A 55,994-nucleotide genomic window follows, 5' to 3' on the forward strand; every position below is an offset into this window, starting at 1 on the left:
CGTGCAGCGTCCAGCGGCGCTGCAGACCCAGCTCGAGCACCCGCTCGACCGGACCCTCGAGCAGACCCCACTCCACGAGCCGCTCGGCCAGCACGTGCTGCGCGGCGTCGTGGAAGTCCCGGTACTTGGCGCCGGGCTTGACCGCCGCGATGCCGGCCTCCTGGGCGTCGTACACGGCGTCGTAGATCTTCTTCTGCAGCTCGCTGTACCGGCCGCTGATCGGCAGCGTGCGGGTGACGTCGGCCGTGTAGTACGTGTGCGTCTCCACGCCGGCGTCGAGCAGCAGCAGGTCGCCGGAGCGGACCGGGCCGTCGTTGCGCACCCAGTGCAGGGTGGTGGCGTGCGGGCCCGCGGCGCAGATGGAGCCGTAGCCGACGTCGTTGCCCTCGACACGGGCCCGGAGGAAGAACGTTCCCTCGATGTAGCGCTCGGACGTCGCCTCGGCCTTGTCGAGGACCTTCACCACGTCCTCGAAGCCGCGCACGGTGGAGTCGACGGCCTTCTGCAGCTCGCCGATCTCGAAGTCGTCCTTGACCAGCCGCAGCTCGGAGAGGAAGACGCGCAGCTCCTCGTCCCGCTCGGCCGTGACCTTGTCGGTCAGCGCCGCCTCGATTCCGGCGTCGTAGCCGCGCACGACCCGCACCGGGCCGGTGGCCTCGCGCAGCGCGTCGGGCAGCTTGCGGACGTCGGAGGCGGGGATGCCGTACAGCTTCTCGGCCTCGGTGAGGGAGTGGCGGCGGCCGACCCACAGCTCGCCCTGGCCGTCCAGCCAGAACTCGCCGTTCTCACGGTCGGAGCGGGGCAGGAGGTAGATCGTCTCCTGGTGGCCGTCGGCCGTGGGCTCCAGCACGAGGACGCCGTCCTCGGTCCGGTTGCCCGTGAGGTGGGCGTACTCGACCGACGCGCGGAAGGGGTACTCGGTGTCGTTCGACCGGGTCTTCAGGTTGCCCGCGGGGACGACCAGGCGCTCGCCGGGGAAGCGGGCGGACAGCGCCGCGCGGCGAGCGGCGGTCTCGGCGGCCTCGGCGATCGGCTCCAGGCCGTGAAGCTCGGTGTCGGCCCAGCCGCTCTTCATGCTCTCGGCCAGCTCGTCGGACACGCCCGGGTACAGGCCGTTCTTGCGCTGCTTGACCGGCTCTTCCTCGGCGGTCTCCTGCTCGGCAGTCTCCGGGGTCTCCGGGAGCTGTTCTGCCACGGCGGTCATCCTCCTCGATACGCCACTGCACCTCCCCCGGGCTCGCGGCGTCGCTCGAGCGGGGGCCTCCCCCATCGTACGGTCGTGCCGAAACGGGCACCGGGCGGCAAAAGGTCTGTCACGGCGGGCGCACCGCGGGCGCACGGAGGGTGACGCGGAGGGGTGACGCGGGGGATGGCGCGGAGCCGCCGGGTGGCTACTCGAACCGGGCCGCCAGCAGCACCACGTCCTCCGCTGAGTCGGCCGTTTCCGCCCCCTCCGGCAGCACCGCGCGCAGGACGTGGTCGGCGACGGCGCCGGGGTCGCGGCGCAACGCCGCCGGAACCCCTGCGGCCGCCGCGTGCAGCCGGGCGAAGGCGCGGTCGGTCGGGTCGCCGGTGCGGTGCAGCAGCCCGTCGGTGTAGAGCAGGACCGTCTCCCCCGGCTCGGCCTGGATCTCCACGCTCGGGGCCTCCCAGCAGGCGAGCATGCCCAGGGGAGCGGAGACCGACGTCTCGACGAACTCGGTGCGGTGCTCGCCGAGCAGCAGCGGCGGACTGTGCCCGGCCCCGGCGAGCGTGATCCGGCGCAGGGCGGGCTCGCAGTAGCCGAACAGGGCGGTGGCGGAGCGGGCCGGTTCGGTGAGCCGCAGCAGCAGCTCCAGGTCGGACAGGACGGCGACCGGATCCTCGCCCTCCATCACGGCGTACGCGCGCAGGGACGCCCGCAGCCGCCCCATCGCGGCGACCGCGCTGGGCCCCGACCCGGTGACGGACCCGACGGCGAGACCGAGCGCGGCGTCCGGCAGCGGCAGCGCGTCGTACCAGTCGCCGCCCCCGCGCGGGGACGTGCGGTGCCGCGCGGCGAGCTGGACGCCGGCCACCCGGGGCAGGCGGGAGGGCAGCAGTTCCTCGGCCATGGTGGCCATGGACGCGCGCGTGCGCTCGACCTCCAGGAGCCGGGCCAGGTGCTCGGCGGCGTGGCGGGTGTAGAGGCCGACGAGGTGGCGCCGGCGTTCCGACGGCTCGGCCGGCTCGTCGTAGAGCCACACCACGGCGCCCAGGCGCCCGGCGGCCTCGGTGGTGAGGGGGAGGGCGTAGCTGGCGGCGTAGCCGAGACGGGCGGCGACCTCGCGGTACCGGGGGTCGAGCCCCTCCTCGGCGAACAGGTCGGGCTCGGCGATGCCGTCGTCGGCACCGGGCAGCCCGTCGAGGATCCTGCCGTACGCCAGGGAGCCGCGCGGCACCGTCTCCATGTGGCCGAGGTCCGCGCGGCCCAGTCCGAAACCCGTGCTGGTGGACGGCCCGAGCCCGTCGGCCGGTTCCAGGCAGACCAGTCCCCTCCGCGCGCCCACCAGAGCGGCTCCCGCGCGGAGCAGCTCCTGGAGCGCCTCCTCCAGCGCGCTCGCGCGGACCAGGCGTTCGGTGAGTTCGTGGAGGGTGGTGAGGTCGGAGACCCAGCCGGCGAGGCGGTCCTGGAGCAGCGCACCCGGTGCGTTCTGGGGGTTTGCGGCAGAAGTGGTGGAGGTACCCGCCGCGACGGACGCGACAGTGTGTGCGGGGGCGGGAACCGTTGAATCGATTCCGGCCACTTTCGGAGGGTGCGGGGCGTTCATGGCGTCCGGCTTTCCGACCGGTACGTACTGCTCAAAAGCATCGCAAACCCCCATGTCATTCTGCGTCGCCGGCAGTGTCTCCACATGTACACGTACTCGTAAGGAGATGTCCAGCATTGTCCTGCTGGGATATCTGGTGTCCGTGGGACTGAAGGGAACTCTCTGTAGACCTCTTGCCGAAATATGAAGTTGGCTTGAAACTGCCTCAGGGGGAGGCCTATTGCGGTCGACTGGCCTTGCTCGACGGAGCGTCACAGCGGTCGTGATGGGTACGTACTCGGTGAAGGCCAGGGGCAGTGGTGAACTGCCCGGGAACCTGGCGACGGACCCGGGCGTCTTAACCACCGACGACCGTGCCCCATCCTCCCGCGGCGGAGGCGGAGAGAACCACGCGCGACGGCAAACGCCAGACTTCGCCACCCCCACGCCCCACCCGTACTTCTGATAGACGCAGTACGGGCGGACGGCCGCGGAGGCAGCCCATGCTCGGCCCATAGGGGTTCCCCCTGCCCGGCGCAGGGGTGTGATGCGCCAACAGGTACGCACAGTGAAGTGATCGACTCATGACGTGATGTGGACCACGGTGTTGCCAGGCGTGCAACGGAAAGGAACGAGCGCTCATGCGCGAGATCCTCGGAAGGCGACGCAGGCTCCTGTCCCGGCGCGGCGACGGAGGGCCCGATCTGCTCGGCGCGGCCCTGACCTTCGCCACGGAATGGCAGTGGCCCGTACTCCCGGGCGTGGCGGCCGCCCCGCAGGGCCGGTCCCGCTGCGGCTGCCCCGACCCCGACTGCACGGTGCCGGGCGCCCACCCGTTCGACCCCGGCCTCCTGGCCGCCACCACTGACGCGCGCATGGTGCGCTGGTGGTGGACCAACCGGCCGACGGCACCGATCATCCTCGCCACCGGGGGCCAGGCCCCCTGCGCGGTCTCCCTGCCCGCGTCGGCGGCCGCCCGTGCCCTCGCGGCGCTCGACGGCCACGGCATGCGGCTGGGCCCGGTCGTCGCCTCGCCGTCCCGCTGGTCGATCCTGGTGAAGCCGTACTCCCTGGAACAGCTGGGCGAGCTGCTGTACGCCAAGGACTTCGTCCCCGGCTCCCTCCGCTTCCACGGCGAGGGCGGCTACCTCGCCCTGCCCCCGTCCGAGTCCGCCGAGGGGGAGATCCGCTGGGAGCGCGCACCGCTGCCCGGCTCGGCGCAGCCCTGGGTGCCCGATGTCGAGGCCGTGGTGGACGCCGTGGTCGAGGCCCTGACCCGCACGGGTGTGAGCGCTCCCGAGGTGTAGGGGGCGCGGGGGCGCCCGCGCCCGTCCCGGGACCGGCCTTGTCGGACCGTGTCGTGCCGTGTCGTCATGGTGGAGTTCGCGCCCGGAACCCTGGAAGGGTCCGTCCGCGCTTGCCCTCGCGGGCGTCGTGGCGGTCCGCGCGCGCGGGCGGTGGCCGTCTACGGGCTCGCACCGGCGGAGGGCTGCCCCGCGGGACCGGCCGGTCGGCCGGGCTCATGCCTCGGACTCCGGTTCCTTCACCGGTCGCGAGCGGCCTCGTCGCGCGCGGCGGCCGTACGGCATCCGCGTCAGCCACCGCTGCCGCCCGCGGCGGCCGTACGACATCCGCCTCGGCCACCGCTGCCGCCCGCGTTCTGCACTCGTCCATCCCGTGTGAGCTGCGGCCCGGCGCGCGCCTGTCGTAACGGCAGCGGGGCGGAAATCTGTGGTGCGGTCGAGGGGAGGGGCGCCCGGCGCGGTACACGGCGGTGGTGGACTTCCCGGACTGCACCGCGGGAGGTGCGCTGCTACGACGTTCCGGGAGCAACGCACCGGTGACGACGAGCGGTTGGCAGGCGATCGCGTTCCGTGAACGACGGCCGGCACGGAAAGACCCGGTTGCTGGCGACGGGGGATGCACCAGCAACCGGGCTACGGGAACGGTAACAAGAGATCGGCGGTTCGCAAATTCGATCTCTGCCTTTCCGGTCACCGACTGGCCTGTCCGCGCCGCGAGTTGAGCATGACCCCGATGGCGCCGGACGGGCCGGTTCCGTCGGCCGGCCGGCCGACGGAACCCTGTGCTGCGGCCGGTCTCAGCTGAGCGTGACCTGGCGGTTCGTCAGGCCGCCGCGCGCGCGGCGCTCGTCCGCGGTGAGCGGCGCGTCCGTGGCCAGCGCGGCGGTGAGCCGCTCGGCGAACTCGGCCGCCGGCTTCTCCACGTCCTCGGCGCCGATCCCGCTGGGCAGGTCCCAGACCGGCACGGTGAGCCCGTGAGCGCGGAAGGAACCCACGAGTCGGGTCCCCTCACCGAGGGAGGACCGGCCCGCCGCGTGCAGCCGCGCGAGAGCGTCCAGAAGCTGCTCCTCGGGATACGGCATGACCCACCGCAGATGGTTCTTCTCGGGCGTTTCGCACCAGTAGGCGGCGTCCACGCCCGACAGCTTGACGGTCGGGATGGCCGCGGCGTTGGCCCGCTCCAGGGAGGCGGTGACGTCCGGGGTGGCCTTCTCCGGCTCCGGGATCCAGAACTCGAACCCGGGGTGCACGACCGGCTCGAACGCACCCTCCGGGTCGAGCAGGTCCTGCAGCCGGGGGCCGTCGGCGGGCGCGCGCCGGGCCGGCACCGGCGTCCCCGGGTCGGCGGTGAGCGCGCGCTGCAGGGTGTCGGCGAGATCGCGGCTGATGTCGCCGGAGGACGTGTCGTTCTGCAGGCCGATCAGGACCGAGCCGTCGTCGCGGCGCAGGGCGGGCCAGGCCATCGGCAGCACCGTGGCCAGCGTCACCGACGGGACGCCCTCGGGCAGCCCGTCCTTGAGCGTCAGCTCGACGGTGGCGGCCGGCACCAGCTCGCGCAGCGCCACCCAGTCGCACTCGCCCGGCAGGCCCTCGAAGGGGCGGTGGACGAGTTCGGTCGCGGCATGCGCGGCGGCACGGCCGTGGCAGGCCTTGTAGCGACGGCCGCTGCCGCAGGGGCAGGGCTCGCGGGCGCCGACGGCCGGGACGTCCCCGTCAGCGCGGGCGGCGCGGGCTCCGTCCGTGTGCTGAGGTCGCTTGGCCTTCGTCTGGGGTCGCTTCTTGGCCATCGTGGGTGTCTCCCGGTTACGGCTCGTCTCGTACGGCGGGAGCCTAGCCGTTCGGGCCACGGCCGACGGGACCCTGTGGACAACGTGCCGACCCGTGGTCGCCCCAAGCACCGTACGAGAGGGCCGCGGTCCTCACTCCGCGCGGTCCCGGACACCGGCGTCCCCGGGGCGTCCCGCACCCCGGGGACGTCGAACACGACCCCCACACGTCGTCGAAGACGTCAGTCCAGGTCGTCGAAGACGTCCGCGAAGCTCAGCCCCGGTATGCGGGACACCGAGGGCGCCGTCACCCGGGCGGCGAAGTCCTCGCGCCGGTGCCCGCTGCCGGCGTCCGGGTCGTACACGTCGTCGTGGACGACGACCCACACCGTGACCTCACCCGGCACCTCGTCGCGTACGCCCCAGTCGTCGGCCAGCGCGGTGATGATGTTCAGCCCCCGGCCGCCGTGCGCCGTTACGGACGGGGTGGCCGGCGCCGGGCGGGTCGGACCACCGCCGTCCGTGACCTCGACGACGAGCCGGCCGCGCGGGTCCACCCGCCAGGCGGCGCGGACGTCGCCGTCTCCGGCCAGGGCGTCGCCCAGAGGCCGGCCGTGCTTGCACGCGTTGCTCAGCAATTCGGAAAGGATCAGTACGGCGTCGTCGATGACCGCGTCCGCCACGCCGCCGTCGCGCAGCTGCGCGCGCATACAGCGCCTCGCCTCCCCCACGCCCGCAGGGCCATGGGGCACGGCCATGCTCGACGACGTGGGCACCTCCTGTGCCACCACCAACGCCACCCCCGAGACCTCCTTCGCCCCACGCCACGGTGTGGATGCCCCATTGGCCTGAACCGGAAACCGGCCAATCCATGAGTGGTGACGCACTCGAAATGATCGAACACGCACCGAACGCGCCGGGGCACTCCCTGTAGCAGGGTGGCTGGATTTCATCGGTGTGGCCGAGAGGTGAGGATGCGCCGGGATGCGGGGCAGGGTCAAGACTCCTGCACGAGACTCTTGGGGCCGACGCGGCCGGTGGGTGGATGCGGCCCGGCGGGGCACCGCGCGGTCAGCGGCCGAGCCGGTCGAGCACCGCGCGGGGACGGTTGGTGATGATGGCGTCCACGCCGAGGCTCACGCAGAGGTCCACGTCCTCCGGTTCGTTCACGGTCCACACGTGCACCTGGTGCCCGGACTGCTTCAGGCGCTCGATGTAGCCGGGGTGGCCGCGCACGATACGGATCGAGGGCCCCGCGATCCGTACGCCGGCGGGCAGCCGTCCGTCGCGCAGCCGCGGGGAGACGAACTGCATCAGGTAGACCGTGGGGAGCGTCGGCGAGGCGGCGCGCACGCGGTGCAGCGACCGCGCGGAGAAGCTCATCACGCGCACCGGCGACGCCTCGGCGGTGGCGGGGGCGTCGAGCCCGAACCGCTTCAGCAGGAGCAGCAGCCGCTCCTCGACCTGTCCCGCCCACCGCGTGGGGTGCTTGGTCTCGATCGCCAGCTCGACCCGGCGCCCGGCGTCGGAGACCAGCTCCAGCAGCCGCTCCAGGGTGAGGACGGAGGTGGCCTCCCGGTCCTCCGGCCGGTGCTCCCAGTCGGGCTCCTCGACGCGCGGCCCCCCGGAGGCGTCGCGGCTCTTCCAGGAGCCGAAGTCCAGGGCGGCCAGATCGGAGAGCTCCAGCGTCGAGACCGCACCGCGCCCGTTGGACGTACGGTTGACGCGACGGTCGTGAACGCACACGAGATGGCCGTCAGCGGTCAGGCGTACATCACATTCGAGCGCGTCCGCACCGTCCTCGATCGCTTTGCGATACGCGGCCAGGGTGTGCTCAGGGGCGTCCTCGGAGGCTCCGCGGTGCGCGACGACTCGGGGCGCGTGCTGCCGTGCGTGGGTCACCGCGTCATGGTGCCACCGTGCGCGGGTAGACGTGCGCTCGGAGTCGCGTGAACGGTCTCGCCGTCCGGCCGGAGGCATCGAGTGGCGCGCCTTACGTGAGTAATGCCCTATATAAAGAATGGCCCCGGACCCACAGGAACGGCTTATGGTGCCCTGACGGCCCGTGGGAAAAGCTGACGTCATACAAAGAGACATGCGCAGCCGCATCGCGACGGACTCGTGGACGAGGGTGAACGAGCCGGACCGAGTGCGACCGGGAACAACAGCCGTGGATCGAGGAGAGAAGCTGTGAGCACCGAGAACGAGGGCACCTCGGTACCCCCTGCCCCGTCCGCCCCGCCGCCCCCGCCGGTGGATGCTCCCGCTGCTTCGGCGCACCAGGGGCCCCCGGCCCCGGGAGCGGCTCCCGGCCCGGCGTCGCCGCCGCCGGCGGGCGCGCGGGACGCCGCGGGCCAGGCGTACGGCCCCGGCGCGCACGGGACCGAGGGGGAGGACGGCTACGGCGCCCCCGGCGCGTACGGCACCCCCACCGCGTACGGCGCGCACGACGCCCACGGTGCGCACGACGCCCACGGAGGCCAGGTCCCGCAGGGCGGCTCCCCGGCCGGACCCCACTCCCGCTCCTCCGCCCCGGACGCCTCCTGGCCCCCGCCCCCGCCGCAGTCCACCCCGGCCTACGGCGACGGCGGCGCCGGGCACGGTGCCGGAGGCTGGGGCTCCGCCCCGCAGCAGCCGGCCCCGAAGAGCGGTGGCGGACGCGGCCGCATGGTCGCCGCGGTCCTGGCTGCCGCGCTGCTCGCGGGCGGCCTGGGCGGCGGCCTCGGCTACACCCTGGCCAGGGAGAACGACAGCAGCGGCTCGACCACCGTCTCGTCCTCCACCAGCGGCGGCAACGTCAAGCGCGACCCGGGCACGGTCGCCGGTGTGGCCGCCAAGGCGCTGCCCAGCACGGTCACGATCGAGGCCGAGAGCAGCAGCGGCGAGGGCGGCACCGGCACCGGTTTCGTCTTCGACACCCAGGGCCACATCGTCACCAACAACCACGTGGTGGCGGACGCCGTCGACGGCGGCAAGGTCTCGGTGACCTTCCCGAACGGCAAGAAGTACGCCGCCGAGGTGGTCGGCAACGCGCAGGGCTACGACGTCGCGGTCATCAAGCTGGACAACGCCCCGTCGGACCTCCGGCCGCTCACCCTCGGCAACTCCGACGAGGTGGCCGTCGGCGACTCCACGATCGCGATCGGCGCCCCCTTCGGCCTGTCCAACACGGTGACGACGGGCATCATCAGCGCCAAGAACCGCCCGGTGGCCTCCAGCGACGGCACCGGCAGCCAGGCCTCGTACATGAGCGCCCTGCAGACCGACGCGTCCATCAACCCGGGCAACTCCGGCGGTCCGCTGCTGGACGCGCAGGGCAACGTCATCGGCATCAACTCCGCGATCCAGTCCACCAGCAACGGCGGCTTCGGCACGGGGCAGTCCGGCTCGATCGGCCTGGGCTTCGCCATCCCGATCAACCAGGCCAAGTACGTCGCCCAGGAGCTGATCAGGACGGGCAAGCCGGTGTACGCCAAGATCGGCGCGTCGGTCTCCCTGGAGGACACGACGGGCGGTGCGAAGATCACCGACCAGGGCGCGGGCGGCTCCGAGCCCGTCGACCCGGGCGGCCCCGCCGACAAGGCGGGCCTCAAGCCCGGCGACGTCATCACCAGGCTCGACGACCGGGTCATCGACTCCGGTCCGACCCTGATCGGCGAGATCTGGACCCACAAGCCGGGCGACGAGGTCACGATCACCTACGAACGCGGCGGCAAGGAACAGACCACGGACCTCACCCTGGGCTCCCGCGTGGGCGACAACTGACACCCACCCGCCGGCACCGACCCGTTACCCTTGTCCCCGCGTCACCGATCACCGGCAGGCGCGGGGAGGTGTGCCCGAGCGGCCTAAGGGAACGGTCTTGAAAACCGTCGTGGCAGCGATGTCACCGTGGGTTCAAATCCCACCGCCTCCGCGCTGAGAGCAGTGAGAACGGCCCCTGACCTGGGATTCGGTCGGGGGCCGTTCTCATGTCCGGCCCTGTGGCTCCCCGCTGTTCCCCGCGGTTTCCCGCTCGAACGGGCACGCAAGGGGCACGTAGGGGGCACGCGCGGACGGCTATCGAGAGATCGGAATCTCGTAGACGATCTCGCAGAGAGCGGCGGGCACCACGATGTCCGCGGTCTCCACGGGCCGTCCCTGGTCGCTGTAGTACGTCCGCCGGATGTGCGTGACGAGTGAGCCCTTCTGGATGCCCAGGAGTGAGGCCTCCTCGGCGGTCGCCTGCCTCGGCTCCGGCTGCTCCACGGCGTGGCTGACGGTGATGCCGATCTCCGCCATGCGGTTCACGACCCCTGCCCCGGCGTGCGGCCCTCCCTCGGGGAGGACGACCAGCGTGCCGCCGGTGAGGTCGTACGGCTCCCAACTCGTCGACAGTTGCACCGGCCGGCCGTCGGCGAGGAACTCGTACGCGGTGCAGACGCACAGATCGCCTTCGGCGATACCGAGACGCGCCGCGACCTCCGCCGGTGCCGGAACCTTGGCCTCGGTCCGGCTCTCCCAGTCCCCTTGCCTGCCTACGGCCTTCATGTCCGCGCGGAATGGCGAGCCGCTGGGCTGCTCACGCGCGGACGACCGGACCACGCGCACGCGCTGCCGGGGCTCGGCGACGTAGGTGCCCGAGCCTGCGCGGCCTTCGAGTACACCCTGGGAGATCAGCAATTCCTGCGCCCGGCGGACCACGTTGTCGCCGACGCCGTATTCCTGGCCGATCTGGGCGCGGGAGGGCAGTCGGTCCCCCGGCTCCCACTCGTGCTCCGCGATCCGCCGCCGGAGCTCGTCGGCGATGCGGAGATAGGGCGGTTGCTCAGGCATATGGAAAATCTAGTCCACTAGCTCTAATCTAGTTAACTAGCTTTACTTAAAGTGATCGCCGTTAACCGGAGGGCTGCCCTGTGCCTGCTTCCAAGGAGCGCGCGGTGGCCATCGCAGCCCGGTTATCGGCCGTCGGGCTCGCCACGCGTGTGGAGGAGCGCGACGACTGCACGGCCATCGAGGCGGAGGTGCCGGAACCACTCTCCGCGGAGTCATGGCGGGAGGTCCTGGAAGCGGTGGCTACGGCCGACCGCTTCGGCCTCCTCGCCACCAGTTCGAATGACCGCACCCTCTGGGCGGTCGTACGCAAACGGTCCCCGCGACGGGTGATGTCGGGGGACCGGGCCATCAGCGATAGGGGCTGAACACCGTGCTCAATCGTATCCGCCGTACCGCCTCGCATCTCAGGGAGCGGTACCTCTACAAGGGCCAGCACCGCCGGTCTACAACGCCTGTGCGGCCGGTGGTGCCGGCCTTTGAAGTAGCCCATGATGTGGTGCTGTTCCTGCGCCACCACCGCGAGCACACGGGCGTTCTCGTGGGCGAGGAGACGGCGCTCGTCCGCCCGTACGTCCTGGCCAGTGAAGCGCGAGCACTGCACCGCTCGGCGTCCGTGAGCAGCGCTCCCCTCGCCGGTCCTTGGTACGCCTCGGCGGGTGACCACTGATGCCGCCTCGCCAACAGCCCCACGTGCCGGGGCCTGACTCCTACCAGTCGGCCTCCTGCTGGATCGGAACGCACCACGCATGCGCGGAGTCCTCCCCGGCCACCGCGCCGGTCGAGGTGCCGGTGATCTACGAAGCCTGCGACTGCTCGTGCCACACCGTCGCCAAGTGCCCGGCACGGACGGAGGCAGCACGGTGAAGGTAACGGCACTCAGCGGCGCGGTGCTCTCCCCGGTCGAGATCACCTCGGCGAGCGTGCAGCGGGGAGACATCATTCAGGTCGGGGGCCAGCAGTGCCGGGTGAGCGACCTCTTCCAGTTGCCCGGCGGAGCGAAACGGCTCGTGTTCGACTCGGGCGAGTTGCTGACCATCCACACGATGACCCGGCTCGTGGCCCTGCGGCTTGTACGAGTGAGGGGCGGTGATCCCACCCATGCCCTCGCGACGCGACACCATCGCCGATGACCTCCGGGACCGGATCGCCACCGGCCGACTCAACCCCGGCGACCGCCTGCCCTCTGAGGCGCACCTGGCCGCGCAGTACATGGTGAGCACGCCGACGCTGCGGAATGCCCTCGCCGTGCTCCAGGCGGAAGGCCTCGTCGAGAAGGTCCACGGCAAGGGGAACTTCGTCCGCCGTCCGGTCCGCAGGATCACGTACTTGGGAGGGGCCCGGACACCGGACACGCCCGTCGTGGACCTCGCACCCCTGAGCGTTACTGCCCGCACCACCAAGGTCCGGGCCCGCGGGCATCTCGCAGCCCTGCTGAAGATGCCGACCGGCAGTCCTCTGACGGAGATCCTCTGTCTCGGCCACGAAGGCGAGAGGCCCCACAGCCTGGCTCGTATCTACGTCCCGTGCGACTTGGCGCCGGCCGCCTGCGAGTCGCTCCCGTATGAGGCGGTGGTAACGCGATTGATGGAGCTCCGCCCACCGTTGGCTGAAGTCCGGGAGGAGATCAGCGTTCGCCTCCCGACATCGGAGGAGGCATCCACTCTCCGGATCAGCTCCGCCCTGGCAGTCCTCGCCATCACCCGTCAGGCGGCCGACACCGCCGGACGCGTGGTCGAGGCGGCCCTTCTGGTCCTACCGGGAGACCGCGCCGATGCGGTGTTCACCACTCACCACATGCTCGACGAAAGGCCAGCGGAAGCATGACGACGTCAAACGAACTGCGGCTCCTCCCCTGGACGGGACCCGACGGCAAGCCCTGCTTCCTCAGCACCGATGGCGGCGGCGGCTACCTGTCCCGCTTGGCCGACAACATCGAGTCCGTGCAACTCGGGATGGCGTCCGGGCTCTTGGACCAAGCGTTGGAGCTCCTAGCTGACGCAGGAACGGGCCCAGACGACCTACGGTGCTTGGTAAAGGACCTGACTGGAGCCTTGCGGGACACACTCCGCGTTGCGACAAGCTGCGGTCACCGCCTGGATAGCCGGTTTACTGATCACCCCTTCCGCTGACCAGCGGACCTGAAGAAGCCCGCGGCTCTGACCAGTTCAGATGCCGTGGGCTTCTGTCGTTGTTGGCCGGCGTCGGGTGGCCTCGCACGGCCCAGGGACGGCCCGGGCGGCCTCGACCGCCAAGCGCTTAGAAGATGCGGGCAAGCCTTGGTAGGTCGCCCCGATCGACCTACGTCAGCACCGTACTGGACTACTGCATGCCGCTACCGTCCGCCGCTGTTGCCTTAGCTCTATCCGGCTCGGTCAGCTTCGGTCATACCGACTGCTTCACGGTTTTAGAGAGGGTGGCTGACGAGCTAGAGCTGTGACGCCACACCGCCACATGGTCGATCTCAATCAAAAGAGAAAATAGAAGTATCATTAGTGATTTATTTCGATCCTTGAAAAAGGGAAGTTCAGCATTTCGCATCATTTGGCACAGTCGGTCTGCAACCATGATCTCCTAGGTCTACTCTAGAAGGACGGACTGCGCGCCCACCATGATCGATCTCCCTGCCCTGCCAACAGGACCTAAGTACATGACCATTACTCCCGAGATGGCCGAACTTTGGTTGGCTCATTGCAACCCGGCACATAATCGCGTTCTATCTGACACGGCCTACGAGCGCTACGCCAAGGCAATGGCAAGTGGCGCATGGAGGACAACCCATCAGGGGATTGCCTTCGATAAAAGTGGAATGCTGCTAGATGGCCAGCATCGCCTGATGGGGATTAAGATTTCAGGCGTTTCGGTCGAGATGCTCGTTATTCCGTCCTGTGACGCTGAGACATTCGATGTCCTAGACTCTGGCCAGCGCAGGCAGGCGGCGCAGCTACTTAAAATTCCTCACCGCGTGATTGTGGCGGCTGCCGCTCGAATCATCGGGCAGATGTATAAGATGTGGGACCCTGTCACGCTCTTCGACGGATTCTATGATACGAGAGCAGCGACTTCTGACATTCTCAAAGCGGTGGCAGCCTGGCCAGAACTTAAAACGATGGCGCCGATTGCCGCCGCTGCCTATAGGGCTTCTGGAATTAATCAACCGACCCATCTCGTGGTCCTCGCGCAAGCCGCCCGAACGGATTATGCAGATAAAATTGAAGATTGGGCGAACGGCCTGATCTCGGGGGCGAATATGGACCAGAAGGACCCTCGCCTAGTGCTTAGGAACCGGTTCTTTCGCGAGCGCGTGCTGCTGGGTACAAGCGCAGGACGCCGCACTTCCTACAATCTCATCGCGAAATCGTGGAACAGTTGGGCGCAAGGGAGGTTGATGGGTACTCTCAAATCCCTCGATGGTGAAGGGGTCATCCCTGTAGTTGGCACCGAAAAGTTCCGCCCTTAGTTTCGCATATTTTCCCCTCGGGGCCGGACGGTGTGCTTCGACCTGCGGATCGGACGTTCGCCACGTCGACGGATGCCGACCGGTGGCTCATGCGGAAGCGCATCGAAATCGAAGAGGGCCGCTGGCTTGACCCCGCCGAGGGGCGGACGACCGTGCGGGACTGGTCCGCTCGCTGGCTGGCCGCCGTCGCTCCGCAGCTGAAGCACAAGACACAAGCGACGTACCGTTCGCTGATCAACTCACGCATCAACCCGGCGCTCGGCGACCGGGAGTTGTCGAGTCTGCGGCCGATCACGGTTACTGAGTGGGTGGCCGCGATGCGTACCGAGGGTCTGAGCGCTTCGCGCATCCGCCAGGCGTACCGGGTGCTGTCGCAGATCATGGCGTCCGCCGTGGACAACGACCTGATCCCACAGACTCCGTGCCGTGGTGTCCGGCTTCCGCGCATGCCGCAGACCGAACCGCACATCGTCACGCCGCTGGAAGCCTCGCGCATCGTCCGCACTGCCGAGAAGCCGCACGACTTGCTGATCGCACTGCTCGCCTTCGCCGGTCTGCGGGTGGGAGAGGCGTTCGCGCTTCGGCGCTCGGACGTGGACGTCGCCGGCGGCTTCCTCCTGGTCGACGAGAACCTGGCCGAAGCGAACGGCGCCCTCGTCTTCGACACCCCGAAGTCTCATCAGAAGCGGCTCTTGCGGCTGGCACCCTCCCTGGCGAAGCGCCTCGGGGCCTACCTCGAGGAGCTGCCCGGCGGGGAAGACGCGCTGTTGTTCACCACGCCCGCGGGCAAGCCGCTGCGCTACAACCAGTGGCGCAAGGCGTACTTCGACCCTGCCGTCTCGGCGGCCGGCCTGACCGACGTGACTCCGCACGACCTCCGGGCCTCCCACGGCACGTGGGTCGCCGACCGGTACGGCGTCATGACCGCCGCGCACCGCCTCGGCCACTAGAACGCGAGCGTCACCACCCGGCACTACGCCCGCCCGGTCGCCGGCCGCGACGACCAGGTGGCCGAAGCCTCCGACGCGTGGTTCAGCGGGCACGATGGCATCCCATGGGGCACGTAGGGGGCGCGACGATTACGGTGACGGGTCTATGGGAGTGCCCGCACGTGCCTGACCTGCCTCGTAGCGGACGACGACCGTAATCGCCGAAAGGTCTTGGAATCCGTACGCGTACTTCACGATGCGCCGGGAGGCGTGCACGTTTTGCGCCGTGGCTCCCGAGTCAGTCCCCTGAGTGGTTTAACCATCGCTCCCGGAAGAGCACGCTTTCCTTCTTCTAATGTGCCTCTTCGTAGTCAGTTGACTACGGAAAGCGAAAAGGGAGAGGGTATGCGACTCAACTCCGTGGGCCGACTGGCGGTGGTTGCCTCGGCAGCACTGCTGCTGCTCGGTGGGGCGGCCACCTCAGCGCAGGCGTCTGCGCCTGGCCCCGTCCTGTACTCGATCGACTTCTCCAATCCCCAAGAGCAAGACAACAACAACCTGCCCGAGCCCTACGGACGGATCTGGGTGCAGTCCCCCTGGCTCCAGCAGACCGCGCTGTGGGAGCACCCGGACGTCGACATCAACACCCCCACCCTGCCGCGCTATCCCGACGACGGCCCTTACGCGTTCAGGTTCGTCGACCACCCCGTCACCGAGCTGTGCGCCCAGGTGGGCGAGGACGACACCGGCATCAACCGCGACGACATCCTCGCCGACGGCTGCGTGCCGGTCGACGGTCCCGGCGACTACACCATCTCCGGCCCCGACGGGTCGGTCACGGTCCACCTGCTGGACGTCTGACGACCTCGGGCTCAGCGCCCACAGCCCCGCCCGCGGTCTGCGAAGGCTGCGGGCGGGGCTGTGTTTACAGCGTCCTGGAAGCCGCTCGGTCGGGGTTTCCCAGCTGAGCGGCTTGCGTGGCTGGCTGTTCAGCTCGGCCGCGACCTTGTCCAGGTCCGCGGGAGCGGTAGGGGGATCGCACGTTCGCCACTTCGACGGATGCCGACCGGTACGGCGTCATGACCGCCGTGTACTGTCTCGGCCACTTGAACGCGAGCGTCACCACCCGGCACTACGCCCGCCCGGTCGCCGGCCGCGACGACCAGGTGGCGGAAGCCTCCGACGCGTGGTTCAGCGGGCACGATGGCACCCCATGGGGCACGTAGGGGGCACGAAGACGACGGCGACGGCTCCGCGGGCATGCCTGCAAGCGTTTGACCTGCGGCGCAGCGGACAACGGCCGTGATCGCCGAAAGGTCTTGAAAACCGTCGTGGCAGCGATGTCACCGTGGGTTCAAATCCCACCGCCTCCGCGCGATGAGCACGGGGAACGGCCCCCGACCTGGGTTCAGGGTCGGGGGCCGTTCGTGTGTCCGGGCGACGGGGGTCGGGCGGGTGGGGTCAGAAGAGGCCCTTGTAACCCTGCCAGCCGGTGGCGATCCTCGTGCGGCTGCCGAAGGAGCCCTTGCCGTTGCCGTTGTTGCGCCATGCGTTGCCGGAGGTGTCGCGGGAGACGAGGTCCGCCCTGCCGTCACCGGTGATGTCGCCCACGCCCACGATCACGTTGTACGACGAGCCCCAGTCGTCGAAGACCTTCACCCGGTTCTTGAACTGGCCGGTGGCCGTGCCGTCGTAGCGCCACAGTTCGTTCGACCTGTCCTGCGCCAGGAGGTCGCCGTGGCCGTCGCCGTTGAGGTCGCCGACGCCCACGACCTTCTTGTAGCCCGTCCAGCCGGACCGGATCCTCACCTTCGCCGAGAGCTTCCCCGTGCTCGTCGCCTTGTAGAGGTAGATGTCCCCGGTCGAGGCGTGGCGGGCGATCAGGTCCGCCCGACCGTCACCGCTGAGGTCCCCGGGCGAGGTGAGCACGTCGTACTGGTTCCAGCCGCTGGTGCCCAGCGACGTGTACGCGGTCGACGGCGTCACCTCCGCACCGCACGCGGGACGGTAGGCGCGCAGGGCGCCGCTGCTGAACCGCACGAGCACGTCGTTGCACCGGTCACCGCTCAGGTCGCCGAAGGGCACGGCCTTGACGGTCGTCGGCCATCCGGAACCCGTCCGCTTCCCGGTGAACGTTCCCGTCCCCGTCCCGTACTGGTACGTCAGCCCGCCCGAGCCGTTCAGGGTCACCAACTCGCCGAAGCCGTCCGACCCGACGAAGTCGCGCTGGACCGCCGCCGCGCCGGTGACCCGCACCGTCCCGGTCCTCGTCAGGGCCGCGCCCTGTCCATCCGCGGGGGTGACGGTCAGCGTCCAGGTGTAGGTGCCGTTGGGCACCAGCCGGCCGGAGCCGTCCTTGCCGTTCCACGCCGTGCTCACCACACCGCGTGCCGTGCCGCCGGAGAGCGTGCGGACGACCGCACCGCCGGCCTTGTTGCCGAGCACGAGCTTCCAGGAGGCCGCGGGCTTGTTCAGCCACCACTTGGGGCTCCACTGCGTGGCACCGCCCTTGACGTCCACCGAGCCGGCGACCGTCGCGTCGCGCTGCACGAGGGCGGAGACGGGGACGCCGCTGGGGGTCAGGCGGACGGAGTCGTCGGAGCGGAGCTGGGCGATCACGCCGGTGTACGGGTCGACGTCCCAGGAGTTCCCCTCGAACGCCCCGGCGGTGTGCGCCACGGGCGTCCCGCCCCGGACGTCGATCACCTTGAGCCGTCCGGCCTCGACGGTCGCGACGAAGCCGTCGCCGAGCTGTGCCTGCTCCCAGCCGGACCCGGAGACGAGCGTCAGGTTCCGCTTGGTGACGGTGTCGTAGACGCCCTGGCCCTCCGAGCCGAGCACGCAGTTCCACAGCAGCCACCGGCCGACCGCCTGGAAGTCGTTCAGCAGGCAGCCGCGCCCGAACCACACCGGCTCGCCCCGCTGTCCGGTCACCAGGTCGACGGGGACCACGGTGTCGTTGCCGGACATCACCCACAGGGTGGTGCCCCACATCGCCCGCACGGTGTCCGTCGTCGTGAACACCGTGCGCCCGGAGTCGAGGTCGACGACCCGGGTCTCCGCCGCGCCGCTGCTGTCGTACGGCCTGGTCAGGGCGGCGAAACGGCCGTTGGCGGCGGCCGCGTACGCGTAGACGCGGGAGCTGTCGACGCGGGTGCCGGGCAACGACTGGGTGGGGCCGAGCAGACGGGGCTGCTCGGCGACGGTGGTGCCGTGGCCCGAGACGACCGTCCGGCCGTCACCGGTGTCGAGGACGCGCGGACGGCCGTCCGGGGCGCTCTCCTGCGTGACCCGGCCGCGCTGGGTGCGTGTCCCCACCGAAGGGGAGCCGGTCACACCGGTGTCCCGGCTGTGGAGATACGTCCACTGCCCCACGGGGTCCTCCTCCACGGTCGTCAACCGGCCCTGGGCGAGGGTGAGCTGGGAGACCGTGTGGACGACCTGCCGGGGGTACGCGTCCGCGACCCTGCGCACGGTGACCCCGCCGCCCTCGGCGGGCTCGACGAGGGAGACGCCCCACCGGTCCGTGCTGTCACCGCCCGGCACCAGGAGCCCGCCGTCCGGGGTCGGCACGGCCTGCTTCGACGTCCTGGCCAGCAGGGTCCGCGGGGCGGAGCCGTCGAGGGGGACGGCGTCGACGCGCCAGACCGGCAGGCCGAGGTCGGCGCGGCCCAGGGAGGCGTCGTACCGGGCCACCAGGACGGTGTCGCCGACCAGGCCCAGCACCTGCCCGACATCGGCGAGCGGCATGGTCCGCGGGGCGGCGGCCGGGTCCTGGCGGGAGGCGACGTGGAGGGTGCCGTCGTACCACCACACCAGGTGGGTGGGGCTGAGCGCGACGAGGTAGTACCACGACTGCACCTCGTGGGGCAGGACCGTCAGGCGCCCCTGCTCGACGTCCAGCCAGCCGGTGAAGACGTCATCGCCCTTGCGGTACCGCACGACCTGTCCGCGCGCGTCGCCCAGCGACGAGGGGGACCACAGATAGGTGCCGGAGGGGACGCCCTCCACCGTGCGGTCGGTGACGCCGCCGTCGTCCCGGAGGTCCAGCAGGTGCCACACGGCGTCGGTGCCCGGCCTGCCCGAGGTCGTGACGACCGTCGACCCGAGGGTGCTGAAGTACGTGTGCCCTTCGGGAAGCGGGACGGTGCGGACCTCGCCGGACGTCATGTCCCGCAGCGTCACGGTCCTGGCGGAGACGTCGTGGCGGGCGACGACGTCCGAGCCCGCGCCGGAACTCGTGACGCCGTACACGTCCGCGGCGGACGCGTCGACGACCGTGTCGACACCGTCGTAGCTCGTCCAGACCTGGCCGCGCCCGGGCTCGTACCGCAGGAATCCCGAGGGTCCCGCGCTCAGCAGGCTCGTCCCGGGAAGCTGTGCGGTGGTGGCCGGTACGACCACCTCCGTGCCGGCCGTCGCGGCGTGCGCGCCGCCGGCCGTGAGCGGGCCGAGACCGACGGCGAGTGTGAAGGAAACGGCGGCGGCGGTGGCGCCTCGTGCGAGCGCACGTCTGCCCATGCGGGACCTCTCCGGGGACATCGGGGGACGACGGGGAGAGGCTCCGCGCGCGTCGTCTCACCGCAGGTCACCACCCGCGGCGCACCCGACGCCGGACACCCCCCAGCCAAGTGGCCGGATCGTAGCAGTTGCCCCGGACATGACCGACGCGGACCGAACCCGCCGTTCCCGTGACTCCCCCTACACTCAGCGTCACGCGACGCACCGACTCGAGGGGGGCCGGATGGTGCCGAACGAAGGGGCCGGGCAGGGGGATGCCGCCGCGGCGGGGCCGACGCTGGAGCAGCTGCTGGCGGTCATGGGGGCCGGGGTGCTGGAGCCGGGCCCGGCTCCGCGCGGACCGGGGGCCGTGGTCGAGGGGGTCATGGTGCTGGACCCCCTGGAGCCGGGGCGGTCGCGCGGGCAGGTACTGCTGGCCGTGGGCGTCGATCCGCAGTCGGCCGCCGCCGTGGACGTGGTGCGGCAGGCCGCCGGGGAGGGGGCGGCCGCGGTGGTCTTCGGGCCGGTGAGGACGGGGCGGCACCCGGACGCGCTGCGGGCGGCCGCCGAGGAGGCCGGTACGGCGGTCCTCTTCCGGACGGCGTGGTGCGGCTGGACGGAGCTGGTCGGCGCGCTGCGGGCCGGTCTGGTCCTGTCCGGGGTCCCCGCGGACCCGGCCGTGGCCGCCGTGACGCCGGGCGACCTGAACGGGCTGGCCGACGCGGTGGCGGTGCTGGTCGGCGGCGCGGTGACGATCGAGGACGTCGAGTCCCGGGTCCTGGCGTACTCGTCCACCAAGGAGGACGTGGACGAGTTGCGCCGGCTGACGATCCTCGGCCGCCGGGTGCCGGAATGGCGCGTGGCCGCCATGCGGGAGGCCGGGTTCTTCCGGGCGCTGTGGGGCTCGGGCGACGTCATCCACCGGCCGGCGCACGGGGAGAACCCCGAGCGCCTGGTGGTGGCCGTCCGGGCGGGCGGGGAGATCCTGGGATCGATCTGGGTGGCGGCCGCGGGCGGCGAACTCCCGCCGCACGCCGCCGACACGCTGCGCTCGGCGGCGCGGGTGGCCGCCGCCCATCTGCTCCACCACCGGTCGCACCGCACGCACGCCCGGCTGGTCGAGGACGCGGCCCGCGCGCTGCTCGACGGACGGGGATCCGCCGACGTACTGGCGGAGCGCACCGGGATACCGGCGCACGGGCCCTGCGCGGTCCTGGCGGTACGTCCCGGAGCCTCCTGCACGGGGGAGCGGACCGCGAGGCTGTGCGCCCTGCTGGCGGTGCGCTGCGGCGCGGACGGCCTCATGCCGGTGGTGGTGCCGGTCGACCGGGGCGCGCTGGTCCTGGTGGGCGGGCTGCCTCAGGACCGGCGGCGGGCCGTCGAGCAGATGGCGCGCCTGGGGAAGTCCCTGGTCCGGCAGGTGGCCGACGTGTTCGGGCCGGAGGCGAGGATCGGGCTGGGCACGGTGGCCGAAGCGCTGGCGGGCCTGCCCGAGTCGCGCCGGTCGGCGGACCTGGCGCTGAAGGCCCTGCTCACGATGGGCAGGGCGGACACGACGGCCGCGAAGGGCGACGCGGGCGAGCCCCTCACCGTCGCGTTCGCGAGCGAGGTGGCCGAGACGATCGCCCTGCACCAGATGCTGGACGCGCTGCCGGGACCGGAGCCGGCGCCGGAGACACCGGTGGCCCGCCTGGTGGCGTACGACGCCGGGCAGGGCGGGGGCACCATGGTGCGGACCCTGCGGGCCTACCTCGACCACTTCGGTCATGTGCCGGACACCGCCCGGGCGCTGGGGGTGCACGCGAATAGCCTGCGGCACCGCATCACCCGGCTCACCGAGGTGTCCGGGCTCGACCTCGGCAGCCCGGACGCCCGGCTCCTCGCCCAGCTGCAACTCCGTCTCCTGGACCGGGGGGACGGCCGCGAGGCGTGAGCCCCGGGTGCCGCCCCGGCGGAAGCGTGCTCCCTCGGGCGTCACCACGAGGAACGGGCGGTTCCGTCGTGCGCGCGCACAACGGCGGGCGCGCCACCTCCCCGGTTTCGCTCCTCGGTGAGAACCGCGCGGCGCAACACCGGAACTCCCGACGAAGACACCCGCACCCTCCCGACGGGAGTCTGGTCTCACCGCCCGCGGCAGGCGTGGGCGGTGAGACCCCGGGTGCAGAGCCCGGTGCGGACCCGGTGCAGACCGGTTCAGGGAGGGTGCACGATGAGCGGTTCCGACAAGGCCGGCCGGCGCGAGCGGATCCTGCGGGCGGCCGTACAGCAGGGGCTCCTGGAGCCCGAGACGGCCGTACTGGCCGGGTTCGTCGACCTCGACGGCGTCCGCGAGACCGTCACGTCCCTGCGCGGCGCGTTCCCCGCCGACCTCCGGGTCCTGCACGCCTTCGCGGCCAAGGCGAACTGCCTGGTGCCCGTGCTCGGGGAACTGCGCCGGCACGGCATGGGCTGCGAGGTCGCCAGCGCCGGTGAGTTCGCCCAGGCCCTGGAGGCCGGCTTCGCGCCCGCGGACATCGTGTTCGACTCGCCGGCCAAGACGCGGGCCGAACTGGCCCGGGCGCTGAGCCTCGGGGTCACCGTGAACGTGGACAGTTTCCAGGAACTCGCGCGGCTGGACGACATCCTGGCGACCCGCTCCTCGGCCTCACGGATCGGTGTGCGCGTCAACCCCCAGGTCGGCGGCGGATCGATCTCCGCCATGAGCACGGCCACCGCGACCTCCAAGTTCGGCATCCCGCTGGAGGACGAGGGCAACCGGCAGCGACTGCTCCGGGCGTACCGGGACCGCCCCTGGCTCACCTGGGTGCACACCCACGTCGGTTCGCAGGGCTGCCCCCTGCCCCTGATCGCCCGGGGCATCGCGAAGGCCGTGGAGTTCGCCGAGGAGGTCAACGCCCACCTCGGGCGCCGCCAGGTCACCGGCATCGACATCGGGGGAGGCCTGCCGGTCAACTTCGACAGCGACGAGACGACGCCGGGCTTCGACACCTACGTGGACCACCTGCGCGAGCACGCCCCGGCCCTGTTCTCGGGGGCGTACGAGATCGTCACCGAGTTCGGCCGGTCCGTGCTGGCCAAGAACGGCTTCATGGCCGCGTACGTGGAGTACACCAAGACCGTCGGCGGGCGCCCCGTCGCGATCACCCACGCGGGCGCCCAGGTCGCCACGCGCACGGTGTTCGCCCCCGACGCCTGGCCCCTGCGGATAGAGGCCCACGACCCCCACGGCCGGGCCAAACAGGGCCCGCCGGTGCGGCAGGACGTCGCCGGCCCGTGCTGCTTCGCCGGGGACCTGCTGGCACGCGACCGTGCGCTGCCCCTCCTCGACGTCGGTGACCTCGTCGTCGTCCCGGACACCGGCGCCTACTACTTCTCCACGCCCTTCCACTACAACAGCCTGCCCGAACCCGCCGTGTACGGCGCCCGCGTCGACGCCGACGGCCGGGTCACCTTCCAGGTGATCCGCCCCGCCCAGGACGCGCACCCGGTCCCGGCGCTCGCTGGCCACTGACCCCCACGCCCCGCGTGACCCACCAGCACACCGCGTCCCAGTCACCATCACAGCCAGGAGGAAGGCAGGTGTTACCACCATGAAAGTACGGTGCGCCCGGTCAGGGCGTCCCACGGAGCAGGCGGGGCCCCCGCGCCGGCGGGGTGCCGTCCGGCGACGGCTGTCCGTCACCGGGGCGCGCTGCGGCAGGGCGGCGAGCGACGTCGTGCGGTGGATCTCCCGACGCCGCGCCGTGGCGGCCGACCAGTTCCTCCGGGGCGCGTGCTACGGGGCCGGTACGGCCGTAGTGGGTCTGCTGGCGGTGTGGGCACAGACCCGCTGACGGACCTTTCGACGCACCGGAGGAGGCCCCGGACCCACCGGTCCGGGGCCTGCCGCGTGGGGGCACCCGTCCGCCGGGGCGAGCGGGTGGGGGCGGCAGGGGCGCGGACGGTCCCCGCGCGGTCCTTCTCACACCGGTTCGGGAAGCGGGCCGAGGTGCCGGATGACGCGCCGGCGCAGGAGGAGGTACTCCTCCTGACGGCGCGGCAGAGGGCCCGGCGGGCGCGCGACGACGCGGGCGGCCGTGATGGTCTCGCCGTCCCGGAACTACTCGCGCGTCAGATCGAGTTCGACGCCGCTGGACAGACGGTTCCACCAGTGGAAGCCGCGGGGGGAGCCGGCCAGGTGGACCTCGCCGACCACCAGGTCGCCGCCGAAGACGTCATGGACGACCAGGGCGGTGAGGTCACAGTGTCCCCGGGCCGGATTGTCCGGCCGCCAGTCGGCGAGGTCGTCGGGCGAGCAGGTGTCGGCGGCCCAGCAGGCCCGCAGGGCCCGGTCGAGGTCGAGCAGGGTCCAAGGCGTCATGCCGGGAGCATCGCAGCCACCACCGACACCGGTCAGGACGCGGCCCGCAGCAGGCGCAGCTGGCCGATCTCCGCCCCGTTCTTCATCAGTTCGGCGTTGGCCCAGGCGAGCATGTCGGCGACGGTGTACGTGGGGTCGTCCGGCAGGGGGAAGCGGGCCGTGGCGTCGAGGTCGGTGTCGGTGAGGTTGTCCAGGAGGGCCAGCCACTCCGAGCGCAGGCCGCGCAGCCACTCCACCGTGGGTGCGCCCGCGCCGGGCCAGGTGATGTCGGCGCGGTCCCGGGGCCGCCGGCCCCGCGCGTGGTCCAGGGTCACGCTCCACCACCAGCCGATGTGCCAGCTCACCCAGGCGATGGTGGGCACGGGCACGGGGTCGGGCTCGGTGTCCGACCAGTCCGGTACCCAGCTCCCGTCGGGGGATCTGCGGACCGTCCAGCACAGGGGAGCGGGCTCCCACAGGAAGTCCTCGGGCTCCAGCCGCTCGACGTGGTACTCGATCAGCGACCAGGTCAGGTCGAACTGGCGGCGCAGCAGTCCGAGGCGGCCGGCAGGGGCAGAGGCAGAACCAGGGGCTGGGGCGGGGGTGTTCATCGGGAACCTTCGGCAGTGGGCTGGGACAGGCGGGCGGGGTCGGTCAGAGTTCCTCGTCCGTGGCCAGGTGCTCCCAGGACACCTCCCGCAGGGCGGGTTCCGCGTCGCAGTCCGACGGCACGCGCGGGGTGGGCTGGAACCAGACCACGGTGAGGCGGGAGCGGTACAGGGCGCGGTCGTGGGCCGGGTCGAGCGCCCCGGAGCGGAAGCTGCCCACGCAGGTCACCGCGGGCAGCACCTCCACCGGACCGAACGCGCCCGCGTACTGGTCGGGGTACTCGCGCGGGGGCGGGATCAGGTGGACCGGCGCTCCCGGGAAGTCGCGTTCGGCGGTGTGGAGCAGCCCCTTGATCCTCAGGTCGTTGAGCGGCTTGCAGGGGTAGCCCTCCAGCATCCCGCCGTACGTCGACGACATCCGCAGTTCGGCGAGGTCGACGGAGCGGCCGGAGGCGAGGACGACGCGGGCGAGTGCCATGGTCGGCACTCTAGGGCGGCGGTGCATGCACGGTCTTTCGGATTTCGTGGGGGGAGCCGGGGGTGGCCGGGGCGGTGGCTGTTCAGGGATGGTGGCCGGTCATCCGCGCGGCGGACGCGATCGTCGCGCGGGTCTCGCGTTCCGACAGACCCGTGGTGCGGGCCGCGTCGGCCAGGGCGTCGGCCAGGGTGGGCCCGATGCCGTCCTCGTAGGCACGGCAGGCGGCCCAGAACAGGCGGGTGTTGCGCTGGCCCCGGTGCGCGGCGAGGACGAACTGGACCAGTCCGCGGCCGCGTCCGCCGGCCGACGGGGGCGTCGGGTGGTGCGCCCGCGGCGGGGGGAGGAGCAGGCGGAGGAGGGCGGGCGGGCAGGGCGCGGGAGGCAGGTGCGCGGTGCCCGGGGCGGTGGTGTAGGTGCCGTGGTCCGTACGGGAGCCGGGGCCGACCAGGTAGCCGCCGGCGCCGCGGATGTCGATGCCGGGGGCGAGGCGGCCCGCGGAGTTGGGGACGACGACGTCCGGCGGTCCGCTCAGCCACAGATGGCGGCCGCCGCTGGGCGTCACGACGATCACCGTGGCGGGGATCGTGAACAGGTGGCGCAGGCCGAGTTCGTGCAGGGCGGCCGGGGCGTCCGTACCGGTCTTCGTGTCCAGGTCGACGCCGATGAGGTGGTGCGGGGGCAGTCCGCAGGCGATGCCGTAGCCGGTGGCGCGGGGTGCGGCGGCGAAGAGCGCGCGGATGCGGGCGGGGTCGGTGGAGGCGTCGTGGACGCCGTGGCCGAAGCGGCCGCACTCGCCGTGGCAGGGGGTGGGGCCGGGATCGTCGCGGTGCGGTGAGCGCAGTGCCGGGAGCTTCGTCCGGGACAGGGGGAGGACGGCCAGACCGCGTTCGGCGGCTGACAGGGCGTGTGCGAGGGCCAGCGTCGTGGCCTGCCGGTCGGTGGTGGCCATGGAGCCATTTTCGTACAAGTGTTCGATGAAGGGAAGGGGGCGTGGGGTCGGCGCGCCGGGGCGGTGGCGTCGGCGGGGGAGGTGCCGGAACGCTTCCCCTCGTACGGGGCCTGGGCTGGGGATGTCCCTGGCGGTACGGCTGGCAAGGCAAGGGGTGTATCGGGGTTTATCGACGTGTTGTCACACTTGCGTGCGAAGAGTGGCTTCCAGGGTGGTTCGCGGGGGATCCGGTGGGCAACTCTGATCCCGCGACGTCGTGCACAGCGCCGGGGCGGGGGGTCAACGGTCCCGGTGACAGCCGTACTTCACGCACAGACGGCCATAAGCCGGTGCGTCCTTGGTTCTGGAGGGAACACAACATGGCAAGCATCCGTACCGCCCGTGTCATCGCCGCCGTCTCCGCGCTCCCGCTCGCGGCCGCCCTCTTCACCGGCGTCGCGGCCGCGGACGACGGCGCCCTCGCGGACGACGGATCGATCGCGACGGCCACGAGCTCCGAGGCCGACGCCCTCGGCAGCGGCGTCGGCGGCGACAACTTCGGCAACTCGGCCACCGGGCAGCAGCAGGCCACCGGCTTCGGCGCCGCGAACGAGAGCAACACCGCCCAGGTCACCGGCTCCGCGTTCACCACCGTCAACCAGGGCGACGGCAACGTGGCCATCGGCTTCACCCCGCTGTGGTGGTGAGGTGAGGGGCGCCGACCGCCCTCCGCGGTCCGGCGCGGGGTGCTTCGTGGGTGCTTCGCGGGGTGCTTGGTGGGGTGCCTAGTGGGGCGCTTCGTGAGGTGAAGGGCGCCCGGGGCGGCGGTGCTTCGGTACCGGCGCCCCGGCGTCACCCGACGTCACCCGGCGTCACCCGGGGCGCCGGGGGCGGCCCGCCGGTGCCCCGGCCCGCGGACCCGGCTCATCCCCCAGGGGTCAACCCGCAGTACCCCTCATCCGCTCGTCCACCTTCAGGAGGTGCAGCGCACCCCGCCCCTACAACCTGAGGGGGAGTCGCCTTCGGGACCTGCGGCCGATCCGCCGGACGGGGCACCGCTCATAGCGTTGAGCCATGACCACACCCGTCTGCACCCGCGCTTCGAACGCCGCTGCCCCAGCGACGCAGACCCTTCCGTACCCGTCGTTCTCGTCGTACATGAGGGCCCGGCAGCCGGTGCTCCTGCGGACCGCCCGGTCGCTGACCGGGAACCCGAGCGACGCGGAGGACCTGCTGCAGACCGCGCTCGCCAAGACGTACGTCGCCTGGGAGCGCATCGAGGACCACCGCGCGCTCGACGGCTATGTGCGCCGGGCCCTGCTGAACACACGGACGTCGCAGTGGCGCAAGCGCAAGGTCGACGAGTTCGCCTGCGACGAGCTGCCCGAGCCCGACCCGGTGCCGGCCGGCGACGACCCGGCCGAGCAGCAGGCGCTGCGCGACGCGATGTGGCGGGCGATCATGCGGCTCCCCGCGCGGCAGCGGGCGATGGTCGTGCTGCGGTACTACGAGGATCTCAGCGAGGTACAGACGGCCGAAGTGCTCGGCGTGTCGGTGGGCACCGTGAAGTCCGCCGTGTCGAGGGCCCTCGGCAAGCTGCGCGAGGACGCTGAACTGGGACTTGTCCGCACATGAGGCGGTCCTGAGGGGCATCCCGGGGCAGACGCCGTCCGGCGGGGCGTGATCGATCATCCGCTCCCCTAGTGACATACCGCGCGGTATGTGCGCAGAATCAGCGCAACCCGTACCGACGCGTAGGCGATGTCGCCCAGGAGGACGCCGTGCTGAGCACCATGCAGGACGTACCGCTGCTGATCTCGAGGATCCTCGACCACGGGGCGACCATTCACGGAAGCTCACTGGTGACCACCTGGACCGGCGAGGGCGGGCCGCACCGCCGCAGCTACGCCGAGATCGGCGCCCGAGCGGCCCAGCTGGCGCACGCCCTGCGCGACGACCTCGGAGTCACCGGGGACGACCGCGTCGCCACCCTCATGTGGAACAACGCCGAGCACGTCGAGGCGTACTTCGCGATCCCCTCCATGGGCGCGGTCCTGCACACCCTGAACCTCCGCCTCCCGGCCGAGCAGCTCGCGTGGATCGTCAACCACGCCGCCGACCGGGTGATCATCGTCAACGGTTCGCTGATCCCGCTGCTCGCTCCCCTGCTGCCGCACCTCAAGACCGTCGAGCACGTGGTGGTCGCCGGCCTCGGTGACCGTTCCGCGCTGGCGGACGCCACCGTGCGGGTGCACGAGTACGAGGAGCTGATCGCCGGGCAGCCCGTCGCCTACGACTGGCCGGAGCTGGACGAGCGGGCCGCCGCCGCCATGTGCTACACCTCCGGCACCACCGGCGACCCCAAGGGCGTGGTCTACAGCCACCGTTCGATCTACCTGCACTCCATGCAGGTCAACATGGCCCAGTCGATGGGCCTGACCGACCAGGACACCTCGCTGGTCGTGGTCCCGCAGTTCCACGTCAACGCCTGGGGCCTGCCGCACGCCACCTTCATGACCGGCGTCAACCTGCTCATGCCGGACCGGTTCCTGCAGCCCGCCCCGCTCGCCGAGATGATCGAGAGCGAGCGGCCGACGCACGCCGCCGCCGTCCCCACCATCTGGCAGGGCCTGCTCGCCGAGCTGACCGCCAAGCCGCGGGACGTCTCCTCCCTCACCCAGGTCACCATCGGCGGCTCGGCCTGTCCGCCGTCGCTGATGGAGGCGTTCGACGCGCTGGGCATGCGGGTCTGCCACGCCTGGGGCATGACGGAGACCTCCCCGCTCGGCACCATCGCCCGCCCGCCGGCCAAGGCCGTCGGCACCGAGGAGGAGTTCGCCTACCGTCTCACCCAGGGCCGCTTCCCGGCCGGTGTCGAGGCCCGCCTCACCGGCCCCGGCGGCGAACGCCTGCCCTGGGACGGCGAGTCGGCGGGCGAGCTGGAGGTGCGCGGCCCCTGGATCGCCGGCGCCTACTACAACGGGCCCGACGCCGAACCCCTGCGCCCCGCCGACAAGTTCAGCGAGGACGGCTGGCTGAAGACCGGCGACGTGGGCACCATCAGCGCCGACGGCTTCCTGACCCTGACCGACCGGGCCAAGGACGTCATCAAGTCCGGCGGCGAGTGGATCTCCTCGGTCGAGCTGGAGAACGCGCTGATGGCCCACCCCGACGTCGCCGAGGCGGCCGTGGTCGCCGTCCCGGACGACAAGTGGGGCGAGCGCCCGCTGGCCACGGTCGTCCTCAAGGAGGGCGCCACCGCCGACTTCACCACCCTGCGCGCCTTCCTCGCCGACGAGGGCGGGATCGCCAAGTGGCAGCTCCCGGAGCGCTGGACGGTGATCCAGGCGGTGCCGAAGACGAGCGTGGGCAAGTTCGACAAGAAGGTGCTGCGCAGGCAGTACGCCGACGGCGCCCTGGACATCACCCGGCTCTGAGCGCGGCTCTGAGCGCGGCGGTGAACCCGATGGTGAACGGCGGGCGCCGGGGCTGGACATGGGGTGCCGGACACGGGGCGCCGGGCGCCGGGTGAGGGACGCCAGACGCCGGACGCCGGGTGAGGGGGAAGCGCCCTGCTCCCCCTCACCCCCGAGCCGCCGGGCACCGGCACCGCACCCGCACCCGCACCCTCACCGGCGCCCCCGCCGTACCGCCGTGAGCCCCCACCCCAGCGCCAGCCACACTCCGGCCACCGCCGCGACCCCGCCCCAGCCGAAGTGGGTGAAGGCGGTGCCCGCGAGGGCCGAGGCGGTGGCGCCGCCGGCGAAGCCGGAGACGACGTAGGCGGTGTTGGCCGTGGCGGGGCTGGAGGTGGTGGTCAGGGCGAGGGTCTGGTTGGCGACGTGGGAGGCGACCAGGGCCGCGTGGATCGCGACCGCGGCGACGAACAGCGCCCAGATGACGTGCCCGCCCAGCCAGAACAGCGGCACGGAGACGGCCGCCAGCAGGTACGCCCCCCGGACGACCCGGGCGGCGCCGAAGCGGTCGACCAGCCCGCCCGCCAGCGGCGCGACCGCGCTCGCCGTGAGCCCGAAGAGGCCGAAGAGTCCGGCGGTGGCGGTGGACAGGCCGTAGGCGGGGCCGGTCAGCAGCAGCGCGAGCGAGGTCCACAGCGCGCTCCACGCGCCGAACATCCCTGCCTGCCGCACCGATGCGCGCCACAGGTCGGGCGAGCGCCGCAGCAGTCCGGGCAGCGCGGTGAGACCGCCGAACAGGGAGCCGTGCCGGGGCTGTCGCTCGGACGGCAGGACGAGGGCCGTGGCGAGTCCCAGGGCGAGCGTGAGCACGGCCGCGCCCGCGAAGACCCACCGCCAGCCGAAGGCCTGCCCGGCGAGGCCGCCGAGGACCCGGGCCGCGACGATGCCGGTGAAGAGGCCGGCGATCACGGCCGCGACATGGCGGGCGCGGCGCGCGGCCGGGGCGCGCGCGGCGACCAGCGGGACGAGGAGCTGCGGCACGACGGTCGCGGCCGAGGCGACGAACACGGCGGTGGCCAGCGCCCCGGTGCCGGGAGCGACCGCACTGGCGATCAGGGCGACGGTGGTGACCAGGGTGAGGCCGGTGACCAGGCGGCGCCGGTTGACGGTGTCGCCGAGCGGGGCGAAGAAGAGCAGGCCGGCGGCGTAGCCGAGCTGGGCGACCGAGGCGATCCAGGCCACGGCGGACGGCGTGGAGCCGAAGTCGCGGGCGATCAGGGAGAGCAGCGGCGCGGCGAGGTAGATGTTGGCGGCCGTCACGGCGGTGCAGACGGCGATGAGCGCGAGGAACGGACCGGAACCGCGGGACGTGCCGGTCCCGCCGGGTGTCCGTCCGGCCGATGACCCGCCGCCCCGCCGGACGGCGGGGGTCGGGGTGCTGGGCGCTGATGACATGAGCTGGGTACCCCTTCGAGGCCCTTGGAGCCTGCTCTAACAACTAACCGGTTGGTTGACTGGGAGGAGAACAGTCTGGGACGCCGCCCGATTCCCTGTCAACCAAACGGTTGGTTACTTGCCGCGCTACCCTGTCCCCATGGCAGTCAGGGACCCCGAGGCCACCAAGGCCCGGATCTTCGAGGCGGCGGTCACCGAGTTCGCCCGCCACGGCATCGCCGGCGCCCGCATCGACCGCATCGCGGCCGAGGCGAAGGCCAACAAGCAGCTCATCTACGCCTACTTCGGCAACAAGGCGGAGCTGTTCGCGACCGTCCTGGAGCGGAAGATGCTGGACCTCGCCGAGTCCGTCCCCGTCGACCCGGACGACATCGAGGGCTGGGTCGACCGCCTGATGGATTACCACGCGGCCCATCCCGAACTGCTGCGCCTGCTCTTCTGGGAGGGCCTGGAGTACGGCACCGAGCAACTGCCCCACGAGAGCGGACGCCAGGAGCACTACGTCCGCAAGGTGGCCACGCTGAAGGACGGCCAGGACCGCGGAGTCGTCACCGACGCCATCCCCCCGGGCGACCTGCTGTTCCTGCTGACCGCGCTGGCCAACTGGACGGCCGTGGTCCCGCAGATGCGCCGCATCCTGACCGGCGACGCGGAGGAGGACACCGCACGCCTGCGCGCCTCGGTGAAGGAAGCGGCCCGCCGCCTGGTCGCCCGCTGACGCCCCCGACACCGGACGCCCCGCCCGCGCCGGGCGACCAGGACGGCTTACGCCTCACCCGTCGCGGTCCCGCTCAGTTGACCCCGATCCGCGAGAGCAGATCGACGAGCCGTTCCTGCACCTCCGCGCTGGTGGACCGCTCCGCGAGGAACAGCACCGTCTCGCCGGAGGCCAGGCGAGGCAGGTCCATCGGGTCGACGGCGGCCGTGTAGACGACGAGCGGGGTGCGGTTGAGCTGTCCGTTCGCCCGCAGCCAGTCGATGATCCCGGTGCCCCCGGTCTGGCGCCGGTGCACCTGCATCAGGTCCATCACCACCAGGTTCGGCCGGAACTGCCCCGCCAGCGTCACCGCGTCGGCGTCGCTCGCGGCCCGCGCGACCTGCATCCCGCGCCGTTCCAGCGTGCCGGTCAGCGCGAGCGCGATCTCCGCGTGCTCCTCGATCAGCAGCACGCGCGGCGGATGCTGTTCGCTGTCGCGCGGCGCCAGCGCCTTCAGCAGCACGGCCGGATCGGCGCCGTACGCGGCATCCCGCGACGCCTGTCCGATCCCCGCGGTGACCAGCACCGGCACCTCGGCGGCCACCGCGGCCTGGCGCAGCGACTGGAGCGCCGTACGGGTGATCGGCCCGGTCAGCGGGTCCACGAACAGCGCGGCGGGGAAGGCCGCGATCTGCGCGTCGACCTCCTCGCGCGAGTGCACGATCACCGGCCGGTAGCCGCGGTCGCTCAGCGCCTGCTGCGTGGACACGTCCGGCGCGGGCCACACCAGCAGTCGGCGCGGGTTGTCCAGCGGTTCCGGCGGCAACTCGTCGTCCATCGGCTGCGGACGCGGGGGGTCCGCCACCTCGACGGCGCCACCCGGGCCGTCCAGCGGCTCGGGACCCTCGGCGGCATCCGCGTCGGGCGCCCCTATGGCGTACGAGCGTCCGGTGCCCTCGGTCGCCGGTGTGATCCGGGACTGACCGGCGGGCGAGTGCTGCGGCTGGGGCTGGGCCGGGGTCCGCTCCTGCTGCGGGGCCGCCGCCGGGGCGGAGGGGGCCGCGGGCGCGGGATCGGCCGACGGGTGCGGGCGGGCGCCCTGCTCGTTGCCCGCGCCCGGGTCGGGACGCGTACCGAGCTTGCGGCGGCGGCCGGAACCGCCGGGCTGGTGCGGGGGAGGCGTGGCCGACGGCAGCGGCTGCTGGACCTGAGCGGCCTGCCGGTTGAACGGCACACCCTGCCCCAGCGTCCGCACGCTGATCGCCCTGCCCTGCGTCGAGTTCGGATCCACCGGCGCCGCGGCCTCCGCGGGCAACGGCTGAGCGGCCCGCTGCGCCGGCGCGCCTTCGGGCGGCAGCGGGGTGCCGGTGGCGGGGGTCGGCTGCGGCGGGCTCGGGACCGGCGGTACGGGCGTACCGGCGCCGGAGGTGTCACCGGCGGCGGGCCACTGCTGCGGAGCGGGGGTGCCGTCCGGCGGGGTGCCCTGCCCGGACGGGGCCTCGGCGGGCAACGGCTGCGCGGCGGGACGCTGCCCCTGCACATCAGCGTGCCCCTGCGCGGGCACGGACACGCCTTGCGGCGGTACGGAGGCACCACCCTGAGCCGGAACCGGAGCACCCTGGGCCGGAACCGGAGCACCTTGCGGCGGTACTGGCGCACCCTGCGGCGGTACGGACGTGCCCTGGGCGGGAACCGGAGCACCCTGCGGCGGCACCGGAGCGCCCTGTCCCGGCACTGCCCCCCACTGCGCCGGAGCCCCAGGCGCCTGCACGCCCGGCGCCTGCACGCCCGGCGCCTGACCGGACGGCGCCTGCACGCCCGGCACCTGAGGGGCCGCTGCCTCGACGGCCGACGTCTGGACTTCCGCCTGCTCGGCGTCCTCCGTCGGCCGGCCGACGGCCCGCCGGCGACGGCCCGTGGGCGCGCTGGTGGGATGCGGCTGCGGCGGAGTGTGGTCGTCGGCCTGGTCCTGCGGTACGGCGTCGTGCCGGCCGTTGTCGATCAGCGCGTCACCGGGTGCGACGGCCCCGGGCCCGCCCGGTTGCCCGGCACCGGTGCCGGTGGGGCCCTCCGGAGCCTGTGCGGCCCGTGCGGCCTGGGTGCTTTGTACAGGCTGTCCGGCCCAGCCCGTCTGCTCCCCCTGGTCCGCCTCGGCCGGCGGCAGCGCGAACACCGTGCGGGGCGCGGCCTCCTGCGCCGCCGCCCGCTCCGTGGCGGCGGCCAGCGCACGCCGACGCCGCCCCGCGGTCTGCGCCTGCGCCTGTGCCTGTCCCTGTCCGGAGGCCTGCGCCGGAACATGCAGTTGCACCTCGGCCTGGGACGCGTCACCCGTCCCGTTCCCGCCGGACGGCGCGGGCAGTGCCGGCGGCAGCGCGTGCTGTTCGCCGGACCCGGTCCGGGCACGCGGCCCGGCCGGCGCGGGCACACCCTGCGGCGGTACGGTCCCGCCCAGCCCCGTGTTCGACGCGGCGGCCCCCGCCGCGTGCTCGGCGGCGGTGACGACGGCACCCTCGGACACCCCGGAACCGGCGAGTTCGACCTCGGCGCCGACCGCGCCACCGGCCGTACCCGCGGCGGCGGCCGCCGCGTCCTCGGCCGGCCTGCCCCGTCGCCGCCCGGTACCGCCGGACACCACCGCGCCCTCACCGGACGCCTGAGCCGGAAGCGGGGCCGGCGCGGGTTCGGCGGCGGCAGCCGCACGGCGCCTGCGCCGCCCGGTGGGAACGGACTCCGTGCCGTCGTCCGGGCCCGGCACCCCGCTCTCCAGGAAGGCGTCCACGGAGGCACGCCGTGCCCGCCGCCGCCCTCCACCGGGACCCGCCTCGGAGCCCTCCTCGACCGGCGCCGAAGCCGAAGCCGGAACCGAAGTTGCCGCCGGAGCCGGAGCCGGAGCCGGAGCCGTAGCCGGTACCGGAACCGGAGCCGCACCCGTACCCGCCCCCGCTCCCGCCGCTTCCGCCGCTTCCGCGACCGATGCCGGTGCCTCGATGGCGGCGACGGTGGCGGCCGGGGCGGCCGCGACGGCCCCCGCTCCACCCCCGATCGGCACCTCCAGGACGAACGCGCTCCCGCTCATCCCCGGCACCTCGTGCGTCTGGAGCACACCGCCGTGCGCGCGGACGATCCCGCGCACGATCGGCTCGTGCACCGGGTCGCCGCCGCTGTACGGCCCGCGCACCTCGATGCGGACAACCTCACCGCGCTGCGCCGCCGCGACCACGACCGTGTTGTCCAGGTACCCGCCCGCCGACACGGGCGTGTTGCCGGTCGCGTCGACGCCCGCGACATCGGCGACGAGATGCGCCAGCGCCGTCGCGAGCAGCCGCGGGTCGACCTCGGCCTCGATGGGCGGCGCGTGCACCGCGAACTGCACCCGCCCGGGTCCGATCAGCTCCACGGCGCCGTCGACCCCGGCGGCGACGACGGCGTCCAGCATCACCTTCGTCCGCGTCACCTGCTCGGTGCCGACGTCGAGCCGCTGGTAGCCGAGGACGTTGTCGATGAGGGTGGTGATCCGGGCGTAACCGGCCGACAGGTGGTGGAGCACCTGGTTGGCCTCGGGCCACAGCTGCCCGGCGTCGTCGGCGGCGAGCGCGGACAGCTCCCGCCGCAGCTCCTCCAGCGGGCCGCGCAGGGACTGCCCGAGCAGGGTGAGCAACTGGTCGTGCCGGGCGGCGAGGGCCTCGTAGCGGTCCTTCTCCCGCTCGCCGAGCGCGGCGTACCGCTCCTCGTTCGCGGCGAGTTCCTCCGCGTGCCGCTCGCGCAGCTCCTCCAGCTCGGTGACGTGACTCTGGCGCAGGGCGGTCAGCTCGGAGGCGTGTTCCTCGGCGAGCCGCTCCAGCTCCTCGGCGTGCCGCTGCTCGGCGTCCTCCTTCTCCTTGACCAGCGCGTCGAAGGGGCGCCGGTCGGCGAAGGTCATCACGGCGCCGACGAGCTGGTCCCCGTCGCGCACCGGCGCGGTCGTCAGGTCGACCGGCAGCTGGTCGCCGTTCTTCGCGTAGAGCACCTGGCCGCGCACCCGGTGCTTGCGCCCGGAGCGCAGCGTGTCGGCGAGCGCGGACTCGTCGTACGGGAAGGGGGAGCCGTCGGCGCGGGAGTGCAGGACGAGCGTGTGCAGCTCGCGTCCGCCGAGTTCACCGGCCCGGTAGCCCAGGATCTGGGCGGCGGCCGGGTTGACGAGGACGATCCGCCCGTCGGTGTCGGTCCCGACGACGCCCTCGGAGGCGGCGCGCAGGATCATCTCGGTCTGCCGCTGCGACCGCGCCAGCTCCGCCTCGGTGTCGACGGTGCCGGAGAGGTCGCGGACGACGAGCATCAGCAGTTCGTCGCCGGTGTAGCCGTAGGTGTCGTACGCCTGCTGGCCGGTCTCCAGGTTCGCGCTGGTGACCTCGACCGGGAACTCCGCGCCGTCGGTCCGCCGGGCGATCATCCGCGTCGGCTTGGTGCGCGCGCGGGGATCGATGTGGTCGGGCCGCCGCATGGACCCCGGGATGAGCTTGGAGTCGAACTGCGGCAGCAGATCCAGCAGTCCGCGCCCGACCAGCGCCGTGCCCGGGGTCTCGAAGGCCTCCAGGGCGATGGTGTTGGCGTTGACGACCGTTCCGTTGGCGTTGACCAGGACCAGCGCGTCGGGAAGCGCGTCCAGTATGGCTGCGAGGCGAGCAGCGCCTCGGGATGGCCTGCTGCTCACGAGACGCTTCCTCCCTGTTACCGCGACGTGCCGACCGCTCGGGCCATCTTGCCAACCTGCCCGCAACGTGTCACGCGAGGGAGTCTAAGGGCTGGGATCGCGCGGGGGACGTCGGACGGGACGCGGGACGCACGACCAAGTGACGGCGATGTGACGCCGGGTAGCCCCGGTACCCGTAACTGCCTGCGGCGACGCGCCCCGAACCTTCGCGGGACCTTTACGCCCCCTGTGCCCCGACTCACCGCCGCGCGCCCCCACGCGCTCCCGGTCTCCGTCACGGGCGCTCCGGGGCGCTCGCTTCGGGCAGCAGGGGGACGAGCGCGTCCCAGCGGGCGATCGCGCAGCCGTTCTTACGGTCGTACGTCGCGTCGACGGGACGGCCGGCCCAGGTGCCGGTGATCCGGGCGGTGGCGGGCCCGCCGTACTGCATGGTGCAGACGGCGTCGCGCGGTGCCGGGGCGAAGGCGTCCTGCCCCCACCGCGCACTCCGGTCGACGGCGGCGCAGGCCCGGGCGGGGTCGGGATGACTGCCGCCACTGGGCCGGCAGCGCACCTCGTACGTCCCGTCCGCCCCGCCTCCCACGTCGCGCACGGTGACGACGAGGTGGTCACCGCGCGGCGCCGCGTCCTGCGCGTACGCCGCCGGGGGCGCCGTGGACAGCGAGGCGAGGACGACGGAGGCGGCGGCACCGACGGCGAGGCGCCGCCACGCGGGCCGGGCGGCGGACGAGGGGGCCGGCGGAGCCGCGGGGGAGGGGGTCGACCGGGCGGTGGACCGGGGGGCGGGCGGTCGGAGGGTGTCCGGGCGGACGATCTGCGTCATGACCTGCACAACGCGCCACCGCGCGGGACGTTGCGCCCCGGCGACGTGCCGGTCGGAAGGGCTTTGCCCTGCGGGCTCTCCGCCTAGTACCGTGGGGGGCGATTGGTGACACCCCACACGGTTGTGTCATCATCGGCACGCACGATCCGCCCGCGCTCGCGCGCGGAAGGTAGTGCATGGAGGCGTCGCCTAGTCCGGTCTATGGCGCCGCACTGCTAATGCGGTTTGGGCCTTAAAGCCCATCGAGGGTTCAAATCCCTCCGCCTCCGCCCCAGGACCAGGGAGTTCAGCCGATGTCGGCTGAACTCCCTGAGTCGTTTCAGCACCTCTTGGCAGCAGCCGAGACCCCGCAGCGCCGCGCCCGGCAGGTGTCCCGGTGAGGACGACATCGCCCGGCGCCGGCGTGAAGAACCGCGAGCGCGAGCAGGTAGGAGACCAGCTCGGCGACGCCGAAGATCATCGAGGCCGTGGTTCCGTCCTGCGTCAGCCGGCCGTTGACCCACGTCCGGATCGCGACGCTCTGCGGGTCCGGCACCTCGTCCCGCGTGATGCCCCACGGCCCCAACGAGCAGAACGTGTCCTCACGGACCGCGTGGAACCGGTCGCGGCCGCTTCGGCCTCATGGCCGTCGCCACGGCGGACGCCATCTCACGCCGACTCGGCCACAACCCGCCTCCGACCGGCCCTCACCGAACGTGACCCACACCCCGCCGATCCGGTATCTGCGCAGGTCACAAGGGGTAGACCTAACGGATTTCACATGACGGCGGCAGTCATGTAATGTTCTTCCTGTCGCCGCGAGCGGGGCCGAAAAGCCCAAGGAGCGGCGAGAAAACTGAAGAGACAAGCACTCGTAGCTTAACGGATAGAGCATCTGACTACGGATCAGAAGGTTGCAGGTTCGAATCCTGCCGAGTGCACACAGGTAAGAGGCCCCGGAGAGATCCGGGGCCTCTTGCGTTTCAGTGGCGTACAGCAGCGAAGTACAGCAACGGCTGATGTCAGCCGGTTCCCGCCCTGTCGCCACCGCCCATCGCTTCGGACAGCTTGCCGAGCGCCGCGCGCACCTCTTCTTCGCTTGCTTCGGCGTAGACCTCCATCGTCATGGCGATCTGCGAGTGCCGCAGGATGCGCTGCGCCACCTTCGGATGCACCTTGAGGGCGACCAGGAGCGAGCTGCACGTGTGCCGGGTGTTCCGAAGCGGGATCACTCGGAGGCCGGCACGACGGGCGCGCAGGGCGAACATGCGGGTCAGGTTCCCCGGCTCGATGGGCGTCCCGTACTTAGTGGTGAAGACCAGGCCGCGGGTGTCCTGCCAAAGTTCCCCAGCCGCCTTCCGGTCCCCAGTCTGCTGGGCACGGCGCATGCGGAGCGCCTTGAGGCAGAAGGCGGGAAGGGGAAGGAAGTCGTCGGACTCCTCGGTCTTGGTCTCCCGGTGGAGGATGTGACGGCCCGCGCGCTGGATCTGGTGATCCACGTACAGCTCCCCTGTCTCGAAGTCGATCGACTTCCAGGTGAGGCCGAGGACCTCGCCACGCCGGAGGCCGAGGCAGAGGACCAGGACCCAGGCGGCGAACAGCGGATCCTCACGGGTAAGCGAGTCATCGAGAAAACGGCCGGCCTCGACGACGGACCACGGCTTGATCCGACGTCGACGAGGCTTGGGGACCTTGACCAGGGACGCCACGTTCTTGCTGATCTCCTCTTCGGTCACGGCGTGGGTGAGAGCTGCCCGCAGGGCATCACGCGCAGCCTGGATCACCCGGCGGGACGGATACGCCTCGCAGCACTCACCAGAGGCGCAGCATCGGCGCCGAGCCGGAGCCCGCTTGGCGTCCTTGCCCTGAGCGCAGCACTGGCAGATGCCGGCCAGCTTGGTCAGCCACTCGCGCACGTCCCGGACGGTCAGCTTGTCCAGTCGCTTCGCGCCCAGGTGTGGGGCGATGTAGAGCCGTACCGATCCCTCGTACGAGACGTACGACAGCGGAGCCAGGTTCGGTTTGACGATGGACTCCAGCCAGTACGAGAGGAACGCTTCCACCGTGCGATGCCGAGTCCGTACGGGCCCCTTGCTGGCTTCACCGTGCAGCTTGATCCACTTCTCGTGAGTCTCCTCACGGGTCTTGCCGTAGACGTACTTCCGTTTCCGGCTGCCGTCCGGAGTGGTCACCCAGACGTACGCGGCGAAGCCGTTCTTGTACGGGTAGATGGACCCCTCACCGTTGGCCCGCTTGCCGCTCATGCCGCCGACCTCTCGGCGTCGGCCGCGCAGCGGTTCACGTACTCGTCGACCCACGCCGGGAGGATTCGCCGGTTGCGACCGATCTTCACGGAGCGGATCTCACCGCTCAGCACGAGCGCTTTGGTCTTGGACAGGCCGAAGCCGAGCATCTCGGCGACCTCGGCCGTCGTGTGCCACTTCCGCTGAATGGTCACCGAGGTCACTTGGTGGGTTCTCCTTCACTTGTGGGGGTGGTTCGGTGAGAGGCGGCGAACCAGGTCTCTGCTGCGGTCAGGCCGGTTCCGGCGAAGCGCCAGTGGGAGAGGACGAGCACGGTGTCCGGGTCGGGCAGCGGGTGGCCGGCCTCGGCCGCGCGCTCGCGGTGAGGGTTTCGTTGTGGTCGGCGCGTTCCTGGCGGAGGGCGCCGAGGGTGACGGAGTAGGCGCGGGATTTGGTGGAGAAGTGGCCGCGGAAGCCGAGCATGTGGGCCCACTTGCGCAGGCGCAGGTTTTCGAGTTCGGGGAGGGCGCCGAGGTGCCAGCAGGTGAGGATCATGCGCCGGGCGTGGTCGGTGACGCCGGAGCCGATCAGGTCCGTGACCGGGTTGCGGATGGGCCGATCCAGGGTGCCCGCGGTCTCGGCGCCCTTGGTGGCGTACTTGGCGATGTAGGCGGCCACGGCGCGGCTGGACAGTTCCGAGGTGCCCGCGAAGTCGGCCGAGCGGATGGGGCGGAGGTCGAGCTGTTCGCCGAAGCGGAAGGCGTACGCATGGCCGTCGAGGACCGGGCCGGGTGTCTCGGCGAGGCGGGCCGCCGAGCGGATCGCGTCGGTGAGCAGGTCGGTCGTGGCCCAGGGTGGAGGGGCGTCCTCGGCGCCGTCGGGTCCGTCGAGGCGGATGACGGCATGGAAGTGGACGGCGCCGCGCCGCTGGTACTCGGCGACCTTGGCGTACGAGACCTTGAGGCAGTGGCGCAGTGCCGAGCGGCCGATGCCCGCGCGGGAGGCGAGCTGTTGGCGCAGGTAGGTGGTGAAGCGGCCCCACAGTGCCCCGGCGTGTGCGTTCCACAGGACGGCCGTGCGGTAGTCGTAGCGGTCCGGGTCCAGGGGCGTGCCGAGGGCGGGGTCGTCGTCCGCGTGGAGGCGTCCGCAGCGGCACCGGCCGCCGCCGGGGCGGTTGTGGACGGGGCCGAAGGACGGGGCAGTGAAGGTGGCGAAGACGCGGGGGTGTTGGGCGACGCCGGGGCTGATGCCCTTGCCGCCGCTGAGACCGGCGGTGACGAGGTGGAAGGTGTCTTTGCGGTACACCTCGGCGCAGGTGGCGCACCGGGTGGCCCGGCGGTTGTTGCAGCGGATGAGGAGCTGTCCGGCCGGAAGGTCCCGGTCGGTGATCTCGCGGACGATCTCGCCCGTGGCGGCGTGAACGTCGAGCCGGTGGCCCTCCATCCGCACGGGCCGCTCGCATCCGCCAAGGCGCTGGATCTGTCGGGCGTAGGCGCTGAGGTCGCCGTGCCGGGCGAGGGACGCCAGATGACGGATGGCTCCGGCCGGAGCCGTGGAGTGCATGTGCGGTTTCCTCCTTGCAGAGAAGTCGGGGGTTCCCTGTGCGCAGGCACCCCCGCCCGGCTTGTCGAGGGGGCTAGACAGCGCAGGCAAGCTGGGCGGGCGGGCCAGAGACGAGCGGGTCAGCGGCGGCTCAGAAGAGAGCGCATGACGACGGCGCACACGGCCACGGACGTGGCGGTGATGGCGACGGCGAGGAGCATGGAGACCAGCACGGCGCCGACGACCAGGACCACGGCGGCGCCGCCCCCGACGAGGGCGAGCGCGGTGCCCGGGGTGAGCTGGACGGCCGAACGGGACGGCGCCGGGGGCACCGGAGTCGGGACGGCCGGGGTGACGGCGGTCGGCTCCGCAACGGCGGCCGGGGCGACAGCGGTGGGCGGGGCAACCAGACCGGTCGGTTGGGGCATGGTGGGGATCTTGGGCCGGAACATCAGCGGGTCTCCCTTCGTGATTACTTGACGGCGATGTCGATGACGGGGGCCAGGAGGCTGTCGGCGAGGAGGTAGCCGCCGAGCAGCAGTGCGGCGATGAGCCACCAGGGCGGGCGGATGAGCTTGACGCCGAGGACCCCGACGACGAGCAGGGCGAGCCAGAGCGGAACGTCCATGGCGGTGGTCTCCTGTCAGGCCGAGCAGCGGTGGGTACGGGCGGCGAGTTCGGCGGCGGCGCGGCTGTCGTACTCGGCGGAGAAGTCGCAGCGGGGCGCGGTGCAGGCGGCCAGGTGCCGGTGCCGGCCGCGGTGGATGTACGAGGCGACGTTCACGGGGCCGATGCGACGGACGTTGCGGAAGCGGGGGTTCACGGTGGTGCTCCTCTCTCAGAGGTGAGCGGCGACGGATGCGGTCATGGAGGGAGGCAGACCCAGCCGGACGCGTACGGCGTCGGGGTCGGCGGGGCGGCCGGTGGTCGAGCGGTGTTCTTCGGCCATGGCCCGGACGCGGTCGACCAGGGCAGGCGGCAGAGCAACGGCGGGAGCGGGCACCGGGGTCGAGGTGGCCACCGGTTCGGCGGCGATGCGCTTGGGAACGGGCTCAGGCTCGGTGAGCGGCGCCGGGAGGGCTTCTCGGTCGGTCGTGTCGTCAGTGGCCGGAGCAGGGCGTGTCTCCGTGTCCCCCGTCGGCGAGACCGGGACGGTCGGCGCTTCCGGGAGGTGTGGTGCGTGGGCCAGGAGCGTTCCGCCGAAGAAGGCGACGGCGGGCCAGCCGGCGACCACGACGCGGAGCGAGGCGGGGACGTCGTCCAGGTCGAGGAGCCCGGCGGTGGCCACGTTGGCGCCGAGGGAGGCGGCCAGGGCGATGAGGAACCACAGTCGCGGGCCGCCTGCCGCCTGTCCCGCTCGCTGCAACTGCCTCATCCGGCGCCAAGCGGCTACCAGCAGCAGGTCGACGCTGACGGGGTAGGCCCATGCCTTCCAGCCGTTCTGTCCGGCTGCCTCGGCCAGGTCGTGCAGGTGTGAAAAGGACAGGGCGCCCGCGATGACGGCTTGAACGATCACAGCGTCCACGCGGGCCAAGTGGGCTCGCATCGGATCGACTCCTTCCGCTCGCTCAGTCGGCGGGCTTGAGGGCGTCGGCGCGCTCACGGGCGAGGCGGGCCACCTCTGCGGCGTCGGCGTCACCGGGGGTGTGGGCGGCGATGCGCTCCAGGACGTCCGCCTTGCGTTGCATGAGCGCGGCGTGGTCGGCCGGGGTCCGGTCCTGCCGAAACGCGGCCAGATCGGCGATCAGCGCGCTCACCTCGGCGATGGTGGGGCGGGGCATGGGCTTCCTCTCGGTTTCGGGCATGGGCGGGGTAGGGACGTGGCGCGAGACGGTCACGCCGGCCGCAGAAGGGGGAATGCGGCTACTCGGTCGCCGGGCGGGTGGCGGGCACGGCGGCGGAGGACGAGGACGGCGCGGCCGACTCGATGACGGGCCGGAAGGAGTCGAGCCGCGGGAGTTCCGGAACCAGGGCGGCGGTGTCGCGGCAGACGGCTGCCGCGTCATCGAGGGTGAGGTGGGGCGAGCGGACTCGGGACCAGCCGCCGGAAGAGTCTCCGACGACGGCGACACCAGGCCGGTCGGCGGGAATCGAGGTTGCGGCGAGTGCCGCCTCAGGGGAGATGTCGGCGAGCGCCATGTTCGCCGACGACTCGTCGTTGACGCGGTGGCACACCCGGCCGGTCAGCTGAGCGCGCAGCATGGTGGCCCCCTTGCCGAGTTCGGAGCCGAAGCGCTGGCCGCACACCTCCAGGTAGATGCCGGCCGCGCGGCCGAGCTGGGCGATACGGATGAGCTTGGTGACCATGGCATCCCGCCGCTTCTCTTCGTCCTTGCCCGCTGCGAGGAAGAGTTCGGCCACCTCGTCCACGACGACCACGACCGGCACCGGCCGCACGGATTCCGGCAGTCCCCACACGTCCGAGGTGAGCACGGAGTCGGGTCCGGCATCTCCCGAGAGCCCGATCAGGCGGAACCGTGCTTCCATCTCATCCAGCAGGACGTCGAGGAGATCGTTCGCACGGTCCGGGTGGTCGGCGAGCGCGGACAGGCGGGGCGTGAAGGGCGCCAGTTCGACGCCCCATTTGCAGTCGATGCCGACCAGCACGACCGGTTGCCGGGCCAGGCCGCACAGCAGGTTGCGCAGGTAGACGGACTTGCCGGACTGTGTGGCGCCGAGGATGAGTTCGTGTGGCACGGTGCGGAAATCCCGTACATGCCACTCGCCGTCCTCCCGCAGTGCCAGCGGCAGCGAGAGCGGTTCAGTCGCCAACCGTCGCCGGGCGGGCCGTACCTCGGTAAGCACGTCCCAGCCGACCAGCCGTAGTTCGAGCCGTCCCGGCTTCGTGGGACGCACGTGCACGGCGTGGGCTCCCCAGGCGTGCCGCAGCCGGTCGGCCGAGGCGGTGAAGTCTTCGGGCGCCTGCCCGGCGGCCATGCGCAGTCGCATCACGAGCCCGGACGCGGTGGGCAGCGGGAACGAGTGGCGAGGAGGGACGGGGGCCGCCTGCCGCCCGATCATCCGGGCGGTGGCCCGGCGAACGGCCGAGGCCGGGACTGTCAGCCCGCACGCGTCCATGGTGGCGCGGTACGAGGCGAGCACTCGGAGCACGGCGACGGGATATCCGACGAGCCACCAGAACAGCACCGGCACACGGCGGCGCACCACCAGCAGCGCGACCAGGACCAGCAGGACGGGTAACAGAGTGCGGAAGGTGTCGGTCATGGCGCTCAGCCCTGCACCGGTGCCGGGGCGTCGACCATGACGGCGTCGGCACGGTACGCGATGCCGTGCCGGGCGCGTCCACCGAACTCGCTCTCCCACGGCCGGGCCACCAGACCGGACAGGATGACCGGCGCGCCCATCACCAGGCCGTCGCCGATGCCCTGCTCGGGGACGGTGACCTTGATCATGTCCGAGCCGCCGACCGCGATGAACACCAACTCCAGGACCATAAGGCGCTGGTTGGTCACCGGGTCCACGGCGACTTCTCCGGTCTGCCGGTCCCTGACCTTGACCTCGGGCAGCTTGGTGACGAGCAGCGTCGCGCCCGAAGTGTCCACGGGGATGACACGCATTTCTGTACCTCACAGGGTTGTTGACGCCGGGCGACCGGCGTGACGCGAACTGAATACCCCCCTAGACAGTCTGGGGAGGCCCGCCCTCAACTGTCTAGGGGGGGTTGACGCTTACCGTAAACCGACGCGCCGTCAACTGTCTAGGGGGGTATGCAAGTCTGTCTTGGCGCCCGAAGGTGCTAGGGAAGCTCCCAGTGCAGGACGGTGGCGTCATCCCGCGCCTTGCCGCGCGGCCAACGTCGACCGTGGGGGTCGTCGGCTTCGGCTTCGCGTACGCGGCGGATCAGCTCGTCCGGACCGGAGGAGTCGAGTACAGACAACCCCGTTTGCCAGTCGATGAGTTCGAAGCGGTCGACCAGCCGGCTCGCGCCATCGCTCAGCAGTGAGACGGACGCCAGGGACGACAGCTGCGCCGTCCCCGTCAAGGCGTGCTCCGCCGCCCGCGGGTCGGGCCCAGCGATCCAGAAGCCGCCCGGCCGGTTGCGCAGCCCCGTCAAGGCGTCCCGGAACTCGGCCAGTGCGGCGGTGTGTTCGGGGGAGCCGGTGGGCAGCGCGTCGACTGGCCCACGCAGACGCTTGCCCACCTCGTCCAAGCGTCGGTCGGTGCGCACGTCAATGCTTCCGTCCGTGCCGGCGAGGAGAAGCGAGGAGTCACCGAGAACGAGGTACTCCAGGACTTCCCCAGCAGCCCGTGCGGCGACGACCGTACTGGTCGGACTCGCCCGGTAGGCCAGGTCACAACTGTCCTCGTGCAGCGCCCGGACGAGCCCGATGGAGTCAGCCAAGCAGTCGGTGAGCGGTCGGGCAGGCTGCGCGGTGATGCTGCGCAGCAGCAAGCCGCCCAGCGTTGCCGAGAACCACGCGACACCATGCGCGCACCCGGTCTCGGCCCCGCCGACGCCGGCGCCGTCGAGGAGGACGGCAGCGCCGGGAGCGGCAGCGGCGAAGTCTTCGTTCTCCCGGTCCGGGTCGGCAGGCAGCGTGGAGAGGGTGACCCTCACGCCGCCGTCTCCTCGTCGTGCCGGTACAGGGGGCAGAGCAGTTCGACGGACCGCGGTTCGCTGGTCTCCGGGTCGTACTCGACGCCCACCAGCGTGGAGAAGCGGTGGTCCCCCACCTGGCCCCACAGCGTGTTGAGGTCGGAGGCGAGCAGCTGCACGACGCCGAGGGAGCCTTGCGTGTGGATACCGGCGATGGCCAGCAGCGAACCGGAGCCGTCCGGGCGTGACAGCCTGCCGAGGTAACCGACGTCGTACGGGCGGGCCGGCTCGCTGTCCTGGCCCGACCGGTACACGGTGCCGGTACGGTGGTCCACCAGGGTCCAGGGCCCGCCTTCCGCTCGCTCCCAGCGCAGTACGGGATCCTGCGCGTACGTCTCCCACATCTCCTGGGACATGCGCGGCCCGCAGACGACGACCAGGCCGTCCCGGTTGAGGTCGATCTCACCGCTCACCGGCACGTGCTCCGAGGTGACGTCGAGCCCGTAGGACCGCGCCAGGTCTTCCAGTCGCTTGCCGGAACTGACGTCGTCCACGGCAACGACCGTCCGACCGCGCTCGTCGTCACGACGCAACGGGGTGGCGACCGTGACAGCGCCCCTGCCGAGGAAGGCACCTTCCGGCGCCGGCCCGGTGTGCCGGATCTGGTGAATCCGCCCGCGGCTCAGCCCGGCCTTTGCCGCGATCTGCGCATACGACAGCCCTTGCGCATGGAGGTCCTGCACCACACGGCGCCGGAGCCGGGCCAGCTCGGTCACCTCTTGCTGCGCGTCGGCCAACCGAGTCGTGACCTCGCGCAGAAGCCGGTACGGATCATCGATCGCCATGATCCGTTGCAGCTCGTCCGACATGACCTCACCTCCTAGCAGTAACCAGGAGTCTAGGGCCCTAGACGAAATGGGCGGGAGACGCCGTCCCGACTGAACGCCGATCACATAGAAGCCCGCCAATCGCCGCGGCACACCCCGAGGACTCACTCGCTACCGCCTACAAGACGGCCACGACCCGACACCGAGCGGAGCGCGGTCACACACCCTCCCGCGCGAGATCGGCCCACACGGACCGCCCTTCGGGCCAGGTCTTCACGCCCCAGTCCTTCGCGCAGGCCGCGATCATCTGCAACCCGCGGCCGCCCTCTTCATGGGTGCCCGCGTCACGCAGGTGCGGTACGTGTTCGCCGCCCTGGTCGACCACCTCGATGCGTACGATGTCATCGCCGAAGTCGATCACCACGAGGAACCAGCCGCCGACCGCGCCGCTCAGCGTGTGCCGCACGGCATTGGTTGCGAGCTCGCTCACGACCAGGACGGCATCATCGACAGGACCGTGGCCGCTCAGCAGGGCGGCGACGAAGTGACGGGCACGTGCCACTTCCTCAGCCAGTCCGGGGAAGGCACGGCACCACTTGGAGCGCATGGGACTCTCCTCACCTATGTCTAGGGGGCTAGACAGCCCAGCGGCAGAGTATTCGCATGCGCCACCAACAGACCAGGCATTGAGAGGAATTATTCCTCTAAGGGGTGAGGGTGTCTCCCAAGTCCCGGAACTCCTTCATCACGAGCAGCAGCAGGTGCCGCGCCTCCTCACCGAATACAGCAGCCTCCTCGAAGCGGCTGAACGCCTCCTCGTACGAGGCCAGTTCGTAGGCGTCGTCGGACACCCGCTCACCGCCGAAGCTCTCCACCACGACAGCCCGCTGATCGCACAACGTGAACCCGTGGCGTGGCAGGACCGGCACCGGTCGGCGCCAGGGGATGATCCCGAGGCGCACCATGCTCAGACTCTCGACGGCCAGCAGCCGGTCGAGCTGGGCGAGCATGAGAGCAGGAGTCCCCGGCCAGGTCCGCAACACCGCTTCCGTCAGCACGAACACCGACTCCCGCCCCGGCTCGTACAAGACGCTCTGCCGGTCCACACGAGCAGCGACAGCCCGGCCGACTTCCTCTGGGGTCACCCCCGGTGCGCTCTCAAAGATGTGCCGGGCGTACTCCGCACTCTGGAGCATGGCCGGGAGAACGACACATTGGAACGAACGCACCAGGCGAGCGGACCGCACCTCTTCATCGATCGTCAGGCAGGCCGGAGCCCCACCGGAGATTGATTGCTCGGAGTCTGACGCAGACTCCACCGCGGCCAAGAGATCACGTACTTCACCCGCGGTCGACGTGTCGAGGCCGAGGGCATGCGAGAGCCGGTCGAGCACATCAGCACTCGGAACCATGCGCCCGGTCTCAACTTTGGACACGGTCGGCTGTCCCACTCCAGCCCGCTGCGCCAACACGGCACCCGTCAGGCCAGCCTCTGCACGAAGCCCGCGAAGACGTGCCCCGAGCGCCTTCATCCGCTCCCGCCGTTCACTCCCCATGCCCAGGGTTCTACACCACGCGCCAACAGGACCCAGGCTCACGAGCCTCGTGAATCGTCAGCTCGGGGCCGAGCTGTCAAGCATGTACGGGGACCGGCCACACCAACGGTCCGAGCATGATTCAAACTTTCTCTACTGGTTCAAGGGCCCGCGCGAGGCGCGGGCTGGCCCCTTGGGCTCGGCCCCTCTGCGCCTTCGGCGCCGGGGCCGGCCCATGGGGCCGCAGCGAAGCAACGGCCCGAGGGTAGAGCCCGCATGGCGTGCGACGGTCAAAGACGATGCCTCCGGCGGGGGATCGGCCGGCACCGGGATGGAGGGGGCGCCGTTGCCGACCGCGGGCACGTTGGGGCGTGCGTGGGGTGCTCCCATCCCGACCGCCGTCGACCCAGGCAGAGCCGAGCAGGCGCGGCCCCTGGCGTCCAGGTCGTTCGTACAGTGGCGCGCTCCACCTGGACGCCAGGAACCACGCCCGCTCCACGGTGTGTGGGTCGACGGCGGACGGGATGGGAGCTGGGGAGAGTGGTGGTTGAGGAGAGCAGACGTCTAACGGGTTGTCAGCGGTGACGCCTACCCTTCCGTCATGCGCAAAGGTGCGATCAGTCGAGACGGTGTTCTCAAGGCCATAGCTGAGTACAAGGATTGGGGCCGTGACCGGTTCCTGGCCGAGTACGGGTACAAGCCGGCGACGGGGTACCTCCTGATACACGAGGACCGGACGTACGACTCGAAGGCCATTGCCGGGGTGGCCCACAAGTTCGATCAAGGGCGAGCCCTGAGGCCGGATGAGTTGAGCGGGGGACGGTCGCACGCCGCCAGGTGGCTCGCCCGACTCGGCTTTGTAATCCGTTCGTCCCGAGATCCCGACTGGACGCGCGACGAGATCATCCTTGCCTGCGACCTGGCAAGGACCAACGACTGGAAGCGACTGGAGTACAACGACCCACGCGTGATCGAGCTGTCTGCACTGTTGCAGACCATGCCGATCCATCCTGAAGAAGTACGTACCGAGCTGTTCCGGAATCCCAACGGCGTGGCTCGCAAGACCGTCGACATCACGTGCCGACACCCGGATTACCCCGGGAAGCCCACGAACGGCAACGCGCTCGATGTCGAAGTCCTGAACGACTTTCTTGCCCGGCCGGCCGAGATGGCGACGGTAGCCCAGCACATCCGGGACGGCCTCACCGCAGGTGCATTCCACGCCGTACCGCCGGAGGCCGAGGAGGAAGACGACTACAGCGCACCCGAGGGCAGGTTGCTGATACGCCGTCACAAAAGCCGGGAGCGGGACAAGGGACTGCGCAAGAGGAAGATCGATGCCGTACTGCGCCAGGGCCGCCGCCTCGTCTGTGAGGCCTGCGGCTTCGACTTCGAGGCGACCTACGGCCCGCGGGGCGCCGGATACATCGAGTGTCATCACGTCGTGCCCTTGCACGAGGCCGGCGAGGGGCGGACCAGGCTCAGTGATCTCGCGCTGATCTGTGCCAACTGTCACCGGATGATTCACCGCCGCGCGCCGTGGCCCACGCCTGACGAACTCCGGAACCTCATCCAGGAGACAACACATCGGGGCGGGGCACAGCTCCCCTCGCAACAGGAGCCCGAGTCGATCACGACGGGAGCCGTCGTAGCTCCGTAGGCGATCAGTCTGTGCCTGAACCGTGTGCGCAGACTTGTCAAGGGAGCCATGGGTCCCTGACATCAGTGCCAGCCTCGGCAGGGTGACGTCCTTCAACGGTGGGTAGTGGCCTGCCGCCGTGCTTTGGTCCATCGAGGGCCACGGGCCCTTGTCAGTGGCTGCCGGTAGCCTGAAAGGTTCGCAGCTACCCCTACATCTAGTGGTTGGCTTACCTGACGGGCCCACAAGTTGTGGTCCCCGTACCCCATTTGAGTCACAGGAGGCGCTATCCTTCTCGACAGCGCGAAAGACCCCAGTTCAGAAGGACTGACGCGGGGTCGGTGCCTGCTCGAACTGGGGTCGTGATGCGTTTCTAGGCGCCCAACGACCCTACATGGCTCGACCCTTCACCCAGAAGGGCAGGGGCAACATCGAGCGGCATCCAGCTCGAAGGGTAGGTGATCAAGATGGCTAAGAAGCTCACGCCGGGTACGCCGGCGCCGGAGTCGGGGCAGTACAAGGTCCCCGGTTCCAAGACCGAGGTCACGGCCGTGAAGGGCAAGCCCCTTCCGCCGACGCCCAAGGCTGGTCAGGGTTACAAGCTCGTTGACCCGACCAAGCACAAGCCGAAGGGCAAGTGATTGGCGGGGGCAGGCTCCTCGGGGTCTGCCCCCTTGCCTCGCGTTGCAGTACAGCAGTGAAGTACAGCAACTCCAGCAACCGACCACAGCCGTCGGTACTTCTCACCCCCCGCGCGGCGGCCTGTATGACCCCTGATGACTGATCTATGTAGAGCTACGGATCAGAAGGTTGCAGGTTCGAATCCTGCCGAGTGCACACAGAGCGAAGGCCCCGGATCACTCCGGGGCCTTCGGCGTTTCCGGGGCGTGCGGCAGTGGATCGGGCCGGAGCAGCTTCCGGTCGAGGGCGCCGCTACGCCGACCGGTGTCAGGCGGGTCTTGTCGACGAGGGCGCTTGGGTGTCGGTGGCGGTGAGCCAGGTGTGCCAGACGTGGCGGGTGTTGGGTGTTGCGGGGCGGTCGAGCAGCCAGAGCACGTAGCGGGCGTGCAGTTGTGCCCACGGGTCGTCCGATTGGCGGGCCCGGTCGAGTCGGCCGCGCAGGTCGGCTCCGTCCACGGCGCGAGCCAAGCGCACGTACTCGCGGTCCTTCCACCGGTAGGCGCGCCGGACGACCAGGTCGACGAGGCCGACGAGAACGGCGGTGACCGCTGCGTCGTGGCCGCCGGCCGAGAGTTCCCGTATGAGCTTCTGTTTCGTCCCCCAGGCCTTGGCGTGTTCCGTCCAGTCCTGTGGACAGCGGGCTTCCCATTCGAGGAAGAGCAGTGCGAAGGGCAGGCCCGGCCAGGTGGCGATGCCCCCGGTCACCGGTGTGTTCCACAGCGCTTCCGGCAGACAGCGACTCGCGGCGTCGTCGTAGGCCCGCTGGGCGGCTGCGAGCGCCGGGTCCCGGTGCCGGGGCCCGTGCCCCGGTCCCGCGGTCCGGCGCCAGGCCTCGTGGTACCGGGCGCGTGCCGCGCGGACCTCGGCGCGGGCGTCGGCCAGGTGGGCCAGCGCGGCGGCGCGGTCGACGGGGTCCGGTGCGATCAGGCCGTGGGCCCAGCCCAGACGCTCGGTCCAATCGCCGTCGGGGCGGGGGCCCACTTTTGTCGTCATGCGCCCGATCATTCCTGTGCAGTCGGCAGAGAGGGTGGTGATGCGGGTGTAGTAGGGCTCGTAGGTGTCGCGGGTGCGGGCCGGGGGCGGCGGGTTGCCGTGTCCGCTCCCGCGGTCGTGGGGGGGAGTGGGGGTTCCGTGAACTGCGGGCCCGCCGGTGATGTCAGTGGGCGCCTCTACTCTCGGCAGGGATGGGACAGGCATGGAGGTGCGCGGGGCTGCGGTGGTCGGCGGACGGGCCCGTGCTGGTGTGGGAAGGCGGCCGGCGCTCCGCGTTGGCCTGGGGGAAGCGGGTGGCCTTCGGGGTCGGGGAAGGGGGAGTGCGCGGATGTGTGGGGGCGCGGGGGCACGCGTGTCCGCTCGGTGCGCGGGTCCCGGCGCGGAGTACGGGGGCGCGCTGCGAGGAGTGCGCGCGGCTGGACCGGGCCCACTCGGTGGCCGCCGACACCGTCGCGGACGATCCGCGGCCCTACCGCGTATACCTGGCGTGGTTCGGTCCCGGGATGGCCAAGGTCGGGATCACGGCGGTGGAGCGCGGGTCGGCGCGGCTGCTGGAGCAGGGCGCGGTCTGTTTCAGCTGGCTGGGGACCGGGCCGCTGATGGCGGCGCGGCGCACCGAGGAGTTGCTGCGCGCCGCGCTCCGCGTGCCCGACCGCATCGCCTACGCCGACAAGCGGGCGGCGAGGGCGTCCCTCCCCGCGACGGCTGAGGAGCGGGCGGCCGAGACGGCCGAGCTGCACGCGCGGGCGGTCGCGCTGAGCGGGTGGCCGGAGTCGCTCGGCCGCGAGCCCTTCCGGCCCGTCGACCACGTCGGGGTGTTCGGGCTGACGGGTGTGCGGGCCGCCGTGGGGGAGGTCGCCGAGCTGGTCGCCGCGGGGGTGGTGAGCGGTGAGCTGGTGGCCGCCGCCGGTCCCGATCTGCATCTGCTGACGGAGAGGGGGGTCGTGGTGCTGGACACCCGGCTGCTGCCGGGGTGGGGGCTGGTCCCGGCCGGCGGGCGGCAGCTCACGGTGCCGGTCCGGGCACTCCGGGAGCGGGCGGGGGCGCGGGCGCAGGACGGGTTGTTCTGAGGGGCGGGCTGTGGGGAGGGGAAGCGGTGCTCCGCGAGGGCTGCTTGCGGTGGGACCGAGGGGCATGATTCCGGTCGCTACGGGGGGTGGACCGGGCACGCCGTCACGGGTGATCGTGTCGGGATGAGCGCTCACCCGGACACCCGTACCGAAGCCGCCGACGTGCGGCGCTTCTGGGAGGGCCTCGGGCTGCCCGGGCTCGTCGACGTGCACACCCATTTCATGCCGGAGCGGGTGCTGCGCAAGGTGTGGGCCTACTTCGACGCACTCGGGCCGCTGACCGGCGGCGTCGAGTGGCCGATCACGTACCGGTCGGAGGAGGACGAACGGGCCGCGCTGCTGCGGGCGTTCGGCGTGCGGGCCTTCACCGCCATGCTCTACCCGCACAAGCCGGGCATGGCCCGCTGGCTGAACGGCTGGGCGGCCGACTTCGCCCGCCGCACCCCCGACTGCCTGCACACCGCGACGCTGTTCCCCGAGCCGGGCGCCGTGGACCACGTCCGGGAGGCCGTGGAAGCGGGCGCCCGGGTGTTCAAGGCGCATGTGCAGGTCGGCGCGTACGACCCGGCCGACGAGGCGCTCGACGCCGTCTGGGGCCTGCTCGCCGAGGCGGGCGTGCCGGTGGTGATCCACTGCGGGTCGGGTCCCGCCCCCGGCAAGCACACCGGCCCCGAGCCGGTCGCCCGGGTGCTGGCGCGGCACCCCCGGCTGCGGCTGGTGGTGGCGCACCTCGGGATGCCCGAGTACGAGGACTTCCTGGACCTCGCCGAGCGGTACGGGGAGGTCCGGCTCGACACCACCATGGCGTTCACCGACTTCAGCGAGCGCCTGGCGCCGTTCCCCCGCCGGGCCCTGCCCCGGCTGGCCGCCCTCGGCGACCGGATCCTGCTCGGCTCGGACTTCCCCAACATCCCCTATCCGTACCTCCACCAGCTGAACGCGCTGGAGCGGCTGGGGCTCGGGGCGGAGTGGCTGAGGGGCGTGTGCCACGACAACGCGGTGCGGCTCTTCGGACTGCCCGGCCCCGCGCCGCGAGGTACTGACCTGCCACCCACCGAGCGGCACTGACCGGCGGCTGTGACGGGCGGCACTGAGCGCGGGGCCGCCTGGTCGGTCCCTGTGCGTTTCTCAGCGAAAACACAGGTTGCCGAAAGGGTGCTCTCAGAGGCCCCGGACATCGTGTGCGGTATGACCACGATCTCGCCCCAGGGGCGCACCGAACTGCTCAGGCCGGACGGGAGCCCCGTCCGCGTGCTGGTGGTGGACGACGAGCAGTCGATCACCGAGCTGATGTCCATGGCCCTGCGGTACGAGGGCTGGCAGATCCGCAGCGCGGGGGACGGCCAGGGCGCCCTGCGGGCCGCGCGCGAGTTCCGGCCGGACGCCGTCGTCCTGGACATGATGCTGCCCGACATGGACGGACTGTCCGTCCTCGGGCGGCTGCGCCGCGAGCTGCCCGACGTGCCCGTGCTGTTCCTGACCGCCAAGGACGCCGTCGAGGACCGCATCGCCGGGCTCACCGCCGGCGGGGACGACTACGTCACCAAGCCGTTCAGCCTGGAGGAGGTCGTCGCACGGCTGCGCGGCCTGATCCGGCGCTCCGGTGCGGCCGACCGCCGGTCGGAGTCGGTGCTGGTGGTCGGCGACCTCACGCTCGACGAGGACAGCCACGAGGTCACCCGGGGCGGGGACGGCATCCACCTCACCGCCACCGAGTTCGAGCTGCTGCGCTTCCTCATGCGCAACCCGCGGCGCGTGCTCAGCAAGGCCCAGATCCTCGACCGGGTGTGGTCCTACGACTTCGGCGGGCAGGCGAACGTCGTCGAGCTGTACATCTCGTACCTGCGCCGGAAGATCGACGCCGGGCGGGAGCCGATGATCCACACCCGGCGCGGCGCCGGTTACCTGATCAAGCCCGCGGTCGCGTGAGCGGGCGGCGACGACCGCGTCCGGCGCGGCGTGTGGGCAAGCCGCGCACGCTGAGGACGCGGCTCGTCGTCGCGTCCGTGGCGCTGATCGCGGTGGTGTGCGCGGTGATCGGCACCGTGACCACGCTGGCGCTCCGGTCGCACCTGTACGAACAGCTCGACGGGCAGCTGCACGAGGTGGCCCTGCGCGCGGCGGGCGGGCCCGTGAACGGCGAGCCCCCGCCCGACCTGCTGGGCAAGGGCCAGGAGGAACCCCTCGAATTCGTCACCAGGGGTCCGCAGGGCTTCGGCGTCATCGGCGCGACCGTCGAGGACGGCCGGGCGGCCGAGGGGATCGTCAGCAAGAAGCGGGAGCAGAACGGGATCACGACCCCCGAGGCCGCCGCCCTCTCCGCCGCCCAGCTGGCGGCTCTCGACACCGTCCCGCATGACGGCACGCCGCACACCGTGGACGTCCCGGGGCTGGGCCAGTACCGGGTGGCGTACGAGAGCGGCCGCAACGGCGCGTTCTACACCGCGTTGCCGACCCAGGACACCGACGACACCGTCAGCACCCTCATCCTGGTCGAGGTCAGCGTCACCGGCGCCGGACTGGTCGCCGCCGGCATCGCCGGGTACGTCCTGGTCGGCGTCGCCACCCGCCCCCTGCGCAGGGTCGCCGCCACCGCCACCCGCGTCTCCGAACTCCCGCTGCACAGCGGCGAGGTGAACCTCGAGGAACGCGTCCCGGAGTCCGAGTGCGACCCGCACACCGAGGTAGGCCGGGTCGGCGCGGCCCTCAACCGGATGCTCGACCACATCCACGGGGCGCTGCACGCACGCCAGGAGAGCGAGACCCGGGTACGGCAGTTCGTCGCGGACGCCAGCCACGAACTGCGCACGCCGCTCGCCTCCATCCGCGGCTACGCCGAACTCACCCGGCGCGGCAGGGAGGGCGTCGGCCCCGACACCCGGCACGCGCTCGGGCGGATCGAGTCCGAGGCGGACCGGATGACACTGCTCGTCGAGGACCTGCTGCTGCTCGCCCGCCTCGACGCCGGGCGGCCCCTGCGGTTCGAGGAGACCGACCTCGTACCGCTCGTCGTGGACACCATCAGCGACGCCCGTGCCGCCGGCCAGGACCACGTCTGGCGGCTGGAGCTGCCCGACGAGCCCGCCACGGTGCTCGCCGACGCCGCCCGGCTCCAGCAGGTGCTCGTCAACCTGCTCGGCAACGCCCGCAGCCACACCCCGCCGGGCACCACCGTCACGGCCCGGGTGAGCCGCGGCGGGCCCTGGCTGCGCGTGGACGTGGCGGACGACGGGCCCGGCATCCCGCCGGACCTGCTCCCGCACGTCTTCGAACGGTTCGCGCGCGGCGACTCGGCGCGCACCCGTGCCACCGGTTCGACCGGTCTGGGCCTGGCCATCGTGCAGGCCGTGGCGAGCGCGCACGGCGGCGCCGTGACCGTCGACAGCGCGCCGGGACGGACCGTGTTCACGCTCCATCTGCCCGCCGCGCCCGACCAGTTGGCGTTCCCGCCGGACTCACAGCCACGGCACAGCCTCACCACACGGGCACGACAGGACGCCTGAGCAGAGTCGGTTCCATGCGAACCGATTCCTCTCCCGGCACCCTGCCGGCGCGGGAGCACCTCCCGGCCGCCGGAGCCGGTACGCCGGTCCTGGACGTAGTGATCCCCGTCTACAACGAGGAGAAGGACCTCAAGCCGTGCGTCCGCAGACTGCACGAGCACCTCACCCGCACCTTCCCGTACGCGTTCCGCATCACGATCGCCGACAACGCGTCCACGGACAGCACCCCGCACGTGGCCGCGCGACTGGCGGAACGGATCGCGGAGGTGCGCTCCGTCCGACTGGAGCAGAAGGGACGCGGCCGGGCGCTGCGCACCGTCTGGTCGGGCTCGGACGCCCCCGTCCTCGCCTACATGGACGTCGACCTGTCCACCGACCTCAACGCCCTGCTGCCGCTGGTCGCCCCGCTGATCTCCGGCCACTCGGACCTCGCCATCGGCTCCCGGCTGAG

The 55,994-nt window shown here is 71.8% G+C and carries 50 protein-coding genes, 4 tRNA genes and 4 pseudogenes (2 of these 58 cut by a window edge); 28 read left to right on the top strand and 30 right to left on the bottom strand.

Annotation, left to right across the window (positions count from 1 at the left end; genetic code table 11):
- Together FHX78_RS17475 and FHX78_RS17480 are read right to left on the bottom strand one after the other, a co-directional pair.
- On the bottom strand, window positions 1-1,195 hold the 5' portion of the coding sequence (locus tag FHX78_RS17475; RefSeq protein ID WP_145868379.1) for an aminopeptidase P family protein. It extends 278 nt beyond the left edge of the window; only the first 1,195 of its 1,473 coding nucleotides appear in the window; the start codon lies at window positions 1,193-1,195; its stop codon lies off the left edge, out of view.
- A 196-nt stretch (window positions 1,196-1,391) separates the two neighbouring features.
- Window positions 1,392-2,906 (bottom strand): PP2C family protein-serine/threonine phosphatase, encoded by a 1,515-nt coding sequence (locus FHX78_RS17480; protein WP_145868380.1) that lies wholly within the window; start codon window positions 2,904-2,906, stop codon window positions 1,392-1,394.
- Window positions 2,907-3,409: 503 nt separating this feature from the next.
- Here FHX78_RS17480 and FHX78_RS17485 point away from each other — a divergent pair.
- Window positions 3,410-4,075, top strand: a complete 666-nt coding sequence (locus FHX78_RS17485; RefSeq protein ID WP_145868381.1) for a bifunctional DNA primase/polymerase — start codon at window positions 3,410-3,412, stop codon at window positions 4,073-4,075.
- A 794-nt stretch (window positions 4,076-4,869) separates the two neighbouring features.
- Here the strand turns inward: FHX78_RS17485 and FHX78_RS17490 are convergent.
- The 3 genes from FHX78_RS17490 to FHX78_RS17500 form a co-directional block, all read right to left on the bottom strand.
- Window positions 4,870-5,859, bottom strand: a complete 990-nt coding sequence (locus FHX78_RS17490; protein WP_145868382.1) for a DUF5926 family protein — start codon at window positions 5,857-5,859, stop codon at window positions 4,870-4,872.
- A gap of 221 nt (window positions 5,860-6,080) precedes the next feature.
- The gene (locus FHX78_RS17495; protein ID WP_145868383.1) at window positions 6,081-6,725 is read right to left on the bottom strand and encodes an ATP-binding protein; all 645 of its coding nucleotides are present in this window, start codon (window positions 6,723-6,725) and stop codon (window positions 6,081-6,083) included.
- Window positions 6,726-6,909: 184 nt separating this feature from the next.
- Complete coding sequence (locus tag FHX78_RS17500) at window positions 6,910-7,740, bottom strand: glycerophosphodiester phosphodiesterase (protein ID WP_145868384.1); 831 nt, start codon at window positions 7,738-7,740, stop codon at window positions 6,910-6,912.
- A gap of 288 nt (window positions 7,741-8,028) precedes the next feature.
- Here FHX78_RS17500 and FHX78_RS17505 point away from each other — a divergent pair, with 288 nt between their 5' ends.
- Complete coding sequence (locus FHX78_RS17505) at window positions 8,029-9,603, top strand: S1C family serine protease (RefSeq protein WP_145868385.1); 1,575 nt, start codon at window positions 8,029-8,031, stop codon at window positions 9,601-9,603.
- Between the two features lie 64 nt (window positions 9,604-9,667).
- Window positions 9,668-9,754, top strand: a tRNA-Ser gene (locus FHX78_RS17510).
- A 143-nt stretch (window positions 9,755-9,897) separates the two neighbouring features.
- Here the strand turns inward: FHX78_RS17510 and FHX78_RS17515 are convergent.
- Window positions 9,898-10,653, bottom strand: a complete 756-nt coding sequence (locus tag FHX78_RS17515) for a GntR family transcriptional regulator (protein ID WP_145868386.1) — start codon at window positions 10,651-10,653, stop codon at window positions 9,898-9,900.
- An 80-nt stretch (window positions 10,654-10,733) separates the two neighbouring features.
- Here FHX78_RS17515 and FHX78_RS17520 point away from each other — a divergent pair.
- From FHX78_RS17520 to FHX78_RS36810, 10 genes and pseudogenes are all read left to right on the top strand, one after another.
- Window positions 10,734-11,011 (top strand): annotated as a pseudogene (locus FHX78_RS17520) (hypothetical protein).
- Window positions 11,012-11,146: 135 nt separating this feature from the next.
- Window positions 11,147-11,320, top strand: coding sequence for a hypothetical protein (locus FHX78_RS36805; RefSeq protein ID WP_167531785.1), 174 nt, complete (start codon window positions 11,147-11,149; stop codon window positions 11,318-11,320).
- Window positions 11,321-11,513: 193 nt separating this feature from the next.
- Window positions 11,514-11,783: a hypothetical protein gene (locus FHX78_RS17530; RefSeq protein ID WP_145872038.1), complete on the top strand. Its 270-nt coding sequence runs from the start codon at window positions 11,514-11,516 to the stop codon at window positions 11,781-11,783.
- Complete coding sequence (locus tag FHX78_RS17535) at window positions 11,752-12,477, top strand: GntR family transcriptional regulator (protein WP_145868389.1); 726 nt, start codon at window positions 11,752-11,754, stop codon at window positions 12,475-12,477. The genes FHX78_RS17530 and FHX78_RS17535 overlap by 32 nt, the downstream gene beginning before the upstream one ends.
- Window positions 12,474-12,782 carry a hypothetical protein gene (locus tag FHX78_RS37495; RefSeq protein WP_145868390.1) on the top strand — a complete coding sequence of 103 codons (309 nt, stop codon included), beginning with the start codon at window positions 12,474-12,476 and terminating at the stop codon, window positions 12,780-12,782. Before FHX78_RS17535 ends, FHX78_RS37495 begins: the two co-directional genes overlap by 4 nt.
- A 518-nt stretch (window positions 12,783-13,300) precedes the next feature.
- The gene (locus FHX78_RS17545; protein WP_229924122.1) at window positions 13,301-14,110 is read left to right on the top strand and encodes a hypothetical protein; all 810 of its coding nucleotides are present in this window, start codon (window positions 13,301-13,303) and stop codon (window positions 14,108-14,110) included.
- 20 nt (window positions 14,111-14,130) lie between these two features.
- Window positions 14,131-15,229 (top strand): annotated as a pseudogene (locus FHX78_RS17550) (tyrosine-type recombinase/integrase); the annotation flags it as partial.
- A gap of 215 nt (window positions 15,230-15,444) precedes the next feature.
- Window positions 15,445-15,900: a hypothetical protein gene (locus FHX78_RS17555; RefSeq protein WP_145868392.1), complete on the top strand. Its 456-nt coding sequence runs from the start codon at window positions 15,445-15,447 to the stop codon at window positions 15,898-15,900.
- A gap of 200 nt (window positions 15,901-16,100) precedes the next feature.
- Window positions 16,101-16,317: pseudogene (locus FHX78_RS17560) on the top strand (tyrosine-type recombinase/integrase); the annotation flags it as partial.
- Window positions 16,318-16,330: 13 nt separating this feature from the next.
- Window positions 16,331-16,412 (top strand) — tRNA-Ser (locus FHX78_RS36810).
- A gap of 88 nt (window positions 16,413-16,500) precedes the next feature.
- On the opposite strand, the gene FHX78_RS17565 is transcribed toward FHX78_RS36810, so the two are convergent.
- Window positions 16,501-19,560, bottom strand: coding sequence for an FG-GAP-like repeat-containing protein (locus tag FHX78_RS17565; RefSeq protein WP_145868393.1), 3,060 nt, complete (start codon window positions 19,558-19,560; stop codon window positions 16,501-16,503).
- A gap of 223 nt (window positions 19,561-19,783) precedes the next feature.
- Here FHX78_RS17565 and FHX78_RS37955 point away from each other — a divergent pair, with 223 nt between their 5' ends.
- Together FHX78_RS37955 and FHX78_RS17575 are read left to right on the top strand one after the other, a co-directional pair.
- A complete protein-coding gene (locus FHX78_RS37955) occupies window positions 19,784-21,472 on the top strand; it encodes a PucR family transcriptional regulator (RefSeq protein WP_145868394.1) in 1,689 nt (562 codons plus the stop codon).
- A 276-nt stretch (window positions 21,473-21,748) separates the two neighbouring features.
- Window positions 21,749-23,050, top strand: a complete 1,302-nt coding sequence (locus FHX78_RS17575; RefSeq protein ID WP_145868395.1) for a type III PLP-dependent enzyme domain-containing protein — start codon at window positions 21,749-21,751, stop codon at window positions 23,048-23,050.
- A 588-nt stretch (window positions 23,051-23,638) separates the two neighbouring features.
- Here FHX78_RS17575 and FHX78_RS17580 read toward each other — a convergent pair.
- From FHX78_RS17580 to FHX78_RS17595, 4 genes are all read right to left on the bottom strand, one after another.
- Window positions 23,639-23,899, bottom strand: coding sequence for a YunG family protein (locus FHX78_RS17580; protein ID WP_425282233.1), 261 nt, complete (start codon window positions 23,897-23,899; stop codon window positions 23,639-23,641).
- Window positions 23,900-23,931: 32 nt separating this feature from the next.
- A complete protein-coding gene (locus FHX78_RS17585) occupies window positions 23,932-24,489 on the bottom strand; it encodes a DinB family protein (RefSeq protein ID WP_145868396.1) in 558 nt (185 codons plus the stop codon).
- A 43-nt stretch (window positions 24,490-24,532) separates the two neighbouring features.
- Window positions 24,533-24,964, bottom strand: a complete 432-nt coding sequence (locus FHX78_RS17590) for a hypothetical protein (RefSeq protein WP_145868397.1) — start codon at window positions 24,962-24,964, stop codon at window positions 24,533-24,535.
- An 82-nt stretch (window positions 24,965-25,046) separates the two neighbouring features.
- Window positions 25,047-25,913, bottom strand: a complete 867-nt coding sequence (locus tag FHX78_RS17595) for a bifunctional DNA primase/polymerase (RefSeq protein WP_145868398.1) — start codon at window positions 25,911-25,913, stop codon at window positions 25,047-25,049.
- A gap of 359 nt (window positions 25,914-26,272) precedes the next feature.
- On the opposite strand from FHX78_RS17595, the gene FHX78_RS17600 reads away from it, so the two are divergent.
- The 3 genes from FHX78_RS17600 to FHX78_RS17615 all read left to right on the top strand — a co-directional run bounded on the left by FHX78_RS17600 (window position 26,273) and on the right by FHX78_RS17615 (window position 29,329).
- On the top strand, window positions 26,273-26,599 hold the full coding sequence (locus FHX78_RS17600) for a hypothetical protein (protein ID WP_145868399.1): 327 nt from the start codon (window positions 26,273-26,275) through the stop codon (window positions 26,597-26,599).
- A 367-nt stretch (window positions 26,600-26,966) separates the two neighbouring features.
- On the top strand, window positions 26,967-27,527 hold the full coding sequence (locus tag FHX78_RS17610) for a SigE family RNA polymerase sigma factor (protein WP_145868401.1): 561 nt from the start codon (window positions 26,967-26,969) through the stop codon (window positions 27,525-27,527).
- A gap of 146 nt (window positions 27,528-27,673) precedes the next feature.
- Entirely contained in the window at window positions 27,674-29,329 is a 1,656-nt protein-coding gene (locus FHX78_RS17615; RefSeq protein ID WP_189908706.1) for a long-chain fatty acid--CoA ligase, read from the top strand.
- Window positions 29,330-29,521: 192 nt separating this feature from the next.
- On the opposite strand, the gene FHX78_RS17620 is transcribed toward FHX78_RS17615, so the two are convergent.
- Entirely contained in the window at window positions 29,522-30,763 is a 1,242-nt protein-coding gene (locus FHX78_RS17620; RefSeq protein ID WP_145868402.1) for an MFS transporter, read from the bottom strand.
- 139 nt (window positions 30,764-30,902) lie between these two features.
- Here FHX78_RS17620 and FHX78_RS17625 point away from each other — a divergent pair, with 139 nt between their 5' ends.
- Complete coding sequence (locus FHX78_RS17625; protein ID WP_145868403.1) at window positions 30,903-31,481, top strand: TetR/AcrR family transcriptional regulator; 579 nt, start codon at window positions 30,903-30,905, stop codon at window positions 31,479-31,481.
- Between the two features lie 73 nt (window positions 31,482-31,554).
- On the opposite strand, the gene FHX78_RS17630 is transcribed toward FHX78_RS17625, so the two are convergent.
- Together FHX78_RS17630 and FHX78_RS17635 are read right to left on the bottom strand one after the other, a co-directional pair.
- Complete coding sequence (locus FHX78_RS17630) at window positions 31,555-36,150, bottom strand: hybrid sensor histidine kinase/response regulator (RefSeq protein ID WP_145868404.1); 4,596 nt, start codon at window positions 36,148-36,150, stop codon at window positions 31,555-31,557.
- A 274-nt stretch (window positions 36,151-36,424) separates the two neighbouring features.
- The gene (locus tag FHX78_RS17635) at window positions 36,425-36,973 is read right to left on the bottom strand and encodes an SSI family serine proteinase inhibitor (protein ID WP_145868405.1); all 549 of its coding nucleotides are present in this window, start codon (window positions 36,971-36,973) and stop codon (window positions 36,425-36,427) included.
- A 178-nt stretch (window positions 36,974-37,151) separates the two neighbouring features.
- Here FHX78_RS17635 and FHX78_RS17640 point away from each other — a divergent pair.
- A tRNA-Ser gene (locus FHX78_RS17640) sits at window positions 37,152-37,242 on the top strand.
- Between the two features lie 50 nt (window positions 37,243-37,292).
- Here FHX78_RS17640 and FHX78_RS17645 read toward each other — a convergent pair.
- Window positions 37,293-37,538, bottom strand: a complete 246-nt coding sequence (locus FHX78_RS17645) for a fumarylacetoacetate hydrolase family protein (protein WP_425282234.1) — start codon at window positions 37,536-37,538, stop codon at window positions 37,293-37,295.
- A gap of 282 nt (window positions 37,539-37,820) precedes the next feature.
- Between FHX78_RS17645 and FHX78_RS17650 the strand changes: the two genes are divergently transcribed.
- Window positions 37,821-37,893 (top strand) — tRNA-Arg (locus tag FHX78_RS17650).
- 81 nt (window positions 37,894-37,974) lie between these two features.
- On the opposite strand, the gene FHX78_RS17655 is transcribed toward FHX78_RS17650, so the two are convergent.
- From FHX78_RS17655 to FHX78_RS17720, 14 genes and pseudogenes are all read right to left on the bottom strand, one after another.
- On the bottom strand, window positions 37,975-39,216 hold the full coding sequence (locus FHX78_RS17655) for a site-specific integrase (protein WP_145868406.1): 1,242 nt from the start codon (window positions 39,214-39,216) through the stop codon (window positions 37,975-37,977).
- The gene (locus tag FHX78_RS17660; protein ID WP_145868407.1) at window positions 39,213-39,419 is read right to left on the bottom strand and encodes a helix-turn-helix domain-containing protein; all 207 of its coding nucleotides are present in this window, start codon (window positions 39,417-39,419) and stop codon (window positions 39,213-39,215) included. Before FHX78_RS17660 ends, FHX78_RS17655 begins: the two co-directional genes overlap by 4 nt.
- Window positions 39,416-40,758 (bottom strand): annotated as a pseudogene (locus FHX78_RS17665) (replication initiator). Before FHX78_RS17665 ends, FHX78_RS17660 begins: the two are co-directional and overlap by 4 nt.
- 119 nt (window positions 40,759-40,877) lie before the next feature.
- Entirely contained in the window at window positions 40,878-41,189 is a 312-nt protein-coding gene (locus FHX78_RS17670) for a SpdD-like protein (protein ID WP_145868408.1), read from the bottom strand.
- A gap of 20 nt (window positions 41,190-41,209) precedes the next feature.
- Window positions 41,210-41,365, bottom strand: coding sequence for a hypothetical protein (locus tag FHX78_RS17675; protein WP_145868409.1), 156 nt, complete (start codon window positions 41,363-41,365; stop codon window positions 41,210-41,212).
- 15 nt (window positions 41,366-41,380) lie between these two features.
- Entirely contained in the window at window positions 41,381-41,560 is a 180-nt protein-coding gene (locus tag FHX78_RS17680) for a mobile element transfer protein (RefSeq protein ID WP_145868410.1), read from the bottom strand.
- A gap of 15 nt (window positions 41,561-41,575) precedes the next feature.
- Entirely contained in the window at window positions 41,576-42,283 is a 708-nt protein-coding gene (locus FHX78_RS17685) for a DUF2637 domain-containing protein (RefSeq protein ID WP_145868411.1), read from the bottom strand.
- Window positions 42,284-42,305: 22 nt separating this feature from the next.
- Complete coding sequence (locus FHX78_RS17690) at window positions 42,306-42,518, bottom strand: hypothetical protein (protein ID WP_145868412.1); 213 nt, start codon at window positions 42,516-42,518, stop codon at window positions 42,306-42,308.
- Window positions 42,519-42,600: 82 nt separating this feature from the next.
- Window positions 42,601-43,962: an FtsK/SpoIIIE domain-containing protein gene (locus FHX78_RS17695; RefSeq protein WP_145868413.1), complete on the bottom strand. Its 1,362-nt coding sequence runs from the start codon at window positions 43,960-43,962 to the stop codon at window positions 42,601-42,603.
- Window positions 43,963-43,967: 5 nt separating this feature from the next.
- Window positions 43,968-44,315 (bottom strand): SCO3933 family regulatory protein, encoded by a 348-nt coding sequence (locus FHX78_RS17700; protein ID WP_145868414.1) that lies wholly within the window; start codon window positions 44,313-44,315, stop codon window positions 43,968-43,970.
- 179 nt (window positions 44,316-44,494) lie between these two features.
- Window positions 44,495-45,316 carry an integrase gene (locus tag FHX78_RS17705; RefSeq protein ID WP_145868415.1) on the bottom strand — a complete coding sequence of 274 codons (822 nt, stop codon included), beginning with the start codon at window positions 45,314-45,316 and terminating at the stop codon, window positions 44,495-44,497.
- Window positions 45,313-46,164, bottom strand: a complete 852-nt coding sequence (locus FHX78_RS17710; RefSeq protein ID WP_145868416.1) for a sigma factor-like helix-turn-helix DNA-binding protein — start codon at window positions 46,162-46,164, stop codon at window positions 45,313-45,315. Before FHX78_RS17710 ends, FHX78_RS17705 begins: the two co-directional genes overlap by 4 nt.
- Before the next feature lie 175 nt (window positions 46,165-46,339).
- Entirely contained in the window at window positions 46,340-46,729 is a 390-nt protein-coding gene (locus tag FHX78_RS17715) for an ATP-binding protein (protein WP_145868417.1), read from the bottom strand.
- Window positions 46,730-46,826: 97 nt separating this feature from the next.
- Window positions 46,827-47,678 carry a helix-turn-helix domain-containing protein gene (locus FHX78_RS17720; protein ID WP_145868418.1) on the bottom strand — a complete coding sequence of 284 codons (852 nt, stop codon included), beginning with the start codon at window positions 47,676-47,678 and terminating at the stop codon, window positions 46,827-46,829.
- 580 nt (window positions 47,679-48,258) lie between these two features.
- On the opposite strand from FHX78_RS17720, the gene FHX78_RS17725 reads away from it, so the two are divergent.
- Together FHX78_RS17725 and FHX78_RS36815 are read left to right on the top strand one after the other, a co-directional pair.
- The gene (locus FHX78_RS17725; RefSeq protein WP_145868419.1) at window positions 48,259-49,317 is read left to right on the top strand and encodes an HNH endonuclease; all 1,059 of its coding nucleotides are present in this window, start codon (window positions 48,259-48,261) and stop codon (window positions 49,315-49,317) included.
- Window positions 49,318-49,763: 446 nt separating this feature from the next.
- Window positions 49,764-49,937, top strand: a complete 174-nt coding sequence (locus FHX78_RS36815) for a hypothetical protein (RefSeq protein ID WP_167531786.1) — start codon at window positions 49,764-49,766, stop codon at window positions 49,935-49,937.
- A 307-nt stretch (window positions 49,938-50,244) separates the two neighbouring features.
- On the opposite strand, the gene FHX78_RS17730 is transcribed toward FHX78_RS36815, so the two are convergent.
- The gene (locus FHX78_RS17730) at window positions 50,245-50,970 is read right to left on the bottom strand and encodes a hypothetical protein (protein WP_145868420.1); all 726 of its coding nucleotides are present in this window, start codon (window positions 50,968-50,970) and stop codon (window positions 50,245-50,247) included.
- A gap of 191 nt (window positions 50,971-51,161) precedes the next feature.
- Here FHX78_RS17730 and FHX78_RS17735 point away from each other — a divergent pair, with 191 nt between their 5' ends.
- The 5 genes from FHX78_RS17735 to FHX78_RS17755 form a co-directional block, all read left to right on the top strand.
- The gene (locus FHX78_RS17735; protein ID WP_145868421.1) at window positions 51,162-52,040 is read left to right on the top strand and encodes a DUF2797 domain-containing protein; all 879 of its coding nucleotides are present in this window, start codon (window positions 51,162-51,164) and stop codon (window positions 52,038-52,040) included.
- Between the two features lie 123 nt (window positions 52,041-52,163).
- Complete coding sequence (locus tag FHX78_RS17740) at window positions 52,164-53,108, top strand: amidohydrolase family protein (RefSeq protein WP_145868422.1); 945 nt, start codon at window positions 52,164-52,166, stop codon at window positions 53,106-53,108.
- Between the two features lie 120 nt (window positions 53,109-53,228).
- Window positions 53,229-53,969: a response regulator transcription factor gene (locus FHX78_RS17745; RefSeq protein ID WP_167531787.1), complete on the top strand. Its 741-nt coding sequence runs from the start codon at window positions 53,229-53,231 to the stop codon at window positions 53,967-53,969.
- A complete protein-coding gene (locus tag FHX78_RS17750) occupies window positions 53,966-55,543 on the top strand; it encodes a sensor histidine kinase (protein ID WP_145868424.1) in 1,578 nt (525 codons plus the stop codon). Before FHX78_RS17745 ends, FHX78_RS17750 begins: the two co-directional genes overlap by 4 nt.
- Window positions 55,544-55,557: 14 nt before the next feature.
- A protein-coding gene (locus tag FHX78_RS17755; protein ID WP_145868425.1) for a bifunctional glycosyltransferase family 2/GtrA family protein crosses the window boundary here: on the top strand, window positions 55,558-55,994 show its beginning. 1,165 nt of this gene lie beyond the right edge of the window; 437 of the gene's 1,602 nt are visible here — the first part of the coding sequence; the start codon lies at window positions 55,558-55,560; its stop codon lies beyond the right edge, outside the window.

The sequence above is a fragment of the Streptomyces capillispiralis genome (assembly GCF_007829875.1).
In the GTDB taxonomy this organism is placed as follows: Bacteria; Actinomycetota; Actinomycetes; order Streptomycetales; family Streptomycetaceae; genus Streptomyces; species Streptomyces capillispiralis.

Excerpts from the sequence above, each read along its gene's own strand:
- FHX78_RS17480 (WP_145868380.1), bottom strand. The coding sequence starts at position 2,906 with ATGCTGGACATCTCCTTACGAGTACGTGTACATGTGGAGACACTGCCG.
- FHX78_RS17485 (WP_145868381.1), top strand. The coding sequence starts at position 3,410 with ATGCGCGAGATCCTCGGAAGGCGACGCAGGCTCCTGTCCCGGCGCGGC.
- FHX78_RS17490 (WP_145868382.1), bottom strand. The coding sequence starts at position 5,859 with ATGGCCAAGAAGCGACCCCAGACGAAGGCCAAGCGACCTCAGCACACG.
- FHX78_RS17515 (WP_145868386.1), bottom strand. The coding sequence starts at position 10,653 with ATGCCTGAGCAACCGCCCTATCTCCGCATCGCCGACGAGCTCCGGCGG.
- FHX78_RS17535 (WP_145868389.1), top strand. The coding sequence starts at position 11,752 with ATGCCCTCGCGACGCGACACCATCGCCGATGACCTCCGGGACCGGATC.
- FHX78_RS37495 (WP_145868390.1), top strand. The coding sequence starts at position 12,474 with ATGACGACGTCAAACGAACTGCGGCTCCTCCCCTGGACGGGACCCGAC.
- FHX78_RS17545 (WP_229924122.1), top strand. The coding sequence starts at position 13,301 with ATGACCATTACTCCCGAGATGGCCGAACTTTGGTTGGCTCATTGCAAC.
- FHX78_RS17555 (WP_145868392.1), top strand. The coding sequence starts at position 15,445 with ATGCGACTCAACTCCGTGGGCCGACTGGCGGTGGTTGCCTCGGCAGCA.
- FHX78_RS17565 (WP_145868393.1), bottom strand. The coding sequence starts at position 19,560 with ATGGGCAGACGTGCGCTCGCACGAGGCGCCACCGCCGCCGCCGTTTCC.
- FHX78_RS37955 (WP_145868394.1), top strand. The coding sequence starts at position 19,784 with ATGGTGCCGAACGAAGGGGCCGGGCAGGGGGATGCCGCCGCGGCGGGG.
- FHX78_RS17575 (WP_145868395.1), top strand. The coding sequence starts at position 21,749 with ATGAGCGGTTCCGACAAGGCCGGCCGGCGCGAGCGGATCCTGCGGGCG.
- FHX78_RS17580 (WP_425282233.1), bottom strand. The coding sequence starts at position 23,899 with ATGACGCCTTGGACCCTGCTCGACCTCGACCGGGCCCTGCGGGCCTGC.
- FHX78_RS17585 (WP_145868396.1), bottom strand. The coding sequence starts at position 24,489 with ATGAACACCCCCGCCCCAGCCCCTGGTTCTGCCTCTGCCCCTGCCGGC.
- FHX78_RS17590 (WP_145868397.1), bottom strand. The coding sequence starts at position 24,964 with ATGGCACTCGCCCGCGTCGTCCTCGCCTCCGGCCGCTCCGTCGACCTC.
- FHX78_RS17595 (WP_145868398.1), bottom strand. The coding sequence starts at position 25,913 with ATGGCCACCACCGACCGGCAGGCCACGACGCTGGCCCTCGCACACGCC.
- FHX78_RS17600 (WP_145868399.1), top strand. The coding sequence starts at position 26,273 with ATGGCAAGCATCCGTACCGCCCGTGTCATCGCCGCCGTCTCCGCGCTC.
- FHX78_RS17610 (WP_145868401.1), top strand. The coding sequence starts at position 26,967 with ATGACCACACCCGTCTGCACCCGCGCTTCGAACGCCGCTGCCCCAGCG.
- FHX78_RS17620 (WP_145868402.1), bottom strand. The coding sequence starts at position 30,763 with ATGTCATCAGCGCCCAGCACCCCGACCCCCGCCGTCCGGCGGGGCGGC.
- FHX78_RS17625 (WP_145868403.1), top strand. The coding sequence starts at position 30,903 with ATGGCAGTCAGGGACCCCGAGGCCACCAAGGCCCGGATCTTCGAGGCG.
- FHX78_RS17635 (WP_145868405.1), bottom strand. The coding sequence starts at position 36,973 with ATGACGCAGATCGTCCGCCCGGACACCCTCCGACCGCCCGCCCCCCGG.
- FHX78_RS17655 (WP_145868406.1), bottom strand. The coding sequence starts at position 39,216 with ATGAGCGGCAAGCGGGCCAACGGTGAGGGGTCCATCTACCCGTACAAG.
- FHX78_RS17670 (WP_145868408.1), bottom strand. The coding sequence starts at position 41,189 with ATGTTCCGGCCCAAGATCCCCACCATGCCCCAACCGACCGGTCTGGTT.
- FHX78_RS17675 (WP_145868409.1), bottom strand. The coding sequence starts at position 41,365 with ATGGACGTTCCGCTCTGGCTCGCCCTGCTCGTCGTCGGGGTCCTCGGC.
- FHX78_RS17685 (WP_145868411.1), bottom strand. The coding sequence starts at position 42,283 with ATGCGAGCCCACTTGGCCCGCGTGGACGCTGTGATCGTTCAAGCCGTC.
- FHX78_RS17690 (WP_145868412.1), bottom strand. The coding sequence starts at position 42,518 with ATGCCCCGCCCCACCATCGCCGAGGTGAGCGCGCTGATCGCCGATCTG.
- FHX78_RS17695 (WP_145868413.1), bottom strand. The coding sequence starts at position 43,962 with ATGACCGACACCTTCCGCACTCTGTTACCCGTCCTGCTGGTCCTGGTC.
- FHX78_RS17700 (WP_145868414.1), bottom strand. The coding sequence starts at position 44,315 with ATGCGTGTCATCCCCGTGGACACTTCGGGCGCGACGCTGCTCGTCACC.
- FHX78_RS17710 (WP_145868416.1), bottom strand. The coding sequence starts at position 46,164 with ATGTCGGACGAGCTGCAACGGATCATGGCGATCGATGATCCGTACCGG.
- FHX78_RS17715 (WP_145868417.1), bottom strand. The coding sequence starts at position 46,729 with ATGCGCTCCAAGTGGTGCCGTGCCTTCCCCGGACTGGCTGAGGAAGTG.
- FHX78_RS17720 (WP_145868418.1), bottom strand. The coding sequence starts at position 47,678 with ATGGGGAGTGAACGGCGGGAGCGGATGAAGGCGCTCGGGGCACGTCTT.
- FHX78_RS17725 (WP_145868419.1), top strand. The coding sequence starts at position 48,259 with ATGCGCAAAGGTGCGATCAGTCGAGACGGTGTTCTCAAGGCCATAGCT.
- FHX78_RS36815 (WP_167531786.1), top strand. The coding sequence starts at position 49,764 with ATGGCTAAGAAGCTCACGCCGGGTACGCCGGCGCCGGAGTCGGGGCAG.
- FHX78_RS17730 (WP_145868420.1), bottom strand. The coding sequence starts at position 50,970 with ATGACGACAAAAGTGGGCCCCCGCCCCGACGGCGATTGGACCGAGCGT.
- FHX78_RS17735 (WP_145868421.1), top strand. The coding sequence starts at position 51,162 with ATGGGACAGGCATGGAGGTGCGCGGGGCTGCGGTGGTCGGCGGACGGG.
- FHX78_RS17740 (WP_145868422.1), top strand. The coding sequence starts at position 52,164 with ATGAGCGCTCACCCGGACACCCGTACCGAAGCCGCCGACGTGCGGCGC.
- FHX78_RS17745 (WP_167531787.1), top strand. The coding sequence starts at position 53,229 with ATGACCACGATCTCGCCCCAGGGGCGCACCGAACTGCTCAGGCCGGAC.